At 34.9% G+C, this 57,671-nt stretch carries 49 protein-coding genes (1 of these 49 running past the window's edge); 41 read left to right on the top strand and 8 right to left on the bottom strand.

What is annotated here, in order from left to right; translation table 11 throughout:
- From ACWG42_RS03175 to ACWG42_RS03165, 3 genes are all read left to right on the top strand, one after another.
- On the top strand, positions 1 to 2,959 hold the 3' portion of the coding sequence (locus tag ACWG42_RS03175; RefSeq protein ID WP_455790062.1) for a diguanylate cyclase domain-containing protein. Its footprint begins 422 nt before the window's first position; only the last 2,959 of its 3,381 coding nucleotides appear in the window; its start codon lies beyond the left edge, outside the window; its stop codon occupies positions 2,957 to 2,959.
- 373 nt (positions 2,960 to 3,332) lie between these two features.
- Positions 3,333 to 8,015 carry a BspA family leucine-rich repeat surface protein gene (locus tag ACWG42_RS03170; RefSeq protein WP_455790061.1) on the top strand — a complete coding sequence of 1,561 codons (4,683 nt, stop codon included), beginning with the start codon at positions 3,333 to 3,335 and terminating at the stop codon, positions 8,013 to 8,015.
- Positions 8,016 to 8,561: 546 nt separating this feature from the next.
- Positions 8,562 to 13,328 (top strand): BspA family leucine-rich repeat surface protein, encoded by a 4,767-nt coding sequence (locus ACWG42_RS03165; RefSeq protein ID WP_455790060.1) that lies wholly within the window; start codon positions 8,562 to 8,564, stop codon positions 13,326 to 13,328.
- 52 nt (positions 13,329 to 13,380) lie between these two features.
- Here ACWG42_RS03165 and pgeF read toward each other — a convergent pair whose 3' ends face one another.
- Both pgeF and ACWG42_RS03155 read right to left on the bottom strand, forming a co-directional pair.
- A complete protein-coding gene (gene pgeF, locus ACWG42_RS03160; RefSeq protein WP_455790059.1) occupies positions 13,381 to 14,154 on the bottom strand; it encodes a peptidoglycan editing factor PgeF in 774 nt (257 codons plus the stop codon).
- Between the two features lie 135 nt (positions 14,155 to 14,289).
- A complete protein-coding gene (locus ACWG42_RS03155) occupies positions 14,290 to 14,799 on the bottom strand; it encodes a peptidoglycan-binding domain-containing protein (RefSeq protein WP_455790058.1) in 510 nt (169 codons plus the stop codon).
- Between the two features lie 134 nt (positions 14,800 to 14,933).
- Between ACWG42_RS03155 and ACWG42_RS03150 the strand changes: the two genes are divergently transcribed.
- From ACWG42_RS03150 to ACWG42_RS03135, 4 genes are all read left to right on the top strand, one after another.
- Positions 14,934 to 16,256, top strand: coding sequence for a M18 family aminopeptidase (locus tag ACWG42_RS03150; protein ID WP_455790057.1), 1,323 nt, complete (start codon positions 14,934 to 14,936; stop codon positions 16,254 to 16,256).
- 9 nt (positions 16,257 to 16,265) lie between these two features.
- Positions 16,266 to 16,772 carry a nitroreductase family protein gene (locus tag ACWG42_RS03145; protein ID WP_455790056.1) on the top strand — a complete coding sequence of 169 codons (507 nt, stop codon included), beginning with the start codon at positions 16,266 to 16,268 and terminating at the stop codon, positions 16,770 to 16,772.
- 66 nt (positions 16,773 to 16,838) lie between these two features.
- On the top strand, positions 16,839 to 17,309 hold the full coding sequence (locus ACWG42_RS03140) for a carboxypeptidase-like regulatory domain-containing protein (protein WP_455790055.1): 471 nt from the start codon (positions 16,839 to 16,841) through the stop codon (positions 17,307 to 17,309).
- Between the two features lie 21 nt (positions 17,310 to 17,330).
- Entirely contained in the window at positions 17,331 to 17,870 is a 540-nt protein-coding gene (locus ACWG42_RS03135; RefSeq protein ID WP_455790054.1) for a beta-class carbonic anhydrase, read from the top strand.
- A 32-nt stretch (positions 17,871 to 17,902) separates the two neighbouring features.
- Here the strand turns inward: ACWG42_RS03135 and ACWG42_RS03130 are convergent, their stop codons facing one another.
- A complete protein-coding gene (locus tag ACWG42_RS03130; protein ID WP_455790053.1) occupies positions 17,903 to 18,814 on the bottom strand; it encodes a PfkB family carbohydrate kinase in 912 nt (303 codons plus the stop codon).
- 101 nt (positions 18,815 to 18,915) lie between these two features.
- On the opposite strand from ACWG42_RS03130, the gene ACWG42_RS03125 reads away from it, so the two are divergent.
- The 15 genes from ACWG42_RS03125 (at position 18,916) to ACWG42_RS03055 (ending at position 34,506) form a co-directional block, all read left to right on the top strand.
- Positions 18,916 to 20,418: a GNAT family N-acetyltransferase gene (locus ACWG42_RS03125; protein WP_455790052.1), complete on the top strand. Its 1,503-nt coding sequence runs from the start codon at positions 18,916 to 18,918 to the stop codon at positions 20,416 to 20,418.
- Positions 20,411 to 20,809 carry a hypothetical protein gene (locus ACWG42_RS03120; RefSeq protein ID WP_455790051.1) on the top strand — a complete coding sequence of 133 codons (399 nt, stop codon included), beginning with the start codon at positions 20,411 to 20,413 and terminating at the stop codon, positions 20,807 to 20,809. Before ACWG42_RS03125 ends, ACWG42_RS03120 begins: the two co-directional genes overlap by 8 nt.
- A gap of 73 nt (positions 20,810 to 20,882) precedes the next feature.
- Entirely contained in the window at positions 20,883 to 21,500 is a 618-nt protein-coding gene (locus ACWG42_RS03115) for a DUF6088 family protein (RefSeq protein ID WP_455790050.1), read from the top strand.
- The gene (locus tag ACWG42_RS03110; RefSeq protein ID WP_455790049.1) at positions 21,493 to 21,657 is read left to right on the top strand and encodes a hypothetical protein; all 165 of its coding nucleotides are present in this window, start codon (positions 21,493 to 21,495) and stop codon (positions 21,655 to 21,657) included. Before ACWG42_RS03115 ends, ACWG42_RS03110 begins: the two co-directional genes overlap by 8 nt.
- A complete protein-coding gene (locus tag ACWG42_RS03105) occupies positions 21,605 to 22,507 on the top strand; it encodes a nucleotidyl transferase AbiEii/AbiGii toxin family protein (RefSeq protein WP_455790048.1) in 903 nt (300 codons plus the stop codon). The genes ACWG42_RS03110 and ACWG42_RS03105 overlap by 53 nt, the downstream gene beginning before the upstream one ends.
- A gap of 241 nt (positions 22,508 to 22,748) precedes the next feature.
- Positions 22,749 to 23,636, top strand: coding sequence for an aspartate carbamoyltransferase catalytic subunit (locus ACWG42_RS03100; RefSeq protein WP_455790047.1), 888 nt, complete (start codon positions 22,749 to 22,751; stop codon positions 23,634 to 23,636).
- A gap of 29 nt (positions 23,637 to 23,665) precedes the next feature.
- Positions 23,666 to 24,952, top strand: a complete 1,287-nt coding sequence (locus ACWG42_RS03095; protein ID WP_455790046.1) for a dihydroorotase — start codon at positions 23,666 to 23,668, stop codon at positions 24,950 to 24,952.
- A complete protein-coding gene (locus tag ACWG42_RS03090; protein WP_455790045.1) occupies positions 24,949 to 26,028 on the top strand; it encodes a carbamoyl phosphate synthase small subunit in 1,080 nt (359 codons plus the stop codon). The genes ACWG42_RS03095 and ACWG42_RS03090 overlap by 4 nt, the downstream gene beginning before the upstream one ends.
- On the top strand, positions 26,028 to 29,228 hold the full coding sequence (gene carB / locus ACWG42_RS03085; RefSeq protein ID WP_455790044.1) for a carbamoyl-phosphate synthase large subunit: 3,201 nt from the start codon (positions 26,028 to 26,030) through the stop codon (positions 29,226 to 29,228). The genes ACWG42_RS03090 and carB overlap by 1 nt, the downstream gene beginning before the upstream one ends.
- Before the next feature lie 2 nt (positions 29,229 to 29,230).
- On the top strand, positions 29,231 to 29,974 hold the full coding sequence (locus ACWG42_RS03080) for a dihydroorotate dehydrogenase electron transfer subunit (RefSeq protein WP_455790043.1): 744 nt from the start codon (positions 29,231 to 29,233) through the stop codon (positions 29,972 to 29,974).
- Positions 29,974 to 30,885, top strand: a complete 912-nt coding sequence (locus ACWG42_RS03075) for a dihydroorotate dehydrogenase (RefSeq protein ID WP_455790042.1) — start codon at positions 29,974 to 29,976, stop codon at positions 30,883 to 30,885. The genes ACWG42_RS03080 and ACWG42_RS03075 overlap by 1 nt, the downstream gene beginning before the upstream one ends.
- Entirely contained in the window at positions 30,882 to 31,577 is a 696-nt protein-coding gene (gene pyrF / locus ACWG42_RS03070; RefSeq protein WP_455790041.1) for an orotidine-5'-phosphate decarboxylase, read from the top strand. Before ACWG42_RS03075 ends, pyrF begins: the two co-directional genes overlap by 4 nt.
- Before the next feature lie 498 nt (positions 31,578 to 32,075).
- Positions 32,076 to 32,993 carry an ORF6N domain-containing protein gene (locus ACWG42_RS03065; protein ID WP_455790040.1) on the top strand — a complete coding sequence of 306 codons (918 nt, stop codon included), beginning with the start codon at positions 32,076 to 32,078 and terminating at the stop codon, positions 32,991 to 32,993.
- A gap of 333 nt (positions 32,994 to 33,326) precedes the next feature.
- Positions 33,327 to 34,001, top strand: a complete 675-nt coding sequence (gene pyrE / locus ACWG42_RS03060; protein ID WP_455790039.1) for an orotate phosphoribosyltransferase — start codon at positions 33,327 to 33,329, stop codon at positions 33,999 to 34,001.
- Between the two features lie 85 nt (positions 34,002 to 34,086).
- On the top strand, positions 34,087 to 34,506 hold the full coding sequence (locus ACWG42_RS03055; protein WP_455790038.1) for a DUF2000 domain-containing protein: 420 nt from the start codon (positions 34,087 to 34,089) through the stop codon (positions 34,504 to 34,506).
- A 101-nt stretch (positions 34,507 to 34,607) separates the two neighbouring features.
- Here the strand turns inward: ACWG42_RS03055 and ACWG42_RS03050 are convergent, their stop codons facing one another.
- Both ACWG42_RS03050 and ACWG42_RS03045 read right to left on the bottom strand, forming a co-directional pair.
- Positions 34,608 to 35,024: a hypothetical protein gene (locus ACWG42_RS03050; protein ID WP_455790037.1), complete on the bottom strand. Its 417-nt coding sequence runs from the start codon at positions 35,022 to 35,024 to the stop codon at positions 34,608 to 34,610.
- Positions 35,025 to 35,095: 71 nt separating this feature from the next.
- Positions 35,096 to 35,779 carry a hypothetical protein gene (locus tag ACWG42_RS03045; protein ID WP_455790036.1) on the bottom strand — a complete coding sequence of 228 codons (684 nt, stop codon included), beginning with the start codon at positions 35,777 to 35,779 and terminating at the stop codon, positions 35,096 to 35,098.
- 347 nt (positions 35,780 to 36,126) lie between these two features.
- Between ACWG42_RS03045 and ACWG42_RS03040 the strand changes: the two genes are divergently transcribed.
- From ACWG42_RS03040 to ACWG42_RS03030, 3 genes are all read left to right on the top strand, one after another.
- Positions 36,127 to 36,498 carry a BlaI/MecI/CopY family transcriptional regulator gene (locus ACWG42_RS03040; RefSeq protein ID WP_455790035.1) on the top strand — a complete coding sequence of 124 codons (372 nt, stop codon included), beginning with the start codon at positions 36,127 to 36,129 and terminating at the stop codon, positions 36,496 to 36,498.
- A 208-nt stretch (positions 36,499 to 36,706) separates the two neighbouring features.
- The gene (locus ACWG42_RS03035) at positions 36,707 to 37,615 is read left to right on the top strand and encodes a M56 family metallopeptidase (protein ID WP_455790034.1); all 909 of its coding nucleotides are present in this window, start codon (positions 36,707 to 36,709) and stop codon (positions 37,613 to 37,615) included.
- On the top strand, positions 37,612 to 37,821 hold the full coding sequence (locus tag ACWG42_RS03030) for a hypothetical protein (protein ID WP_455790033.1): 210 nt from the start codon (positions 37,612 to 37,614) through the stop codon (positions 37,819 to 37,821). Before ACWG42_RS03035 ends, ACWG42_RS03030 begins: the two co-directional genes overlap by 4 nt.
- Positions 37,822 to 38,343: 522 nt before the next feature.
- On the opposite strand, the gene ACWG42_RS03025 is transcribed toward ACWG42_RS03030, so the two are convergent.
- Positions 38,344 to 38,883 carry an HD domain-containing protein gene (locus ACWG42_RS03025; protein ID WP_455790032.1) on the bottom strand — a complete coding sequence of 180 codons (540 nt, stop codon included), beginning with the start codon at positions 38,881 to 38,883 and terminating at the stop codon, positions 38,344 to 38,346.
- 157 nt (positions 38,884 to 39,040) lie between these two features.
- Between ACWG42_RS03025 and ACWG42_RS03020 the strand changes: the two genes are divergently transcribed.
- The 9 genes from ACWG42_RS03020 (at position 39,041) to ACWG42_RS02980 (ending at position 47,834) form a co-directional block, all read left to right on the top strand.
- Positions 39,041 to 40,039 carry a nucleoid-associated protein gene (locus ACWG42_RS03020; protein ID WP_455790031.1) on the top strand — a complete coding sequence of 333 codons (999 nt, stop codon included), beginning with the start codon at positions 39,041 to 39,043 and terminating at the stop codon, positions 40,037 to 40,039.
- 120 nt (positions 40,040 to 40,159) lie between these two features.
- Complete coding sequence (locus tag ACWG42_RS03015) at positions 40,160 to 42,100, top strand: BglG family transcription antiterminator (protein WP_455790030.1); 1,941 nt, start codon at positions 40,160 to 40,162, stop codon at positions 42,098 to 42,100.
- Between the two features lie 83 nt (positions 42,101 to 42,183).
- Positions 42,184 to 43,770 carry a PTS transporter subunit EIIC gene (locus ACWG42_RS03010; RefSeq protein WP_455790029.1) on the top strand — a complete coding sequence of 529 codons (1,587 nt, stop codon included), beginning with the start codon at positions 42,184 to 42,186 and terminating at the stop codon, positions 43,768 to 43,770.
- A 3-nt stretch (positions 43,771 to 43,773) separates the two neighbouring features.
- The gene (locus ACWG42_RS03005; RefSeq protein ID WP_455790028.1) at positions 43,774 to 45,213 is read left to right on the top strand and encodes a glycoside hydrolase family 1 protein; all 1,440 of its coding nucleotides are present in this window, start codon (positions 43,774 to 43,776) and stop codon (positions 45,211 to 45,213) included.
- Positions 45,210 to 45,506, top strand: coding sequence for a PTS sugar transporter subunit IIB (locus ACWG42_RS03000; RefSeq protein WP_455790027.1), 297 nt, complete (start codon positions 45,210 to 45,212; stop codon positions 45,504 to 45,506). Before ACWG42_RS03005 ends, ACWG42_RS03000 begins: the two co-directional genes overlap by 4 nt.
- Positions 45,507 to 45,821, top strand: coding sequence for a PTS lactose/cellobiose transporter subunit IIA (locus tag ACWG42_RS02995; protein WP_455790026.1), 315 nt, complete (start codon positions 45,507 to 45,509; stop codon positions 45,819 to 45,821).
- Between the two features lie 119 nt (positions 45,822 to 45,940).
- A complete protein-coding gene (locus ACWG42_RS02990; RefSeq protein WP_455790025.1) occupies positions 45,941 to 46,993 on the top strand; it encodes an anion permease in 1,053 nt (350 codons plus the stop codon).
- Between the two features lie 14 nt (positions 46,994 to 47,007).
- Complete coding sequence (locus tag ACWG42_RS02985) at positions 47,008 to 47,628, top strand: DUF47 domain-containing protein (protein ID WP_455790024.1); 621 nt, start codon at positions 47,008 to 47,010, stop codon at positions 47,626 to 47,628.
- A 59-nt stretch (positions 47,629 to 47,687) separates the two neighbouring features.
- Positions 47,688 to 47,834 carry a hypothetical protein gene (locus tag ACWG42_RS02980; protein WP_455790023.1) on the top strand — a complete coding sequence of 49 codons (147 nt, stop codon included), beginning with the start codon at positions 47,688 to 47,690 and terminating at the stop codon, positions 47,832 to 47,834.
- A 56-nt stretch (positions 47,835 to 47,890) separates the two neighbouring features.
- On the opposite strand, the gene ACWG42_RS02975 is transcribed toward ACWG42_RS02980, so the two are convergent.
- Positions 47,891 to 49,204 (bottom strand): ATP-binding protein, encoded by a 1,314-nt coding sequence (locus ACWG42_RS02975; RefSeq protein WP_455790022.1) that lies wholly within the window; start codon positions 49,202 to 49,204, stop codon positions 47,891 to 47,893.
- Positions 49,205 to 49,603: 399 nt separating this feature from the next.
- Here ACWG42_RS02975 and ilvA point away from each other — a divergent pair, with 399 nt between their 5' ends.
- The 6 genes from ilvA to ACWG42_RS02945 all read left to right on the top strand — a co-directional run bounded on the left by ilvA (position 49,604) and on the right by ACWG42_RS02945 (position 56,362).
- Positions 49,604 to 50,806: a threonine ammonia-lyase gene (gene ilvA / locus ACWG42_RS02970; protein WP_455790021.1), complete on the top strand. Its 1,203-nt coding sequence runs from the start codon at positions 49,604 to 49,606 to the stop codon at positions 50,804 to 50,806.
- Positions 50,807 to 50,827: 21 nt separating this feature from the next.
- Positions 50,828 to 52,501, top strand: coding sequence for a biosynthetic-type acetolactate synthase large subunit (gene ilvB / locus ACWG42_RS02965; RefSeq protein WP_455790020.1), 1,674 nt, complete (start codon positions 50,828 to 50,830; stop codon positions 52,499 to 52,501).
- Between the two features lie 11 nt (positions 52,502 to 52,512).
- Positions 52,513 to 53,004 (top strand): acetolactate synthase small subunit, encoded by a 492-nt coding sequence (ilvN, locus tag ACWG42_RS02960; protein WP_455790019.1) that lies wholly within the window; start codon positions 52,513 to 52,515, stop codon positions 53,002 to 53,004.
- A 54-nt stretch (positions 53,005 to 53,058) separates the two neighbouring features.
- A complete protein-coding gene (gene ilvC, locus ACWG42_RS02955) occupies positions 53,059 to 54,054 on the top strand; it encodes a ketol-acid reductoisomerase (protein WP_455790018.1) in 996 nt (331 codons plus the stop codon).
- A 12-nt stretch (positions 54,055 to 54,066) separates the two neighbouring features.
- Positions 54,067 to 55,731 (top strand): dihydroxy-acid dehydratase, encoded by a 1,665-nt coding sequence (ilvD, locus tag ACWG42_RS02950; RefSeq protein ID WP_455790017.1) that lies wholly within the window; start codon positions 54,067 to 54,069, stop codon positions 55,729 to 55,731.
- A 76-nt stretch (positions 55,732 to 55,807) separates the two neighbouring features.
- The gene (locus tag ACWG42_RS02945) at positions 55,808 to 56,362 is read left to right on the top strand and encodes a DNA-3-methyladenine glycosylase I (RefSeq protein ID WP_455790016.1); all 555 of its coding nucleotides are present in this window, start codon (positions 55,808 to 55,810) and stop codon (positions 56,360 to 56,362) included.
- 33 nt (positions 56,363 to 56,395) lie between these two features.
- On the opposite strand, the gene ACWG42_RS02940 is transcribed toward ACWG42_RS02945, so the two are convergent.
- Positions 56,396 to 57,067 carry a class I SAM-dependent methyltransferase gene (locus ACWG42_RS02940; RefSeq protein ID WP_455790015.1) on the bottom strand — a complete coding sequence of 224 codons (672 nt, stop codon included), beginning with the start codon at positions 57,065 to 57,067 and terminating at the stop codon, positions 56,396 to 56,398.
- A gap of 223 nt (positions 57,068 to 57,290) precedes the next feature.
- Here ACWG42_RS02940 and ACWG42_RS02935 point away from each other — a divergent pair.
- Positions 57,291 to 57,671: UPF0236 family transposase-like protein (locus tag ACWG42_RS02935; protein ID WP_455790014.1), on the top strand; the 381-nt coding region annotated here is incomplete at its 3' end.

Genomic DNA, 57,671 nt, shown 5'->3' with positions numbered 1-57,671 from the left:
GGAAGAGATTAGTAAAACTGCTATTCCATGGGGAATCCTTTTGATTGGGATTGATGATTTTAAACAAATTAATGATTTATATTCCTATGCATTTGGAGATAAAGTGTTGGGAGATTTTGCGAATCGTTTGGCAAGCTTACTTCCAAGCGCTGCGCAGTTATTTCGATTAGATGGAGATAGCTTTGGTATTTTGTATCCAAAAGCTGATGTAAGTACCTTGATGGATTTATACCATCGTATCCAAGAAGATGCACAAGAAACTATTACCATCAATAATGTTACCGTTTCTTTAACGGTTTCTGGTGGTATTTCTAAATATCCTGATGATGGGGAAAATGCAGATGATTTATATCGTAATGTAAGAATTGCGTATATTGAATCAAAACGTCGTGGGAAACGACAGATTACCATTTGTTCACCATCCCTTTGTAATCAAGTACAACGACGTATGTTGTTGTTGGACTTGTTGAGAGAAAGTGTTACAAATGATTTTGCGGGATTTAGTTTGCGATTCCAACCATTGATTCAAACAAGCGATGAAACCTTATATGGATGTGAAGCTTTGTTGCGTTGGGAACACCCAAGTTTTCCTGATGGAGTAACTCCTTATGAATTCATTCCTATTCTTGAAGAGAGTGGTTTGATTTTTGAAGTCAATAAATGGTTGTTGAAGAATGCTTTATTACAATGTGAAGAATGGGTACAAATAATGCCATCTTTCCATATGAATTTAAACATATCATGTTTCCAATTTGAAGACAGTGAGTTTAAGTTTTTAATCACAAAGATGATTGCAAGAAAGAATTTGCCAGCTTCTGCCATTACATTGGAATTAACAGAAACAGGACGTGTAAGTAATATGGCTTTGATTAACAGCGTATTCAATTTCTTACGCAGTCAAGGAATTAAGATAGCATTGGATGATTTTGGAGTAGGATATTCCTCTTTAAGTGTCTTCCAAATGTTAAAAGTAGATCAATTGAAAATTGATAAGAGTTTTTTACAGCGTTTGACATACGATGTTACAGATCAAGCATTGGTAAGACAATTGATTCAATTATGTCATAGTATGAATATTATGGTTTGTGTTGAAGGAATTGAGAGTGCACAAGTAAATGATATTGTAAAACAATTTGGACCAGAGTTACTACAAGGGTTCTATTATGATCGTCCACTAACTAGTGAAGCTTTTAGTGCACGCTACTTTGCGAATAAACCATGCAATAAACCATCTGTTAGTAAAAAACATATCGAATATGAACAGAGTTTAACATATTCCGCATTGAAGCCAACACAACCACTTTCTACAGATGTCATTGTAAACAATGCGTATGGTGGGATTTTTCAAGTCGCAATGGATGAAAACTTCTCTTTCATTACATGTAATGAAGGGTATCGTAGAATGTTAGGATATACACCACAAGATATTGAAGTACGTTTCAATAACCGTGCATTAGGGATTGTATATCCAGAAGATGTGGAGTATGTAAATACAGAAATTCGAAAACAACTTGGAGAAGGGGATACCGTATCTATAGAATTTCGTGTGGTACGAAGTGATGGTAAACCAATTTGGGTAATGGGTACTGGAAATATTGTAAAAGCAGCAGATGGAAACCCTAGTATTATCGTAATCATCGTAGATGTAGATGATTTGAGAAAGAAACAGTTATCCATTGAAAAAGAATATAAGAAATACAAACGTATTCTACAAAATATACCAGTAGGAGTTAAATGTGTTCAAAACAACGAAGATTTTGATTTGGATTATATGTCTCCAGCATTCTTATCCTTACTTGGATATGAGGATAAAGATTTAGAGAAGATGTTCAATAGAAAATACATCAATATGGTATTAGAAGAAGATCGTCCAATTGTTGTATCAGATGTATTAGAACAAGTGAAAACAAGTAATATCGTTACTTTACGATATCGTTCTCCTTGTAAAGATGGACATCCAATTTGGGTGGAAACAATATCAAAATTATATCCACCTGAAGAAGATGGAATCCAAAGATGGTATTCCAGTGTGGTAAATATCACAGATACAATTACGGATGAACAAAAAGATCATGCGAAGGATTTTGCTGTACGTATTCAAAATGCTTCCCAACAATGGGGAGACGTTATGTTCGAATATCATTTCGCAAGCGATCGTATCATTTTCTCAGAGAACTATAAAGATTTATTTGGACGTAATCCGCAAGATGATATGTTATCAGAAACAGCATCTATCTTCCCAGAGGATCGTCAAGAATTAGATAAAGCTATTCAATTGATGCATCAAGGAATACAACCACCATTGATAGAAGTACGTTACTATTCTGAAGATAGAGGTTATTTTTGGGTTTCTATTCTATTTACAGAACCAGATGCACTTGCGGGTAACTCCGTATCTGTAATTGGTAGAATTACTGATATTGATGAAGCGAAAAAGACAAAAGAAGAATTGTTGATACAATCAAAAACAGATGGATTAACAGGAATCCTAAACAAGAAGAGCATCGAAGAAGAAATTCGTCAGTCTATAGAAAATTATAAGAATGATAGTTCTATTTATGCATTATGTATTTTAGATATCGATGATTTCAAAGGATTGAATGATACAAAAGGACATGTTGTTGGAGATTATGTTCTAAAAGAGATTTCTAGAAGATTAGCACAGCTTTCCAATGATCATGTGTTGGTTGGTAGAGCTGGTGGAGATGAGTTTATGATTTATGCAAAACTTGGATATGAGTTTAAATCCGCAGACTTCTTTGGTAGAACAATTACAGAGTTATTATGTGAACCAATTTCTTGCGATGGTGAAATGGTATCTATTTCCACAAGTGCTGGTATTTCATTATTCCCAGGCGATAGTCAAGATTTCTATAATCTATATCGTTTAGCAGATAGTGCTTTATATCTAGTAAAAGCAAAAGGGAAAGCCAATTACCACGTTACTACATCTGCATAACGATTATAAAAAAGTATTACATGAAGTTAGTGAGATCAATATTTCACTAACTTTTTTCCATTTTCTAGCAAATATCACATAAATATAACATGTTCATGGGATACACAATAGGATGCTTCTATGAGAAAATAAAATAGAATAAATATGTTAGAGTCATATCGTTTATACAAAATGCGTATACATATTTAATTTCATGGGAGACTTATAAATTTTTTTTGTAAGTAGTAGCGCGTCATGGTGGGGATCTACATACTGTAGTATTCATTTACAGGAGGGAAGCCATGTTTTTTGTATATCTAAATCCACGATAGAAGAAATGTTATACTTCATAAAAAAATGAAATCTGAAAAGTAAAGAAGAGGGAGAATATGAAATGAGAAAAATAGTAAGATCAGCGTTGTTATGTATAATGGCAATGCTATTAGTATTATCTAATGTAAACATTGTTTTAGCAGCAGATGGACCAGTTACTTCACCTGATGAAAAAACTTCAAGTGCAAATACATCAGATGATGGTAACTTTACAGTAACCAAAAATGTAAAATGGACAAATGATACAAAGACCAAAGGAGAACTTGAGATTAAGTTAGTTGGTGAAGCAGTTCCAACTGCCTCTACAACTCCTAAAGATATTGTTTTTGTAGCAGATGTATCTGGTTCTATGTTGGGAGATAGGGTGGATTATTTAAAAACTGCATTACATAAAAGTGCGGATGTTTTAATAGATACAAAATATGATAACCGTATTTCGTTAATATCATTTAATATGGATGCAAAATTGGAACAGGATTTTACAAATAATAAAAGCGATTTTCAAGGAAAAGTTGCGAATCTCAAAGCAGAAAGAGGAACTAACTATCCCCCAGGATTGATCGCTGCAAAGAACTTGATTGAAAATCGTAGCGATAAAACAAGAAAACCAGTTGTTATTTTTATGTCTGATGGAGAAGCAGCTCATACTAAAGAAAGCATTCAAAGTATAACTAATCAATTAGAATCTATGGGTGCTGAAATGTATGCTATACAATATATGATTGGAAATGATATTACTTATAGCATCAAAGCTGTGTGCTCTGATGAAAAAAGAATTTATACTACAAACAAAGCAGATCATTTGAATAATTTATATATAAATGTAACTCAAGAGATTTTAGATACATTAAAATATAAAGATATTTCTTTTGATATGAGCTTTGAAGAGCAGAACTTTAAAATCGATAGCGTTAGTTCCGATTTTGGAACGGCTAAGTCAATTTATAATAAAGTATCATGGAATATCGATTCATTAATTGCACAAAATATTGTAACTACTAAAGTGAATTTTAGTTTGCAAGATCCTTCCTATGAAGGGAACTTGAATGTTGATAAAAATTCTTTAATTGCATACAATGTTGATACTCCTAAAGAGATTACGTTAGATGATTTATCAATCAATAGAAAAATATATTCGATTACATTTGATAGTAATGGCGCAACTAGCGGAGATGTACCAAATCAAATTGAGGCAATGAATGGATCAACAGTTAATATTCCTGAAAATGAAGGAAATCTTTCGAAACCAGGTGAGGTATTTGCGGGATGGCAAAGAACCGATACAAATGAATTTGTAAATAAAACTATGGTTATGCCTAGTAATGATATTACATTAAGAGCAATATGGGGAAAACCAGAGATAGAAATGAATACATCTACTATAGGGGCACCTCCTATTTCTGAGATAAAATCTGGAAGATTAAGCGATTCTCTTATAAATAACGGGATGAGTCAAGAGCTTGTTAAGACGATAACATCGATTGAATTTACTCATGATGCTCCCGCTGAAAGTGTTACAAAAGTAGATTTATCTAGTAAAAGTGATAATTCAATCTGGGCATATTTAGGTGGAACGACTCTATATATTTACTCTGTAGGCAAAATTTTAGCTCCAGTAGATTCAAAAAATTTTTTCAATAATGGTACATATAAGGGTTTTGGTGTGGTTACCAATATAAAGTTTAATGATATGTTTTTAGTAGATCAAACTACAAATTTTATGAGTATGTTTGCTGGCATGCAAATGGCTTCAATTGATTTAAGTGGATGGGATGCAAGCAATGCATCGAATATCAGCTTTATGTTTGATAAGTGCCTAAATCTCAAGGGAATCAATCTTGAATGCTTCAACTCGTCAGAATTAATTGCGATAAATGGACTATTCTATGGTTGCACATCCCTTGAGACTATTGATGTATCACCACTCAATACTAGCAAACTAACATCTTTTTCTTCTATGTTTGCTAATTGTAAATCTCTTAAAAATTTAGATGTGAGTAGTCTTGATGCATCAAATGTTGATGAAATTGGAATGATGTTTGATGGGTGTAGCAATTTAGAAAATCTCAAGCTATGGAACTCAAATTCAAACAAAATAACTGGGATTGTTACAACATTTCAGAATTGCTCTAATTTAAAAGTGCTCGATTTAAGTGGTATTAATGTATCTTCGGTTACTTACTCTAATGTTGGTACATTTGCTGGGTGTACTAATCTAACCACAGCTTGGGCAAGAGCACCAGCAGATGTGACGATACTAAATAGTTCTACTAAAAAACCATCTAATGTCAATTTTATAGTAAAACCAGCAACTTTTACCTTAAGTGAAGATATAATTAATACAGATGTATTTCTAGAAAACAAGGGTAGTGGAATTTCTAGAGCTGCAACTGGTCTAGTAGAAGTCATTAATGGAGTAGCGGACGCAGGGAAAATTAACCCTAGTGATGTAGTTGATTATGATATTACTGTGAAATATACCGGCACAACCATTGGGTTAAAAAGTGGAACTATGAAAGTTGTGAATAGGTTGCCAGAGAACATGACTTTTGTTCCTGATTCATTTGTATCAGGTCTTGTAACTAGAATCACTACGGGTGATGGGGGTGATACTCTTGGCTTTGTTAAAAATCAAAAAGTGGAAGGTAATGTGCTAACTTTTGATGTCATTGGTTTATCACCAGGTGCACAAATCAAAGTTGGTTATCAAGCAACTGCGCCTGCCACACCAACGGATGCCTATAAAGAATTTCTAAATCAATCTTCATTAACTATAGAAGAGGTGAAAACTACTTCTAACTACGTACGTCATTATTTTGGAGCGCCGAATCCAACCGCAATGTTTGATGTAGCGTATGTATATGAAGGAACTGTACCTATAACTGCTCCTACGCTTCCTATGACAAGAACATTCACAGCAGGTCAAAGTGTAAATGCAGTTGAAGTAGGTTTACCAGGCTATAAGTTTAGTGGATGGACAAGTGATGATGTCAGTGTAAATGCGGATGGTAGTTTCACAATGCCTAATAAGATGGTAACACTGAAAGGTTCATGGACAGAAATTCCTGCTGCTACATCTATAAAGTCAAAGGTAACTTATGAGTTTAAAGGTGCTGTACCTATGGATGTAGAAGCACCAAAAGAGGTAGAGTATACAGTAGGTAATAATTATAATGGAGTAGAAACTATTACAGGAAAAACAATCAGTATTGCGGGTAATCCTACGTCTGCTGGATATGTGTTTAAAGGTTGGACATCTGATCAGTTGAGTGCAGATGAATTAACAGCAGGTGCATTTGAATTAGATAAAGATAATGTTGTCATTACGGGAACATGGGAAAAAGAAAAGTTCAAAGTAGAGTACAAATATTTGGAAACAAATCCTCCTGCGGGTGCACCAGTATTGCCTGCACCTGTAAATGTTGCATGGGGTGAAGAAGTTGTCACAAAAGATAAAATAGATAATTTCTCAACATTTGGATTTGATGGTTGGTATTCTAATAATGATATTGGTGCTGATTTTAAGGAAAGCTTTATTATGCCTCAAGAAGATGTAACGATTTATGGATATTGGAATGATTTATCAACGACTTATGATGTCTCATATGAGTACGAGGGTGAGACACCTGACGATGCGCCAAGCCTAGGTACAAATGATTTTGCGATTGCGGGGAACCCAAGTATTGTAAGAATAGATCCAGTATCTGCACAAGGAACTGATAAAAATGGTGTGATTGGTAAATGGGTGTTTAACGGATGGGAAAGTGATGATGTTACAATCGCTACGGATGGAACATTTACTATGCCAAATAAGAACATCAAAATAAAAGGTTCATGGAAATTTGAAAAGAATATGAACATTCGTTTTGTGACATTTGAAATTCAAAATGGTACATGGAGTAATGGGGATACAACAGATAAAGTTGTAACAGTAGAATTGGCAAATGGTAAAACAACATTGAAAAATGTAGATGTACCAAAGGGTATGTACGCAAAAGAAGGGTATACTGATGGACATTGGGTTGTAGAACCAAATACAGAAACAGATGGAATTACAGATTCAATAAAGTATACATATAAGTATGTTAAGAAGCCTGTAGTGACATTTAAAATAGAGGATGGAACATGGGGGGATGGATCAACTGCAAATAAAAATGTGGATATAGAATTAGTGAAGGGGAAAGGTTCTTTATCTTTGATGGATGTACCAACTGGCATGTTGGCGAAGAATGGATATGCTGATGGATATTGGGTAGTGGAACCAAATACTAGTAAGAATGCAGTTACAGAAGATGTCGTTTATACGTATCGCTTTAAAAAAGAAGCGCATGTTGTGTTTAAGATTACAAATGGAACATGGAAAGATGGAAGTAGTGCGAATAAGGATATTATCGTATTACTGACAGATGGAAAAGGAACTTTGAAAGATACACAAGTACCAGTTGGAATGAACGCTCATAAAGGTTATGGAAATGGTAAGTGGGTAGAAGTGCCGAATGTGAAAGATGGTGAGGTAACAGGAGATGTTACCTATGAGTATCGTTATGAAGCATTGGATACACCTGGGGGAATAGAACCAGTGAATCCAGATGTAACGAATCCTACAAAACCAGGGAAGAGCGATACAAATAGTACCAATACAGGAGATACATTAGATTGGAAGTTGCCAATGGTTGTGTTGATGGTAAGTGGTGTATTTGTTGTAGTTGCTTGGAAGAAAAGAAGTAAGAAAGAAGTAGAATAAGGATATAGAAAAGCAGATATCTCTCGGTGATTCAGTTTGAGAGATATCTGCTTTATTCGTTGTTCGGTGTTTTTCAAATAAAATACATGAGGATACAATGCTAGAATACATCATATTGTGAATCAAGAAAATTACTTGTATGAAAATTTCTTAAAATCTCAATAAGGTGAAGGGCAAGCTTACCTACACGATAATACTAAAGCACCAAGTCAATATTGCTCTAATTTTATTGTGATTTCATCGAATATCACATAAATATAACATGTTCATGGGATACACAATAGGATGCTTCTATGAGAAAATAAAATAGAATAAATATGTTAGAGTTATATCGTTTATACAAAATGCGTATACATATTTAATTTCATGGGAGACTTATAAAATTTTTTTGTAAGTAGTAGCGCGTCATGGTGGGAATCTACATACTGTAGTATTCATTTACAGGAGGGAAGCCATGTTTTTTGTATATCTAAATCCACGATAGAAGAAATGTCATACTTCATAAAAAAATGAAATTTGAAAAGTAAAGAAGAGGGAGAATATGAAATGAAAAAAATAGTAAGATCAGCGTTGTTATGTATAATGGCAATGCTATTAGTATTATCTAATGTAAACATTGTTTTAGCAGCAGGTGGACCAGTTACTTCACCTGATGAAAAAACTTCAAGTGCAAATACATCAGATGATGGTAACTTTACAGTAACCAAAAATGTGAAATGGACAAATGAAACAAATACTAAAGGAGAACTTGAGATTAAGTTAATTGGTGAAACAGTAACAACTGCCTCTACAGATCCTAAAGATATTGTTTTTATTGCGGATGTATCTGGTTCTATGTCGGGAGATAGGTTGAATTATTTAAAAACTGCATTACATGATAGTGCGGATGTTTTATTAGATTCAAAATATGATAACCGTATTTCGTTAATATCATTTGGATCTAATGCGACATTAGAACAGGGTTTTACGAATAATAAAACTGATTTTCAAGCAAAAGCATCAGGTATTGCTATAAATGGATTCACTGAATATTGCTCAGGACTAATTGAGGCAAAGAATTTGATTGAAAATCGTAGCGATAAATCAAGAAAACCAGTTATTGTTTTTATGTCAGATGGAAATGCATCTGATTCTAAGGAAAGCATTCAAAGCATAAGTGACCGATTGAAATCTATGGAAGTTGAAATGTATGCTCTACAATATATGGTTGGAACAGATATTTCATCAAGTATTAAAGCCTTATGCTCAGATGAAAAAAGAGTTTATACTACAAACAAAGCAAATCATTTAAACAATTTATATAGTGATGTGATTCAAGAAATTGCAGAAGCAACGATATATAAAAATGTTAGTTTGAATTTAAATTTAGAAGAAGATAACTTTAAAATTGATAGCGTCACTTCAAATTATGGAACTTCTAACGTAGTAAACGATAAAATTGTATGGAATATCGAATCACTAATTTCAAAAAAAGAAGTAGTGATTAAGGTGGGATTTAGCTTACAGAATTCTACCTATGAAGGAAACTTGAATGTTGATAAAAATTCTCTAATTACATATGATGTTGAAACTCTTAAAGAGATTGTGTTAGATGATTTAGCAATGAATAGAAAAATATATTCGATTTCATTTGAATCTAATGACGCAACTAGCGGAGAGGTACCAAGTCAAATTGAGGCAATAAATGGATCAACGGTCAACATCCCTGGAAATGAGGGGAACCTTTCAAAAACAGGTGAGATATTTGCGGGATGGCAAAGAACTGATACAAATGAATTCATCAATAAAACTATGGTTATGCCCAATAAAAGCATTATACTAAGAGCAATATGGGCAAAACCAGAGATAGAAATGAATACTTCTACTGTAGGAGCTCCGCCTATTGCGATGTTAAAAACAGGTAGTCTTAATGCAAATATTGTAAATGGAGGTATAGATAAATCTGTGTTAAGGACAATCACTGCAATTGAATTTACACACAATGCCCCTAGCATAAGTGATGTACAGAGTGATGTATCTGATGTAGGAAACAAATCTATTATTGCATATGTTAATGGAACTGTTTTATATATTTATAGTTTAGGTGATGTGATAGCTCCTTCTGATTCATCATATTTATTTTCTGCGGATACATCATACGGATTTGATAAAGTTAGTTCTGTTGTTTTTAACAATATGTTCAAGACAGATGAAACAACTAACATGGATGGCATGTTCAGTAGATTACCACTAACATCAATCGATTTAAGTAGTTTTAATACTAGTAAAGTAGAAAGTATGGTTTCTTTATTTTATAAGTGTAATAACCTTACAGCAGTTTCTCTTGAAGGACTAGATACAAGTAATGTAACTGATATGACTGCAATGTTTAGTAGTTGCGTAGCTCTTAAAACAGTGAAGTTGCCTAGTTCGGACACAAGCAATTTGAAAAAACTGAGTCAATTGTTTACAGGTTGTATATCTTTGGAAAATGTTGATTTTTCAACCTTTAATACAAGTAATGTGACATCGTTTGATGGTATGTTTTCTAATTGCAGTTCTTTAGTAACTCTAGATGTTAGTAATTTGGATGCATCAAAAGTTACCAATTTGAATATGATGTTTAGTGGTTGTATCAAACTTGAAAATTTAAAAATGTTTAGTTATAAAACATCTGGTTCATCTCTTTACAGTGCTGTATTTAAACAGTGTGACAGTTTAAAGATATTAGATTTAAGTAACTTCGATACAACTTCAAGTTGGAATATGTATACTGCTTCTCAAATGTTTGCAGGTTGTACAAGTATCACTACTGCTTATGCGAAAACACAAAAGGATGCCGATAACTTTAATTCATCCTATGGTAAGGAAAGCAATGTCAATTTTATCGCAAAGCCAGCAGCTTTTACCTTAAGTGAAGATATAATTAATACAGATGTATTTCTAGAAAACAAGGGTAGTGGAATTTCTAGAGCTGCAACTGGTCCAGTAGAAGTCATTAATGGAGTAGCGGACGCTGGGAAAATTAACCCTAGTGATGTAGTTGATTATGATATTACTGTGAAATATACCGGCACAACCATTGGGTTAAAAAGTGGAACTATGAAAGTTGTGAATAGGTTGCCAGAGAACATGACTTTTGTTCCTGATTCATTTGTATCAGGTCTTGTAACTAGAATCACTACGGGTGATGGGGGTGATACTCTTGGCTTTGTTAAAAATCAAAAAGTGGAAGGTAATGTGCTAACTTTTGATGTCATTGGTTTATCACCAGGTGCACAAATCAAAGTTGGTTATCAAGCAACTGCGCCTGCCACACCAACGGATGCCTATAAAGAATTTCTAAATCAATCTTCATTAACTATAGAAGAGGTGAAAACTACTTCTAACTACGTACGTCATTATTTTGGAGTGCCGAATCCAACCGCAATGTTTGATGTAGCGTATGTATATGAAGGAACTGTACCTACAACTGCTCCTACGCTTCCTATGACAAGAACGTTCACAGCAGGCCAAAGTGTAAATGCAGTTGAAGTAGGTTTGCCAGGTTATAAGTTTAGTGGATGGACAAGTGATGAGGTCAGTGTAAATGCGGATGGCAGTTTCACAATGCCTAATAAGATGGTAACACTGAAAGGTTCATGGACAGAAATTCCTGCTGCTACATCTATAAAGTCAAAGGTAACTTATGAGTTTAAAGGTACGGTACCTACGGATGTAGAAGTACCAAAAGAGGTAGAGTATACAGTAGGTAATAATTATAATGGAGTAGAAACTATTACAGGAAAAACAATCAGTATTGCGGGTAATCCTACGTCTGCTGGATATGTGTTTAAAGGTTGGACATCTGATCAGTTGAGTGCAGATGAATTAACAGCAGGTGCATTTGAATTAGGTAAAGATGATGTTGTCATTACGGGAACATGGGAAAAAGAAAAGTTCAAAGTAGAGTACAAATATTTGGAAACAAATCCTCCTGTGGGTGCACCAGTATTACCTGCACCTGTAAATGTTGCATGGGGTGAAGAGGTTGTCACAAAAGATAAAATAGATAATTTCTCAACATTTGGATTTGATGGTTGGTATTCTAATAATGATATTGGTGCTGATTTTAAGGAAAGCTTTATTATGCCTCAAGAGGATGTAACGATTTATGGATATTGGAATGATTTATCAACGACTTATGATGTCTCATATGAGTACGAGGGTGAGACACCTGACGATGCGCCAAGCCTAGGTACAAATGATTCTGCGATTGCGGGGAATCCAAGTATTGTAAGAATAGATCCAGTATCTGCACGAGGAACTGATAAAAATGGTGTGATTGGTAAATGGGTGTTTAACGGATGGGAAAGTGATGATGTTACAATCGCTACGGATGGAACATTTACTATGCCAAATAAGAACATCAAAATGAAAGGTTCATGGAAATTTGAAAAGAATATGAACATTCGTTTTGTGACATTTGAAATTCAAAATGGTACATGGAGTAATGGGGATACAACAGATAAAGTTGTAACAGTAGAATTGGCAAATGGTAAAACAACATTGAAAGATGTAGATGTACCAAAGGGTATGTACGCAAAAGAAGGGTATACTGATGGACATTGGGTTGTAGAACCAAATACAGAAACAGATGGAATTACAGATTCAATAAAGTATACATATAAGTATGTTAAGAAGCCTGTAGTGACATTTAAAATAGAGGATGGAACATGGGGGGATGGATCAACTGCAAATAAAAATGTGGATATAGAATTAGTGAAGGGGAAAGGTTCTTTATCTTTGATGGATGTACCAACTGGTATGTTGGCGAAGAATGGATATGCTGATGGATATTGGGTAGTGGAACCAAATACTAGTAAGAATGCAGTTACAGAAGATGTCGTTTATACGTATCGATTTAAAAAAGAAGTGCATATTGTGTTTAAGATTATAAATGGAACATGGAAAGATGGAAGTAGTGCGAATAAGGATATTATCGTATTACTGACAGATGGAAAAGGAACTTTGAAAGATACACAAGTACCAGTTGGAATGAACGCTCATAAAGGTTATGGAAATGGTAAGTGGGTAGAAGTGCCGAATGTGAAAGATGGTGAGGTAACAGGAGATGTTACCTATGAGTATCGTTATGAAGCATTGGATACACCTGGGGGAATAGAACCAGTGAATCCAGATGTAACGAATCCTACAAAACCAGGGAAGAGCGATACAAATAGTACCAATACAGGAGATACATTAGATTGGAAGTTGCCAATGGTTGTGTTGATGGTAAGTGGTGTATTTGTTGTAGTTGCTTGGAAGAAAAGAAGTAAGAAAGAAGTAGAATAAGAATATAGAAAAGCATATATCTCTCGGTGATTCAGTTTGAGAGATATATGCTTTATTCGTTATTAGGTGTTCTTAAAATATAAGATAAATGACGACCACATGCATGGTCTCTACGATAAGAGAAGAATGCATCATTGTTTAAGAAGGTATCATTTGGGTTGATACGTATTTGTTCTTTTGGCACACCTAAGTCCAGTAACATTTGATAGTTTAATCCTTTGTTATCTACAGAAGCTTTTCCGTTTTCATGATAGATGATATAAGGGCTTGTATCGAAGCTCATAGCGTTTACTTGATCTATGACATCCTGTCCTACTTCAAAGCTATGAAACGCAATTGCAGGGCCAATATAAGCCTGTACGTGACTTGGATTGACTCCTTCATGTGTAACTAGATAGGAAAGACTTTTACGAGTGATTTCTTTGACAGTTCCTTGCCATCCACTGTGAATGGCACAAATGATATTGGTATATGGATCATATAATAATACTGGTACACAATCTGCATGAAAGACTCCTATCGCAAGATTTGTTTCCTTTGTATATAATGCATCGCAATCCGCAATGCCATCTATATATTGTATACTTCCTTTTCCCATGTCGTTACTTGTTGCCTCATGAAGATGATCACTATGGGTTTGTTGGCAAAATACCCACTGCTTAATATCGATTCCTAAAGTATCACTAAGTGCTTTTCGATTCTCGATCACTTGTGTAAGATTTCCTCCTACATGAAGTGCCATGTTATTGTTTTCTGCTTTTGTATGATCGCGCAGAGTTGTACCAGCTAGAATTTGTTTGTCTGGGTTCCATTGAATGGTTGACATATGTTATTACCCTCTTTCTTATAAAACTATTTGTTTCTATGATTTATAGAATCTCTTGTAGTATAAAGCAGTTGTTAGTGAATTGCAACTCCTATGTATGACAGATACAAATGTATCTGCCCAAAACATGTTCGTTTAGAAGCCGTTGCGAGTATTTACGATGGCATCCCAAGTAGCTTTCCCAATATTTCCATCAATAATCAAATCATATAAATACTGGAATTGAGACACACCAGCTGCTGTACGATCACCATACATAGCATCCATTGGTACAGGACGCAAACAACTGTTCTTTGCGGCTGTTTCATTAAGGTATTCTTGCATCTTATACACTTCAAGACCTTGGTTACCTTTTGTTAAATAGAATGAACGTGAAGATACAGGGATATTTGTCACAACTCCCAAATCACGCAATTCATTCACAATCGCACTCCAAGTTGTATTATCGATTTGACCAGTGATTGGTAATCTAGCATGTGCTTGATACTCACGTACCGCATTTGCTGTTTTTGGTCCATAATCACCATCCAGTTTTAACTTCGTAGTGATGATACCTTTTTCTTGAAATATATTTAGATATCCTTGCATTTTATTTACGCCAATTCCTACACTTCCAATTTGTAGTGGGGCTAACATTGTGTTCATTGTACATCCTCCTTTCCTTACAGTATATGGGGATGGGGAATTTGTATCTATATAATCGCCTATATTATTGTGCTTTTTCATCAAAAAAAGATATGGAACGTGGTATAATAATGAAGAAAATGGGAGGTCTTAAGATGAGTAATAAGACAATCAGTAACTTCATGACGTTTATTCAAAACAGCCCAAGCTGTTTTCATGCAGTGGAAGAATTACGAAAAGAATTTCATAAAGAAGGATTTGTACAATTGTTTGAAAGCAAACAATGGAAGTTAGAAAAAGGTGGAAAGTATTACGTAATCAGAAATGGTTCTAGTATCATTTCCTTTACTATAGGAGAAGAAGTACAAGAGGAATATAGTTTCCAAATTTGTGCCTCTCATAGTGATTCCCCAACTTATAAATTAAAAGAGAATGCATTTTTAGATGTACGTGGAAAATATACACAGTTAAATACTGAAGGGTATGGAGGAATGATTGCCTCTACTTGGATGGATCGTCCTTTGTCTATTGCGGGAAGAGCACTTGTAAAAACAGATGCAGGATGTGTTGTGAAACTTGTGGATTTTAAAAAGGATATGGTACTGATTCCTAATGTTGCTATACATATGAATCGTGAAATTAACAGTGGATATAAATACAATGCTCAAGTGGACATGTTACCTCTATATGGCGGAACGAACAAAGAGAAAGAAACGTTCTTAGATGTACTAGCGAAAGAATTGCAAGTGGATGCTAAGGATATTCTTGGAAATGATTTGTATTTGTATAATCGTAACCATCCTAGTATTTGGGGGAGTGAAGAGGCTTATATATCCGCTCCTAAACTAGATGATTTGGAATGTGCATATACTACGATGTTAGGATTTCTACATAGCAAGAATCCTAAGAATATAAATGTGTACGCATGTTTTGATAACGAAGAAGTTGGTTCTGGGACAAAACAGGGCGCAGATTCTACATTATTATTTGATGTTCTTACAAGAATCAATCGTTGCTTAGGATATAGTGAGGAACAATTGCGTTGTGCATTTGCGAACAGTTTTATGTTATCGGCGGATAATGCACATGCCCTTCACCCAAATCATCCAGAGAAAAGCGATGCGAATCACGCAGTGTATATGAACGAGGGAATCGTAGTGAAGTTTAATGCGAATCAAAAATATACAACAGATGCATTAAGTAAGGGATTGTTTCAAGCGATTTGTAATCGTGTAGAAGTACCACTTCAATATTTTGCGAATCGTTCCGATATGCAAGGTGGCTCTACCCTTGGAAATATTTCTACTGCACATGTTTCTATTCATACCGTTGATATTGGTTTGGCTCAACTAGCGATGCACTCCAGTTATGAAACAGCTGGATGTAAAGATATCGACTATATGATAAAAGCAGTACAAGAGTTTTATTCATCTTATATCCGAGAAGATGATCAACATAGAGTAAACCTCTATCGTTAGGAGAACGTTATGGATTTTATAACATTAGAAAAAACACGTTATGCAGTACGTGATTATGAAGATAAAACAGTAGAAGATGAAAAACTACAACTTATTTTAGAAGCGGGAAGAATCGCCCCTACTGCGGCGAATCGACAGAGTCAACGCATTTGTATCGTACGTAAAGAAGATATGGACAGATTTGATGGTGCGATTAACTTCCATGGTGCACCTATGGCATTGATTGTGTGTACAGATACAAAAGAAGCGTGGGTTCGTGGTTATGATGAAATGAATGCGGGTGTAATTGATGCGAGCATTGTTACTACACACATGATGTTAGAAGCGACACAAGTAGGACTTGGAAGTCTGTGGGTTTGTTCCTTTGATCCAGTAAAGCTTAGTAGTGTTTGTGGTTTAAAAGAAGGCGTTATCCCAGTGAATGTTTTATGCTTAGGGTATGCGAAGAACCCTGCAGATACAGAACGTTTTACAAAGACTAGAAAAGCATTAGAAGAGACTATATTAGAATACTAGCATCGTATACTCGATGCTTTTTTCATATCTAGGTACATGACTACATAAGATGATGTAGGTGATAGAATGAAAAAAGGATGGTTATTAGTTGGTTTGGGGTTTATGATGTGTACGGTTACTATTTATGGGGAAGAAGAGGATTTTGTGATACATGTAGTAGATGAACAACAAGAGAGTATGGAAGGGGTAAGTTTAGAAGTAGTAAATGATGGAAATCATCATAGTAGAACGTATGAAAGTGATAAGAGGGGAAATGTTGCCATTTCCAATATGGAAATAGGAAATTATACGATTACAGTAGATAGTAAGGGTTCCTATGACTTGAAGACATCCGTTGATGTGAATGTTACGCCATATACAATTAAGAATAAAACAAAGCTTACGGTTGTTTTAAAGAAGGATTTTCATAAGGATACAAGAAAGGATTATGCCATTGTATTCTTATTGATTGCGATTTTAAATATGATATTTTATTATGGTATCCTTATATTTCAAAAGAAAACATTCACACAATTTTTAGATGATATTATGCTATAATCATGTTTAAGAGGTGATCTTATGGTACATGAAATCTTAAAGTACAACAAAGAATTCGTAAAAGAAAAGAAATATGAGCCATTTCAAACGAGTAAGTTTCCTGGAAAGAAACTTGCTATTGTTACTTGTATGGATACACGTTTAATTGAGTTGTTGCCAGCTGCTTTGGGTATTCGAAATGGAGACGCAAAGATTATTAAGAATGCTGGGGGAGTGATTTCTCATCCCTTTGGAAGTGCAGTACGAAGTTTACTTATCGCAATTTATGATCTTGGTGTAGAAGATATCATGATCATTGGACATACGGATTGTGGTGTTCAACATATGGATAGTATTGAAATGTTACAGAAGATGCGTAGTAGAGGTGTTTCCTCTCAAGTCGTTGATACAATGCAGTATTGTGGTATTGATTTTGATGAATGGTTAGGTGGTTTTGCGGATGTAGAAGAATCTGTACTTAGAAGTATACAGCTTTTGCATGAACATCCACTCATTCCTTCTGATGTTCGCATTTATGGGTTTGTTATGGATTCCGTTACAGGAGAATTAAGAGAAGTATAGTAGTATTAGCTTATATAGATGAAAAAAGTGAATCATTGGGATTCACTTTTTAAATGCTCAAATTCAGTTGTACTTAAGATGGCTCCTTTTTTAGAGACGATTGCTTTAGCGATATGATTGCTTTGGGTTAATGCTTCTTCGATCGATGTGTGCATAGTACGATAGGCGATATAAGAGCCTATATGACAATCACCTGCACCTGTTGTGTCAATGGCATTTACTTCATCAATTGGGATGTGCGTGTAAGTGTGTCCGTCAAAATATGCACACCCATTTCTGCCTAAGGTGACGATGATGAGGTTTTGATTTTGTTTGTATAATTCTTGTAGTGCTTCTAGTAAAGTAGAACAAGATGTATATTGTAAGGCTTCTTCTTCGTTTAGGTGTAAGATAGGATGACATTTCATAATGCGATTCATATTGGTTTTAGGGATATGTTGAATTCTAGGTCCACATGCAAAATAAATCGTTACATGAGGATTGCGTTCTAGATATTCAAGAATATAGATACCACTTTCTTCTTCTAATTCTAGACCACAAACATATACCGTATCCACATCTTGTTGATCTAGAAGTGCAAACCATTCCTTCTTAAACTTATATTCCGCCCCATGATAACTCAAAAAAGAACGTTCTCCACTTTCTTCAATCAAGCAATAACAACATCCGTTTTCTTCTTCACTCTGTAATATGGAAGGGGCAAGATGTAAGTTATACATTTCTTTTCGAATATAATCTGCGTACACTCCTGTTCCAATAGGAGAGAACAAAAGATAATCAACACCAAGTAAATGACACATCCAAGATGCATTAAAGGCACATCCACCTAATGATAAACTTTGACTTTGTATATTGATATCCTCACTACTGTTAGGTAAGTGAGGGATGTTCATCAACACATCTACAACGGTAGAACCGATGAATACAATTGGCTTGTTTGCCATAGAAATCACCACTTTCTTCTATATTATATAACAAGAATGCTTATTTTTCTTTACCTTTTATATAAGTACCCTTTATAATAATGGTCATGGAGGAATTGCTCATGATATTGAAGACAAAAAGATTGATGCTAAGAGAGATGTGTGAAACAGACTTTGATGATCTGTGTCAAATGTTATGCGATGAAGAAGTGATGTATGCATATGCACACGCTTTTTGTCTTGAAGAGGCTAGAGAATGGTTAAAGCGCCAGCTACAAAGATATCAAGAAGATGGTGTTGGCTTATGGGCAATGATCCGTTTAGAAGATCAAGTGATGGTAGGACAGTGTGGAATTACACGTCAACATATAGAGAGTGAAGATGTTTGGGAAATTGGATACTTATTGAAGAAAGAGTTTTGGCATCAAGGGTATGCAATAGAAGCAGCGAAAGCATGTAAATGGTACGCCTTCGATACGTTAAAGCTTCCTTGTGTCTATTCCATCATCCGTGAAGATAATGAAGCAAGTAGAAAAGTCGCATCTGCAAATGCTATGAAAGTGTGTGGAGAAGTAGTAAAACACTATTATGGCATGGAGATGCCTCATGTTATCTATCGTGTAAATAATCATAAATTTAAAGAAGCACCAATGTATCGTTTGTATATGGATGCAGAGTTTGATGCGGTAAAAATACAACGAAAATTTCATCAAAGAGTGATTTCAATTGGAGCGGTTATAAGTGATGTTCATGGGCAAGAGTTAGGAAGATTTTATGAAACTGTATATCCACAACAATTCCAAAGACTCACAAGAGTTGTCCATCGTATGACAAAGTTGAGTGATGAAACCATTCGCTCATCCAGAAGTTTAAAGGAAGTAATGGAAGAATTCTCGAAATGGATGTATGGAATTGTGAAGAAACGTAGTCAAGTTCAAATGTTTAGCTTTGGACCTGATGATAAACGTACCATATTACAACATTGCACATTTGAAAATATCGATACCAAAGATATCTTTCAAGAAGTGATGGATATTCAAAAACTTATTTCACCACATGTTACTTATCAGGGGAAAATCGTATCTCCTACATTATCTTTAGATGACATGAAATTAGTTTTTGAAATACATGGAGAAGTGGAGCATAATGCATTAACTGATTCTCTTGATTTAATGGCAATTCATGTAGCTTTTGATCAACATAAAGCAATGAATGAAGAAAACATCCAAGCGATTGTAAATCGAAAAATACAAAAACAAATAGAATCAAAAAAGAAACAACAAGCGCACTTTCGTAAAGTTATGCAAGAACGATTCAAAGAGTATCCTCGTTGTATAGAAGTAGAATTCAATCAAGAAATCTTTGACCAATTCCAAAGTTGGGAAATGAAGGATAGGTATTTCAAATGGCATTTCAAGAAGAACTTTGTTAGATTGGAAGACATAGACTATCCATATACTACAATTTCTATGAAATTGAGTATCGACACCAATGAAGAACTACCAAGTGTAACCCTAGACTTAAAAACAGAAGAACAAAATATCAAGAAAAAATATGTATTAAGTTATCATAATGCGACTCCTATTGAAAACATCATAAGAAGAGTAGGAAATGCACATGAGTGAATTTATATCCTATAGTGAACAACTGGCGAAACAAATCTATGTATTGCGTCTTTGTTTAAAGGATTGTGGAAAAGGGAGTGTATGGGAAAGAAATCCATACCTTCGCTCATCCAAAGTCAAAAAAAGTTTAGTTGCACTTCATGAAAGTATTGAACGTATCATTCCTTGTCTCATGCTTTTTATAGCACAATATACAAAAGAAGCGAAAGATACGCACGCAATGCAAAGATTTTATCATAGCTATGCATTCTTGTATGATTTCAATGATGGTATAAAAAAAGAAGAGTATGATCATTTGATTCTGATTCAAAATCAAGAAATGTTATTGAAGTTTCAAAATTTCTTTTATCAAAGTGAAAGAATATTACAGGATATTAAGCAGACAAGATAAGGGTGTCTGTTTTTTTTTATATTGTGTTTCTGTCACAGAAAGTGTATAATAATTGTGACAAAGGAGCGATGCTATGAAGGAATTATCATTGGGTGAGGCTATTTATACTAGGATGGAAGAAATGCCTAGTGGTACTATTTTTTCAAATAATGATTTTTACGATCTGGGTAATCACGATGCAATTCGTAAAGCATTATCTAGGCTTTGCATCGAACATAAAATATTTCGTTTGATAGATGGGTACTATACAATACCTTATTTTATAGAAGCAGTCCAAGAATATAGTTACCCAACAGTCTATGAATTAGCCCGGAAAATCGCGGATAGATATGCTTGGAATATTGCGCCATTTGGCGAAAATGCACTTAATCAAATAGGGATTTCCACACAAATTCCAGCGGTATGTGAATATTTGAGTGATGGACCATATAGGGAGTTTACATATTTAAATAAGGTTATAAAATTCAAACATACATCGAATAGAATGATTTCCAAATACTCACAACCAGTTTCTTTAATCATACAAAGTATTAAAACATTAGGAAGAGATAATATTACTGAAAAAGATATCAAACTTATGAACTTTTATATAAATGCATATGTTAAAGAAGATTTGCTAAAGGAAACCAAATCAGCGCCAGCTTGGATATATGAAATCATAAAAGCAATAATAGGAGGTTTTGATGAATAAATTTTTGGAATTAGGATTAGAGGATAGAAATAGATTGATTGTCAATACAGCGGAAAAAATGAATCTTCCAGAAGCTATCGTTGAAAAAGATTTCTGGGTTTGTTTTGTGTTGGATTATTTATTTAATTCTTTTGAATATAGAGTTTATTTGTTTTAAAGGCAGGACAAGTTTATCGAAAGTCTATAATTGTATAGAACGTTTTTCTGAAGATATTGATTTAGCATTAGATTGGGCGGCTTTGGGAGTGTTAAAAGATGAGGCGTATAAAATCCGAAGTAATCGACAGCAGAATTTCTATAATCATGAAGCGGATGTGAAAACTGAGAAGTATATCAATGAAATTTGGATTCCAGTCATAAAGAGAGATTTAAAAAAATTGATCCATGACGAATTTGATTTATATATTGATAAGGTAGATCAACAAACCATATGTTTTCGATATCCGCGAGCGTATCAAGACACTTCTATTTTACAGATTTTGCGTTTAGAAATAGGTGTGTTAGCTGAACCTGTACCTTCGCATACGAAAACATTAAGATCTTATATAGCAGATGCTTATCCAAGTTTGTTTGATCATAAAGAAATAACAGTGAGAACCATGAGTGTTGTAAGAACATTTTTCGAAAAAATCACAATCCTTCATAGAGAGGCTATGCGTATAAATGGAAATTATCCAATGCGATACTCAAGACACTATTATGATATATATAGAATGATTGAAATAGGGATTGCGGATGAATCTTTAGCAGATTTAGAACTTTTAAAAATGGTAGTTAATTTCAAAAAGAAATTCTATACATGTAATTGGGCTTGTTATGATGAAATATTAATAGGGAATTGTAAGCTAATACCTAATAAAGAGGGCATTGAAAAATTCTCTAAAGATTATGATATGATGAAAAAAATGATTTATGGTAGTTATCCTGCATTTGATGAAATCATAAACGCTTTAAATCAATTTGAAAATAAACTAAATCAATATATCGTACAAATGCTTGAAAAATAAAAATAAACTGTTAGACATAAAAAAGAATGATTTATTATTGGAAATAAATTACATCAAAAAAATTGTGTGAAGCACGAAAAAAATCTTGTATTATTTCAGATATGTGATACAATATAAAACGATAAAAGGTCCTTTAACTTGATCCAGAGAGGTCATTAAGGCAAACAACTCTTTCGAACCATCGTAAAGGCCCTTTTGTATAACAAAATGGTCTTTTTTTTGAAGCTTATAGGAGGTACTTATGAACAAAGATAGTCTATTGAAAATATGTGACTTAACGAAAGAAGAGATTTTTCATATCCTCCACGATGCGAATGCGTTTTCATGTTCTCATAAAGATTGGCAATTACCAAAAAGAGCTTTGGTTGCTAATCTTTTTTTTGAAGCAAGTACGCGTACGCATTTCTCATTTGCTTCTGCTCAACATCAATTGGGATGTAGTGTTGAAAACTTCAGTGCACAAGGCAGTAGCGTAGAAAAAGGAGAAAGTCTATACGATACAGTGAAGACGTTTGAAAGTATCGGATATGATGCAGTGGTGATTCGTCATAGTAAGGATGAATACTTTCATGAACTAGAACAAATTAACATTCCAATCTTAAATGCAGGGGATGGTTGTGGAAATCATCCAACCCAGTGTTTGCTTGATTTATTAACTATTTATCAAGAATTTCAAACATTTGAAGGAATTAAGGTTGCAGTGATTGGTGATATTACTCACTCACGTGTTGCGAAAAGTATCAAAGAGGCAATGGAATTGCTTGGGGGAGAGATTTGTTTCTCAGGACCTGAAGCATGGGTGGAAAAAGATGAACATTATAAAAGCGTAGATGAAGCAGTTGCTTGGGGAGATGTGGTCATGATGTTGCGCATTCAACATGAACGTCATGAAAGCACAATGAAGATGAGCAAAGAAGAATATTTAAAACAATATGGACTTACCAAAGAAAGAGCCGCAACAATGAAACCAAATGCCATTATTATGCATCCAGCACCAGTCAATCGTGGGGTGGAAATCGATAGTGATTTAGTAGAAGCTCACAATAGTCGAATCTTCAAACAAATGGAGAATGGTGTCTTGGTACGTAAAGCGGTCTTGAAAAGAGCTTTGGGGTATAACGAATTTTAAATACATAACGATAGAAAGAAGGTAAGAAGATGAAACTGATCAGACAAGCAAAGATGATAACTCATGGAAATGAAACAACACGCATGGATATCCTCTTTGATGAAGTGGAAATCAAAGAAATTAGTGAACATATCGATCCAGCATTAGCAGAAGAAGTTATCGAAGCAAATGGGGCTACCTTGTTGCCAGGTCTTGTGGATGTTCACGTACATCTAAGAGAACCAGGGTATGAGCATAAAGAAACGATTCTTACCGGAACAAAAGCTGCGGCTCATGGTGGATTTACAACCATTATGGCGATGCCCAACATTATTCCGTATCCGGATAATGTTGAAATGATGAAATCTTATTTAGAGAAGATAAAACAAGATGCGCTTGTGAATGTGATTCCTTATGCGTGTATTAGCAAAGGGGAAAAAGGTCATGAGTTGAGTGATATGGAAGGTTTATCTACGTTAGGTATTCATGCATTCAGTGATGATGGTGTTGGTGTGAGTAGCGAAGATATGATGAAATCCGCAATGGAAGAATGCAAACGTTTGGATGGAATGATTGTTGCACATACGGAAGATATGAAATATCGTGCTCCTTTGGCTTGTATGCATGAAGGTATACGAAATAAAGAGATGAACTTCATTGGAATACCGAGCGCTTGTGAATATGAACAATTTCATCGAGATTTGAAGTTGGCACAAGAGAGCGGATGTAAGTACCATGTATGTCATATGAGTGCGAAAGAAAGCGTAGAATATTTGCGAGAATATAAAGCAAAGGGTGTAAACTGCAGTGGAGAAGTTACTGCACATCATCTATTGTTAAATGAAATGGATGTGATGGGTCCAAATGAAAAAATGAACCCACCTCTAAGAAGTGTGGAAGATCAACAATCCCTCATTCAAGGATTATTGGATGGAACCATTGATATGATTGCCAACGATCACGCTCCACATAGTGAAGAAGAGAAAAACAAAGGAATGGAAACATCACCATTTGGCATTGTTGCCTTGGAAACATCCTTTCCTCTGTTATATACAAGATTCGTGAAAGAATTAAATATATTTACGCTGGAACAGCTGATTCATTGGATGAGTGAAGCACCAGCAAAACGATTTGGTATGCAGCGCATTGGAAAACTTGCGCCTGGATATATCGCAGATATGATACTAGTAAATCTAGATCAAGAATTTGTGATCAATAAAGATGAGTTCTACTCCCTAGGACATAACACTCCATTCCATGGTTGGAAATGTTATGGTCAAGTGGAGAAGACATATGTAAAAGGTAAAGTCATATATGACAAGGAGGAACACCTATGAAAAAGAGATTGTTAATCTTGGAAGACGGCAGTGTGTACAAAGGTAAGGCTTTTGGAAGCGACAACTACAAGATGGGAGAGCTTATTTTCCAAACGGGAATGAGTGGCTACCAAGAAATTATTTCTGATTTATCCTATTATGGACAAATCGTTATGATGACATTTCCAACCATTGGAAGTTGTGGTATCAATCGCGATGATTTTGAAAGTATTTCTCCACAAGTATTTGGATTTGTAGTCAAAGATTTCTGCGAGGAACCAAGTAATTGGAGAAGCGATATGACTTTAAATGAGTTTATGAAATTAAAAGGGATTCCAGGAATTGCGGATATTGATACGCGTGAAATTACTCGTAAAATTCGTGATCATGGAGTACTAAAGGCGATGATGGCTGAGGAAGATGCAGATGTAGAAGCAATCCTTAAAATGATGAAAGAAACAGACTTACCAAAGGATGGAGTACAAGTGGTATCTACACAAAAACCATTCCCAATTCCTTCCCGTGGACAAAAAGTAGTCATGGTAGACTTAGGTACAAAATTTGCGGTTATTCGTGAATTTAACTTAAGAGGATGTGATTTGGTTGTCGTGCCTTACAATATGAGCGCAAAAGATATCTTGGCGATTCATCCAGATGGTGTTGTTTTATCTGGAGGTCCAGGAGCACCAGAAGAAATTCCTGAAACATTAGAAAGTGTAAAAGAATTGTTTGGTAAGATTCCAATGTTAGGAATTGGATTAGGACATGAAGTGATTGCGGCTGCCGCAGGTGCGAAAGTTGTGAAAATGAAGGTCGGACATCATGGAAATAGTTCTCCAGTACGTAATTTAAAGAAGAATAAAATTGAATTTACATCTCAAAATCATGGTTATGATGTAGATGAAAATTCAATTGAAGGGACAGGTTTGATTGTCACTTATAAAGCATTGAACGATAACTCTATTGAAGGATTTGAGCATGAGACATACCCACTCATTACCTTATCATTTGAACCAGAAGCGGCACCAGGTGCTGATGATGTGAATTACATCTTCGATGATTTCTGTGAAATGATGAAAGAAAGAGGTGCAAAATAATGCCAAAAAGAACAGATATTAAGAAAATTATGGTGATAGGTTCAGGACCTATCGTAATCGGACAAGCGGCAGAATTTGACTATGCAGGAACGCAAGCTTGTACCTCACTTCGTGAAGAAGGATATGAAGTTGTATTGATCAACTCCAACCCTGCGACCATCATGACAGATACAGTGGTAGCAGATAGAGTATATATCGAACCATTAACGATTGAATTTGCAAGTCGTATTATTTATAAAGAAAGACCAGATGCAATCTTAGGAAGTCTTGGTGGACAGACAGGATTGAACTTAGTTGTAGAATTAGCAGAAACAGGAATTTTGGAAGAATGTGGAGTAGAAGTATTAGGTACTACATTAGATGCGATTGAAAAAGCGGAAGACCGTGATAAATTCCGTGAATTGATGTATGAAATTGGAGAACCAGTACCTGAGAGTGTCATTGTTCATAGCGTAAAAGAAGCCATTGAATTTGCCTCTACGAATGGATATCCAGTAGTTGTACGTCCTGCCTTTACTTTAGGAGGAACAGGTGGTGGATTTGCCCACAACCAAGAAGAGTTAGAAGATATCTGTGAAAACGGATTGAAAATGTCTCCTGTACACCAGTGCTTGATCGAACAAAGTATTGCGGGATATAAAGAAATTGAATATGAAGTAATGCGTGATAATGCGGACAATGCAATCGTTGTATGTAATATGGAGAACGTTGACCCTGTAGGAATTCATACAGGGGATTCCATTGTAGTAGCACCGACACAAACCCTAACAGATAGAGAATGTGGAATCATGCGTGCATCTGCAATGAAAATCATTCGTGCATTAAAAATATGTGGAGGATGTAACGTACAGTTAGCATTGGATACTTCTTCCTTCAAATACTATGTAATCGAAGTTAACCCACGTGTATCAAGATCAAGCGCCTTAGCTTCTAAAGCAACTGGGTATCCAATTGCGAAATTAGCAGCAAAGGTTGCGGTTGGTTTAACATTAGATGAAATTATCAATCCAGTGACTCAAACTAGCTATGCATGTGTAGAACCATGTATCGACTACGTAGTTGCGAAGTTTCCAAGATTTGCCTTCGATAAATTCCCAAAAGGAGATCGTACCCTTGGTACACAGATGAAAGCAACGGGAGAAGTTATGTCCATGGGACGTACCTTCGATGAAGCAATCTTAAAAGCCATTCGTTCCCTAGAAATGAAAACGGATCACTTAGAACAAAAAGATATCAACGCTTTAAGTGTAGATGAACTTTGGGATAAACTTAAGAAACGCGATGATGAAAGAATCTATGCGATCACAGCATTGTTACGTAAAGGTATTAGTGTAGATGAAATTCATGAAGAAACAAAAATGGATCGTTACTTCCTATATCGTTTCCGTGCAATCGTAGCTTTCGAAAAAGAAATCGAAGAAAACAAAGGAAACTTAGAAGTTTTATTAGAAGCTAAAAAACGTGGATTTGCGGATAGCTTCATCGCTCGTAAATGGAACGTAGACGAAAGAGAAATCTATGATACAAGAAAAGCCAATGCAATTACACCAGTATATAAAATGGTAGATACTTGTGCAGGTGAATATGTATCTGGTACACCTTACCTTTACTCCACATATGAACATGAAAATGAAAGTATTCGAAGTGAACGTGAAAAAATCGTTGTCTTAGGATCTGGACCAATTCGTATTGGACAGGGTGTAGAGTTTGACTACGCTACCGTGCATTGTGTAAAAACAATCCGTGAGTGTGGATATGAAGCAATCGTTATCAACAACAACCCTGAAACAGTATCTACAGATTACTCAATTTCAGATAAATTATACTTCGAACCACTTACAATCGAAGATGTAATGCATGTCATCGATTTAGAAAATCCACTTGGTGTCATCGTACAGTTCGGTGGACAAACAGCAATCAACTTAGCCGATAAATTGGTAGAACGTGGTGTTAAGATTTTAGGAACATCATTAGAAAACATCGATCGTGCAGAAGATCGTCATGAATTTGAAGCCATGCTTCATACACTCGATATCCCACAACCAAAGGGAGAAACTGCAATCGAAGTAGAAGCAGCGATTGATATCGCAAATCGCATAGGCTATCCTGTCCTTGTACGCCCTTCCTATGTACTAGGTGGACGTGCTATGGAAATCGTACACAACGATGATGACTTACGCATCTATATGGCAACTGCAGTAAAAGAAATTAGTCATGATGCCCCAATCTTAGTAGATAAATATATCGTTGGTAAAGAAATGGAAATTGATGCGATAGCGGATGGAGAACATGTGTTCATTCCTGGTATCATGGAACATATTGAACGTGCGGGTGTGCACTCTGGAGACTCTATCTCAGTATATCCTGCGCCAACAGCATCTCAAAAAGTAAAAGATCTAATCATCGATTATGCGACAAGAATTGGAAAAGGATTCCACTTCATTGGATTGTACAACATCCAGTTCATTGTTGATAAAGATGATAAAGTATACGTACTTGAAGTAAACCCTAGATCTTCACGTACAGTACCATTCTTAAGTAAAATCACAGGAGTTCCAATGTCTTATGTAGCAACACGCTGTGTACTTGGACATTCCTTAAAAGAACAAGGGTATGAAGAAGGTGTGCATCCTGAATGTGATCGCCATTTCGTAAAAGCTCCAGTATTCTCCTTCGCAAAACTACGTAGCGTAGATACAACACTTGGACCTGAAATGAAATCAACAGGAGAAGCACTAGGAAGTGATACAACACTTGAAAAAGCATTATACAAAGCATTGATAGCAAGTGGAGTTAAGATTCCAACACACGGAAATGTCTTAATGACCATCGCTGATATCGATAAAGAAGAAGGTTATAAGATTGCGAAGCGCTTCTCAGATATTGGATATGGCATCTACGCTACCAAAGGTACTGCGAAATATCTAGAAGAAAAAGGATTGTATGTACAAACAATTTCAAAAATTGATGAAGATAAACACAGCAATGTCGTAGAATTGATTCGTAAAGGTAAAGTAAACTATGTCGTAAATACCATGAGCATTAGCAAATCAGTAAGCGCTGATGGCTTTGAAATCAGACGTACAGCGGCAGAGAACAACATCTCATGTTTCACATCCTTAGATACTGCGAATGCGATCTTAAGAGTACTAGAATCTCAAACATTTACCGCAATCTCAATGAATGAATTGGAGAAATAAGTATGCAGGAAGAAGTAGCTATCATCCTTCAAAATGAACAAATTGCAAAAGATACCTACCGTATGGTATTACAGGCCAACATGTCGAAAGACATGTTGCCTGGTCAATTTGTGAATATAAAAGTGGATGGATATTTATTACGAAGACCAATTAGCATATCTTCCATAGAAGATATGCACTTTGTCATTGTATACAAAGTGGTTGGAGATGGAACAAAGAAATTAACAACATTGACATCTGGTCAATCTATGAATGTATTTGGTCCTTTAGGTAGTAGTTATCCGATTCACAATGAAGAAGAGGAAATATTATTAATTGGTGGGGGAGTTGGTGTACCTCCATTATTTGAAGTAGCCAAACAATATCGTAAGCTACAAAAACAAGTACATGTCGTTCTTGGATTCAATGATGTAGACAGTGTGTTCTATGAAGAAGAATTTAAAGTCTTAGGTTGTCATGTTGTAATTTCTACAATGGATGGATCCTATGGTGTTAAGGGAACTGTAATGGATGGTATTGAAGATGCTAATATTACATGTGACTTTGTTTGTAGTTGTGGACCTCGCCCTATGCTAAAGGCAGTGGAAGCGAACTATCAACGTGGATATATGTCCTTTGAAAGTCGTATGGCATGTGGCATTGGTGCTTGTATGGCATGTGTTGCGAAAGATAAAAAAGAAGAAAACTTGTACCATAAAATATGTAAAGATGGACCTGTCTTCCCAATTGGAAAGGTGGAATTCTAATGGATATGCATGTAAAATTACCTGGTTTAAATCTAAAGAATCCAATCATTCCAGCAAGTGGGTGTTTCGGTTTTGGAAGAGAATACGCCGAATTATATGATTTAAGTGTGTTAGGTGGAATTGCGATTAAAAGTGCAACACCTGCCTATCGTTATGGAAACCCTACACCACGTGTTGCGGAAACTCCAATGGGCATGTTAAATGCCATTGGATTACAGAACCCTGGTGTGGATGTGATCATGGAAAAAGAATTGCCTTGGCTTGCGCAATTTGATACAGAAATCATTGCGAATGTAGCTGGAGCAAGTGAAGAAGAATATGTAGAAGTCATTCGTAAACTAAATGATAGTGATGTCGTAAAAGCGTATGAACTAAACATAAGTTGTCCAAATGTAAAACATGGTGGTATTGGACTTGGTACTGATCCACAATTAGCTGCTCATGTCACTCGGTTAGCAAAAGAAGCTGCAACTAAACCCGTTTATGTTAAGTTATCTCCCAACGTAACGAATATTGTGGAAATCGCAAAAGCAGTAGAAGAAGCTGGAGCAGATGGCATCGTCTTAATCAATACCCTAATGGGAGTACGTTTGGATTTACATACAGGAAAACCTATCTTAGCAAATGTTACAGGTGGATTGAGTGGGCCTGCCATCAAACCAGTTGCGATACGTATGGTATATCAAGTGTATCAAGCAGTTTCTATTCCTATCATTGGAGTTGGTGGTATCACTTGTGCAGAAGATGTATTAGAATTCTTATATGCAGGAGCAAGTGCAGTAGAAGTGGGTATGCAAAACTTTGTGGATCCATATTGCTGTGTAAAAATAATCGAAGAATTACCAGAGGTATTAAAGAAATATGGTTGTAACAGTTTAGAAGAAGCTGTTGGAAGGAGTCATAGACTATGAATAAAACGATCGTTGCATTAGATTTCTCAACAAAAGAAGAAGTTATGAATTTCCTAAAAGGGTTTCAAGAACCAATCTATGTAAAAATTGGGATGGAGCTTACTTATGCATGTGGATTGGATATCGTAAAAGATGTACGTGCATTAGGACATCATATTTTCTTAGATCTAAAATTACATGACATTCCTAATACTGTAAAAGGTGGTATGAAAAACTTAGCGAAGTTGGATGTTGATATTGTAAATCTTCACTGTGCTGGTGGAATCGCTATGATGAAAGCTGCAATGGAAGGTTTAGAAGAAGGCGCAATGGGTGGAAAACGTCCATTATGCATCGGTGTGACACAACTTACTTCCACTTCAAAAGAAGCAATGAATGAAGAACTTGGTATTCCAGGAGAAGTAATAGACTGTGTTATCAACTATGCAAAGAATGCCAAAGAGGCAGGACTTGATGGAGTGGTATGTAGTGTACATGAAGCACGTGCAATTCATGAAGCTTGTGGAAATGACTTCTTAACTGTAACTCCAGGAATTCGTTTAGCGGATGATAATGTAAACGATCAAAAAAGAGTTGCGACACCAACATTTGCAAAAGAAGAAGGCTGTAACCATATCGTTGTAGGACGTAGCATTACAGGGAGTGCAAATCCTCAACAAACATATCTTGATATCGAAGCGATGATGAACTAATCAAACAAGAAGTGAACAACAAAATCACTTCTTTTTTTTACGCTGTTTATCCTATACTTAATCCAATACATAAATAGGATAATGATATGATTATAAAAAAATCGAAATAGATATGGATGGAGGATACTATAAAGAGAAATTTTAAAGTTTATATGAATACATGAGACAACAGCATATTCACTTTTTGTCGTAAGGAGTAATTCACTGCTAAAATTTCAAACATTCTTTCCTGATATTAAAAATAAACTGATTTTTATCGCAGAAAATGGAAGGTAACTGTTAGATTATGGATGGAAGAAACGAGTCTATAAAAAAAGTAGATACTTTAAAAGTCATGCTAAATATTTCTTTGTTGGGTGTGCACAAAACTTAACGTGCTTGCATTAGAATACTTTGCTAAAACTCGTGGTTGCAAAATGCGACCAAAAAAAATAATTTCACAAAATTTAGGATTTTTACATTTAATTCCGTATATATATATTGAAGGGAGGTAATTAGATGAATGAAATAATTACAAAAGATAAAGAATTCAAAGATTTAGTTCACGTAATTCGTGGACAACATGTAATGTTTGATAGTGATTTGGCACGATTGTATGGAACAGAAGTTAAAAATCTAAATAGACAAGTAAAGAGAAATATTGAAAAGTTTCCAGACGATTTCATGTTTCAATTGTCGAAAGATGAGACATATAATTTGTGGTGCCAAAATGGCACCGCAAATATACATACGATGTCTAGAAGTAATCCATATGTGTTTACAGAACAAGGAGTTTATATGGTTGCAACGATTCTTAAAAATGATATAGCCACACAACAAAGTATTTATATCATGCGATCTTTTAAAGAAATGAAACATTATTTAGCAGAGAACAAATCGTTATTAAGCAACACTGAATTATCTAACATTATTAGTCGTTTAGATAAACATGAAGCTGATATAAACAAAATCATGGATAACTTCATTAATGAAGATAATATCAAAGAGAAACTATTTCTAGATGGACAAGTTTTCGATGCGGTTGAAACCTATATCAATATTTATAAACAGGCTAAAAAAAATATCTATATCATAGATGATTACATAAATATAGATACGTTGAATTTGTTAAAGTATAAACAAGAGAATGTTGATATAACAATTTTTACTAGTAATAAAGCGGAACCTAGGTTATCTAAAACGGAAGTAAAAAAGTTTAACATTCAGTATCCATCTTTATCTCTAAAGTTCGCTCCTAATATACATGATCGCTTTATTGTGGTTGATTACGGAACTAACCGTGAGAAATTTTATGTTTGTGGTTCTTCTAGCAAGGATGCTGGAAAAAAGATATGTACAATTATTCGATTGTATGATAAAAATGGAATGCATTTTATAATAGATGAATTATTAAAAAATAAGAATTTAGTGTTTTAAAATTAAAGTTTGTTCTTTGACAATTGAATACTACAATTTTGACTAGTTGCTCATTCGTGTAGTTTATTAAGGTGAATACCTTCTAAAACTATGATACATTGCTAAGCGATTTTGATTTTCTTAGAAGACAGTAGAAATAAAAGACAGATGTTAATTTGTTTGATAACTTTTATAAAAATTAATTGGATTGTAAAGAATGGGAATATAAGAATTCTATAATTTAAAAGGTAGCTCGAATTGAAAAAACTCCCCAAATATGATACTATTGTAAAGACTTATATGACATATTCTATGGCGTATAATTAACGAAAAAAATACATGGAGGATAGAAAAATGGAACAATACAAACAAGAATTTATTGAATTTATGGTGGATAGTAAAGTTTTAAAATTTGGAGACTTTACATTAAAGAGTGGAAGAAAATCTCCTTTCTTTATGAATGCTGGAGGTTATGTAACTGGAAGTCAACTAGCAAAACTTGGAGAATACTATGCAAAAGCAATCCATGATACTTATGGACTAGACTTTGATGTATTGTTTGGACCTGCATACAAAGGAATTCCTCTTGCAGTCGCAACAACAATGGCAATTTCAAAACTGTATGGTGTAGACATTAAATACTGTTGTAATCGTAAAGAAGAAAAAGACCATGGGGATACTGGTATCTTATTAGGTGCGAAATTGCAAGATGGTGATCGTGTTGTCATCATTGAAGATGTAACTACTTCAGGAAAATCCATCGAAGAAACATACCCAATTTTAAAAGCACAAGGGAATGTAGAAATTAAGGGATTGATTGTTTCTTTAAACCGTATGGAAAAAGGAAAAGGAACACAAAGCGCATTGGATGAAGTCAAAGAGAAATATGGCTTTGAAACAAGTGCGATCGTTTCTATGGCAGATGTTGTAGAACACTTATATAACAAAGAGTACAAGGGAGAAATCATCATTAACGATGAGCTAAAAAAAGCAATTGATGCGTATTATGATGAATATGGTGTAAAATAGATTTATATGCATGTTGACTATATTATACAAGAAATACATTTCTATCTATTCTATGATTATGTAGTAGATAGAAAGAAGGTATAATATGAGTCAAAATGAAAAATGTGTAATGGTAATCGATGAACATTTACCACTTGGAATCATTGCGAATACGGCGGCAGTGATGGGAATTACGCTAGGAAAATTGAAACCTGAAATTGTAGGAACAACCGTCCTAGATAAAGATTTCAACCAGCACCTTGGAGTGATTACATTTCCTGTTCCTATATTGAAGGCAGATGCCAGTAAAATCCAAGAATTACGTGAACTTTTATATCAAGAAGCGTATCAAGATGTACTCTGTGTAGATTTTACGTTACAAGCACAAGAGTGTAAAGAGTATGAAGAATACATAGAAAAGATGAAGCATGTTTCTCAAAAGGATTTAGTTTATATGGGGATTGCGATTTGTGGTCTTAAAAAGAAAGTAAATTCTTTAACAGGAAGTATGCCATTGTTAAGATAGTAAATAGAGTTTACGAATATGAAAAGAGCACATCTGTATATGCAGATGTGCTCTTTTTTGGGTTGAATTGTGATTTAAAATTTAATTATAAATCTATTCAGTTAGTGAGTTATGTTTGCGTTTAATAAAAACTCTAATGTAATCTTCTTATCAAATTTAACTACTTGATCATCTTTGGTTGTTGCAGTTCCCGTATAGTTTAGAACTGTCTTATCATTCTTTTCGCTGATATCCAATTTTATGTTAGATTCTTTATACGTATCTTTAACATATTGCACTACATACTCATGTTGCATAGTGAAATTATTTATATTGAGCATAATGGAAGAAGCAGGGTCGGCATACCATTTTCCAGCAACAGCAATAACAGGGGTATCAATTTTAAGATTTTCTGCTACGCTACTCCCCCCACTAATTCTCACATTAATAAGCGGATGATAAGCACACCAAATGTAATATCCACACGTACTACAAATGATAGCTACAACTATCCCAACCAATATAAGAGTCCTTTTCATAATTCTAAATTCTATATACTTTTTCACATCTTCACCCCATTTCTTCGAAAAAGTAGTTTTACTTAAGTATATTATAAAACGCTGTTGTTTGAAACTACTTTATAAGTGAAACCAGGAGTTCCATATAAGCAGCCTATAAAAAATTTTGAGTAACGCATTGTAGAAACATTTGCATAACTAACTTTATTCTTTTTTCCAAAATCCTGTTCTCTAATAACTGGCATAGAAAACCAGTCGCCAGCAACATCGCCCCATATACCGGTAATAGTAAATATTTTTTTGGATGAAGGTATATTTGTTATTGTTATATGAGTAAGACCTGTCCTTGGCTGACCAGGGGCATTCACATTAAAATATGGTGTCTCAGCATTCCATTGACCAGCTGGAACAGTGCGAGAATAAGGGAGATTTACAGCAGGTACAGAAAGAACCGCTATATCATTATTTGAAGCTCCAACTTGTCTATTTAGCTCTTGTACCATGACCTCATCTTTAATCCTATTTTCCTCAATAGGCAACAATAGAATAATTACGTCACCATTATCATCGTAAGTTACCAAGTTATGATCCTTCAATTCAAATTCTATCCCATTATAAATCACTTTATTATCAATAAGATTATATTTTTCGTACTCTATGATAATATAATCATCTGCAATTAGAAATGCTGGGCTATTTTCCATAGCATTGATACCTATATTACTATATAACAATGTTACTACTAAGGTAAAGATTAAAACTAATTTTTTCTTCATTTTTTCCATCTCCTTTTTCATATTGAGTGTTATTGTGTTTATGATAATCATAATTTTGCATTCTAAAGTAACTCACATATAACTAGTTATTATGCATATTATACGAGTTATTTTATATTTATAAAACCATTTGAAATAAGCTGCTCATATGAAAAATATAATAATTTACATATGACTTTTGTTTCACGCTTATGTTCATTCTTGATAGCACTATCTATACACATTATATAACGATTTTAAAAAAAAACAATCGTTATATTTAATAATATCCATTTTTTTTAACAAATGCTCTTGTTAATTTTTAAAATAGTAATATAATTATATCATGATTAGAAAAGAGGTGTTTTATGAACTTGATTAAATTGACCAAACGAGAAAATGAAATTATGGAAGTATTATGGGATAACAATGATAAAGATATGACTGCGACCGATATTATGAATGCCTCAAAGGGGATTAGTTTGAATACCATACAACAATCACTACAAAAACTATTGAAAATGAATTACATTTATGTGTCTAAAATTGGGAAAAATAACAAATCTTTAGTAAGACTTTATCGTTCATTGATAAGTGAAAATGAGTATATTACAGCATTCATCAACCAATCTGCTTATGCGGAGCTAGCTACAAGTTTCATTAAACAAACCGATGATGATGAAGTTTTGAAAGAGTTGATTCAATTGATTGAAAAGAAACGCGAAAGTTTGAAGAGATAGCAATATGAGTATCACGATTTCTTCAATTTTGATTACGGTTTTTATATCTTCTATATTGATTGTGATTTTAAACTATATCATTCGAAACACAAATAGATTTAAAATCTTTAGAACAGATTTTCTATGCATTTTGATATTAATTATTTTGTTTAGGCTCGTATTTCCGTTTGAATTATTCTTCACAAAAACGATATTGTTTACGACGGTTATGAATCCATTATTTAAGCTTTTTAACTATAAACTTATATTTGATATAACATTTTGGCAAATTATCCTATTGATTTGGATTAGTGGTAGTGTTGTATATTCTTCTATTTTCATTCAACAAATATTAAGCTCTTTTAGAATTATCAGAAGATTACAAAAAAAATCAACACCTTACAGAGTTTGTGATTTTTTTGATCTATGCGATAATGATTATCAGATATTTGTTTCTGATTTGATTTCCTCTCCGATGGTGTTTGGATTTAAAAAAATAATATTTTTACCAAATATCGAGTTTTCTGAAGTAGACTTAAAAAATATTATTTATCATGAAATACAGCATATAAAAAATTATGATTCCTATATCAAATTGTTTTTGAATGTTTTAGTGGTTATATATTGGTGGTTTCCTCCAATATATATTTTGAAAAAGAATATTGCTTTATTTATAGAGATAAGGGTGGATGATCAAGTGACAAAAAATATGTCTGCAGAATCAAGAGTTGATTATACCAATTCATTAATAGATGTACAAAAAAAAATAGAACCACAAGCCTACAGAAGTTTAGCATTTAGTTCGTTTATAGATGATTCAGCATATATACTTTCATATAGGATTCATTATCTTTTAGATGGCGCTTTTATAAAGAAGACTAAATCTATATTTTTATTTTCACTATTTATTGTATCAATAATATCATATATGTTTATATTTGAACCTGCTTATTACAATGGAAAAGAAACAGAAGGAACACTTACATTAGAAGATATCAATACAAAAGGTATTATTACACATAAACGAAATGGTACCTATACTTTAACATTCAATGGTAAAAATATAGATTTTGGATATACAATACCTGAAGATTTCAAGAATGTACTAATCATTGAAGAAAGTGAGGGAAATGAGTGAAAAAACTGGTCATAATTGCACTTACTGTGCTATGTTGTATACCTCTAAACACAGTGAAACTAAATGCAACAGGAGTTTTTAAATCTATTGTTCTTTTCGCCGATGCTAAAGAATGGAGATATAAGATAGTGGATGGACAGATATTCAAACGATTGTATAATTTATCAAAAGAAAGATGGGAAGGTTCTTGGATTAAGGTAACATAATAAATTTAAATTATTATTAATTATTTTCATAGTTTATTGTAATGATTAACTATATTTTAGGCTTAAGAAATATATAGGATAATAAAAGCAAGCGATAATATAAGGAAACACAGAAATCTAGCATAGACAGATGTTATATTTCTAGATACTGTCATACTACATGTTTTCATTTCGATCCTTTTATTAAAGAACTCTTTCACAATTCTCTACTAATGATAAATCAGATTCTCGCAAATTTTATAAACCAATATACAGAAATGTATTCTCTCACATACTGTTATCATCTAGCAAATACACAAATTGTGAATGTGTTTGATACACATATAGGTATTGTAAGACAAAACTACACATTTTTTTGTAGATTGCAAAGTCCAAATTTTTAAATTTATTGTAGATAAATATATTTGTGTTCTAATTAACTACCTAACTTTTTTCTTTTTGCACTTAAGGATTTCTATCATACCAATTATGCAATTTATTTATAGAAATAGTATGGGTGCACTTCATTCTTAGGAGTAAGGTTTATTTTCTTATAAGAGCATAACACAATGTGAATCGGTTATAACGAATTTTACGACCACACTGTTGAAGTACTTCTGATAATGCACAATATTTATCTACGGCTTGTAAAATCAAGCCTTCTTTTGTTTTTGGACGATGAAAGGTAATTGGCCACATATGATGCAAGATAGCATCTTCAATAATGGCATTTACCATCGTTGCTTTTCTAGCATTCTCTAAAGCTACTTTTGGATGTGCACTACGATGTTTCCCTTCAAAGGGGATTTCATCATGATGACGATCATATAAGTATAGGTCATGTAATAAACCTGCTCTAGCGGCACTATAAGCATCTAAATGAAACTTTCTTGCTAATAAAAAGGTATAGTAGGAAACGTTGAGAGAGTGTTGAAATCTTGACGTATGCATATGTTGTACATAATCTTGTAACTCGTTAATTTGATCAAGACCTAGCAAATCTTTAATACAATCCAAATATTCATTTGCTAATGTACAATCTTCGTTATTTAAATCCACTTTTGAAAAAATCGCTTTCTCCATGCATTATCCTCTTTCTTTCACAGTACTTCTTCATCATATCATTTTTTTATAAACAATTTATGTGATAGGTTTGTGATTTGCATTTTTTACAATTTTCGCTTTTGCAAATTGCCTTGAAATACGGTATCATAATACCATATGAAAAGGGGATTATAAAATGTTAACTTTTGAAAATGTAATATTACATATATTGGATAGCGAACATAACACATGTGTAATTAGTGATGAATGTATGGATGAAACAGATGAAACACTAGATACCATATTGCAAAGTAAGGCAACAAAGATTTTTGCGAGTGCACAAAAGAAAAAGGGAGTTTTTCAAGAAGGGTCTGCGTTTCGTGAATGTGTAGAACGTTATAAGGATGGACAAGTATCATTTGAGGAAATGAGTGAGAAGATAGCCCGTAGTATTTTTGATGTGAAGATGAAATATGGTTTATATGCATCCAGTGACTTGATTGTAGCGATTGTTATGAATGAGGGTAGACGTTACCTAATCGGTATTGATAATGCCTTCCATGAAGGAATTACGCATGATATACGTCAAAGTGATAAAACATGCAATGTGATTTGTTCTAGCTCCTCATTGATTTCTAGTAACTTGATTAAAGATGATCGTGTATTCCTTGTAGAACTAAGTGATTTGAGTGTTTCCACGATTGAAACAAAGATAGAAATTGAAGCAGAGAAAGTAAATGTATTCGCGGATATCATTCTACAAACAAGCAATGAACCATCCTATAAAGAGGCAATGAAATCCATTAGTAAAACATGTGAAATGATCGTAGATAAATATGATATGAATGAAATGGAAATACTTCCTAAGATGAAGGGGATTATACAAGAGAATGTAACCGCGCAAACACCCATCAATATAGAAGAAGTCGCAAATGTATTGTTTGTGGATAAACCTCTTGCGAAAAGTGAGTTTAAAGAAGAACTTAAGACAAAAGGGGTAGAAAAAGATGTAGAAGTAGAATACGTTAAACCTACCAAAGCGGATGTCGTACAAAAGATAAAGACAGATAGAGGAATCGAATTGATCATTCCTATTGATTTTATGAACTCTAAAGATTTAGTGGAATTTCAAAACAATCCAGACGGTACCATTTCTATACAATTGAAAAATATTATGCACATTTCTAGTAAGTAAGGTGTATAGCGAACAAGTGAAAACTTGTTCTTTTTTTTAGAAATGGAAGAAATTGCATAGGGAAGCCTTTTACAATTATAGAACAATACGATACAATTACAATGAATGAGAGGTATGAATATGTCTACAAAAAATAATCGCATGATTGTATTCTTAAAACTATTGATGAATCATGAAGGATATATGAAGAGTGAAGAATTATGTGCAGGATTATCCATCAGTCCAAGAACACTTCGAGATGATATCACGAAGTATAATATAGAATTTCGTAAGAATGGGTTAATGATTGATTCGAAACATGGAACTGGGTATCGTTTACAAATCATTGATGAGAGTGCGTATCATTTATTTATTGCGTCACTTTTAAAAGAGGAAGAAGATTCCCAACGATTACTACCAGTATATCCAGAGGATCGTATCAATTACTTAATTAAATTGTTGTTGAGCAATGATGACTATGTAAAGTTAGATGATGTTGCAGATGAAATTTTCATAAGTCGCTCTACTTTACAAAATGATATGAAAGAAGTGCGTGAGAGATTGCGTTTCTTCCATTTAAAGCTAAATAGTAAACCCGCATATGGACTACGTATCGAAGGAAGTGAGATGCATAAACGTTCCTGTATCTCGCAATACTTTTTTCATACGGATACGATGGATGAACTTTTTTCTAAACGAAATCCAATGAATGAACAACAAACTCTAATACGAGATATCCTATTTGAAACCTTGGATGAAACAGGATTTCGTTTGAGTGATATTGGGTTTCAAAACTTAATCATTCATATTTCTATTGCTTTACAAAGAGTTCGTGAACAAAGTGAAGATAACTTAGAACTTTATCAGGACATCTTGGATACGAAAGAATATGAAGTCGCAATGCTTTTAGTACAACGTTTAAATGAAGCAATGAAGGTAAACTTAAAACCCGTAGAGACATGTTATATAGCCATTCATCTTATGGGAAAAAAGACATTACAATATCATCGTGAATATGCAATTACACAAGAGATAGAAGAATTGTTATGTACTACCTTTGATGAAATACAACAACAATATGGGTATGACTTCTTTTCCGATTTAGAACTATATACGGTATTAGCGTTGCATTTTCAACCAATGTTAAACCGTTTACGTTATGGACTTCCTATGCAAAATCCATTGTTGGAAGATATTAAGAGTGAACATCATCAAGCGTTTGAAATTGCAGTGTTATCCGCTGATGTCATTACTCGTACCTTGCATTTTTCTATGAGTGAATCAGAGATGGGATATCTAGCTTTGCATTATGCATTAGCAATGGAACGTGCAGAAAGTAAGAAACAAAAGAAGAAGAACATCATTGTTGTATGTGCGAGTGGAGCAGGTAGTTCACAAATATTGATGTATAAATTACGACAACGTTTTCAACAACAATTACAAGATACACAAGTGATTGAAATGTATAAGTTAAAAACGATTGATCAAAGCCATTATGATTTTATTCTAACGACAGTACCAATCCCTTTTCCTACCAGCATTCCGGTAATTCAAGTGCAATACTTCTTAAATGATGCAGATATCGTACAATTATCTGATGCGTTTTTAGAACAAGGGGATACTAGTGTTGTCGATCGTTACTTTGATGATGCTTTGTTCTTTGAAGATATCGAAGGAAAAACAAAAGAAGAAATCATCACTGAAATGATTACACGTACATCGAAGGTTCATCCTCTACCAGATATATTTATGGCATCTGTATTTGAACGTGAACAGATAGCAAGTACGGAATTTGGAAACTTCGTTGCGATGCCTCATCCCATGAAAGCAATGTGTGATGAAACATTTGTAAGTGTTGGTATTTTAAAACGTAACATTCGTTGGGTGCATCAACAAGTGCGTTATGTATTCTTAATGTGTGTGAAGAAAGATGAAACACAGTCCCTTCAACAATTTCATGAAGCACTAGCAACACTTGTAACAAATCGTTCCCTCATGCAAGAGTTTGAAAAAGCTCCTACCATCAAGACTTTAAAAGATATTTTGAACCAACAAACAAACGACAACGATATCTTTCAATAAGAACTGCCACAATGTATGTGGCAATTCGTTCGCTACAAGTAGTATCCATAATCCTTATAATTATAGGTGAGGAGGAACCTAATGTGAATGTTCTGTTATGCTGTTGTTCGGGCTTCTCAACCAGCATCTTAGTAAAGGCAATGCGAGAAGAAGCAATCCGTATAGGAAGACAAGATATTAAGATAGGCTCTATTGGTGTCGATATGCTATATGAATATATCGACCGATCAGATGTCATTTTAATTGCGCCTCAGCTATTTCATGAATATGATCATCTCAAAAAACTGGCAGATGACGCTGGTAAGCCAATGTACGTAGTCAATCGCGATGACTATGGAAACATGGATGGGAAAAAGGTTCTTTCAAACATGCTCTTTCAAATAGAAAGAGATGACAGGGAGGATATTAAAATGGATACTGTTTCAACATTTATTGAAAGCAAATTGATGCCGATTGCGATCAAAGTCGGCTCCAACAAAGTTTTAACGATTATACGTAATGCGATGTGTGCAACGATGTCACTACTTATCATTGGTAGTATTTCAATTTTATTAACGAGCTTTCCAATCGATGCAGTCGCAAAATTCTTACAACCAGCTTCTCCGTTTCTAAATGCAATTTATAACTGTACAACGGGAATGATGGGATTATTTACTGCAGCTAGTATGGCATACTATGCGGCTGTAGAATACAAAGCAGATATATTCTCAAGTATAATTACATCTGTTTCAGCATTCTTATTAACACAAATTTCTTTAGATGGAGTTTTGAATATCGGAGGTTTAGGTTCTAGTGGTTTATTAACTGCTATGGTGATTGGATTTGTAACCGTAAAAGTGATTGATTTATTTAAGAGAAAACACTTGGTTATTAAAATGCCTGCAGGTGTACCTGAAGCAGTTAGCGAATCTTTCTCTTCACTTATTCCAGCGGTCTTAATTCTCGTTGTATTTGGTTCTGTTTCTTTAATCTTTGGATTTAATATCAACGATATCTTAGCAACTATGATGTCTCCATTATCAGGAGCTATCAATACGCCTTGGGGATATGCAATTTATCATATGTTATGTGGTTTAGTATTCTTCTGTGGTATCAACTCAGCTGTTGTTATCGGAGTGGTACAAGCGTTCATTATGCAAAATGGGGCAATGAATGAAGCGGCATTTAAAGCGGGAGAAACCATTCAATATGCCGCAACTTATGCAACAGATACTATGATTTGGGCAGGTGGTACAGGAGCTACTATTGGATTGGTAATCTTAATGGCAATTCGTTCTAAGAGTAAAACTATGAAAACAATGGGACGTATGTCCATCGGTCCTGGTATCTTTAACATCAATGAACCAGTCATCTTTGGTACTCCAATTTGTTTCAACCCAATCTTCTTAATTCCATTCGTGTTATTACCAGGGATTCTAGCGTTCTCTACCTATATGTTAATGGATTTAGGAGTTATCGCTATGCCAACAGTAGGTATGGTTCCTTGGACACTTCCTCCAGTTGCGATTGGATTTGTTATGTCAAATGGCGCAATTTCAACGGGTGTTTGGTCAATTGCGGTCGTTCTAATTAGTATTATCGTATATTATCCATTCTTTAAAATGGCAGATAAAAGAGAATATTTAAATGAGAAAAAAGCACAGCAGGAAGAGGCTGCTGCACAGGAGTAATCTATGAAGAAAACACCATTCCCTAAAGATTTCTTATGGGGCGGAAGTATTGCGGCACATCAATGTGAAGGTGCTTATCTTGAAGGTGGCAAAGGTTTAGGAATTATGGATCTTGTGAGCAATGGAACCTATGAAACTCCTAGACATATATCTTCTGTACTAGAAGAGGGATGTTATTATCCCTCTCATACAGGGATTGATTTCTATCATCGTTATAAAGAAGATCTTGCCTTGATGGCAGAGATGGGTTTTAAAACCCTACGCATCTCTATCGATTGGTCTAGAATATATCCTATGGGAGATGAAGAAGAACCCAACCAAGAAGGATTGCAGTTCTATCATGATGTCATCGATGAAATGCTACGGTTACACATAGAACCAATGGTAACACTCTATCATTTTGAATTACCAATGAACATTGTGAAAACATACGGAGCATGGTTGAATCGTAAAACTATTGATTTATATGTGAAGTTTTGTAGAAGTGTGGTTACTTCATTAAAAGGAAAGGTCCATCGTTGGGTGACCTTTAATGAGATGAATCATTTAGATCCAATGAGTGAAGTTAGTGATATCTTTACGTATATGATTGCAGGTGTAAAATACAGCGAGTTAACAAATAAGAAACAAGACCTTGCTAGTATTGGTTATCATATGACCTTAGCAGGTGTAAAAGCATGTGCATGCATTCATGAGATTGATCCATCCAATCAAGTAGGTTGTGTATTTGGTATCACTCCTTATTATCCAAAAAACTGTAGACCAGAAAATGTACTGCAAGCATTTAAGGATATGGATCGTGATTTCTATCAAATAGATGCTATGTGCAATGGTGCTTTTCCAGAATATAAAGTAAAAGAATATGTACGTAATGATATCATCGTGGATATCACTCACGAGGATAAACAAGCTTTCAAAGAAGGAACTCTAGATTTTATTGGGTTGAATTATTATGCAACTGAAGTGCGTGCTACCAAAGAAGATATGGATGGTAACGCTACGTATTTTGGAGGAATGGAAAATCCTTACCTTAAACAATCGGATTGGGGTTGGACAGTAGATCCAGTAGGATTACGGTACTTGTTGAATTATACATATCGTCGTTATGGTCTTCCTATTATCATTACAGAAAATGGCCTAGGTGCTGTTGATGTAGTGAATGAACAAGGAATCGTCGATGATAATTATCGTATTTCTTATTTGAATGATCATATTAAAAATATCATTGATGCAGTACAAGAAGATGGTGTGGATTGTTTTGGATATTTGATGTGGGGACCAATTGATTTGGTATCTGCCACAACTGGTGAGATGAAAAAACGTTATGGTTTTATCTATGTAGATAAACAAGATGATGGAACGGGAACTTATGCAAGAAGTCCTAAAAAGAGTTTTGCGTGGTATCAAGAAGTAATTAAAACAAATGGAGGAAATATAAAATGAATATTTTATTGATATGCTCAGCTGGAATGTCAACGAGCTTAATGGTACAAAAAATGCGTGATGTTGCCGCAGAAGAAGGATTGGAAGCGACAATATGGGCAGTAGCAGAAGTAGAAGCAAGCGAAGAGGTTAAAAAGGCAGACGTTGTTTTGTTAGGACCACAAATTCGCTTCAAACTTCCACAAATGAAAGAACTATGCAAAGATACTCCTATCGATGCCATCGATATGCGTGCTTATGGAATGATGGATGGAAAAGCCGTTTTACATAGAGCACTTGAAATGGTGAAGTAAATGGAAGGAATAGAACTTATTTGTTTTCAAATCATTTCTTCTGTAGGAGGAGCGCGCTCTTCTTATATTGAAGCAATTCAAAAGGCAAAAGCTGCAGACTTTGAAGGCGCAGACGCTTGTATGAAAGAGGGTGCTAAAATGTTTCATGAAGGACATAATGCACACGCACAATTGATACAAAAAGAAGCTTCCGGAGAAGAGAATAAAATTACTTTATTGCTTGTTCATGCGGAAGATCAACTTATGAGTGCAGAAGGATTTGGTATCCTTGCACAAGAATTTATCGATCTGTATAAAGAAGTCAAATCAAAATAATCACGTAAGGAATGGATGCAAGTTCATTCCTTTTTCTATGATTGGATTACATCCTTTTATTGTAGGTAAACATAAAGTATGCTAAAATCAGTGTGAAATTAGAATAGATGGAGAATGGTATGAGTATTACATTTATGGATTTTATAGATGCATTAACGACACATCCACTGCTCATGCTAATCACTGCTTTAATGCTTGGGGTTATGGTAGTGAATGGTTGGAGTGATGCGCCTAATGCAATTGCGACTTGTATATCAACACGCGCTATTAGAGTAAAGAACGCTGTTCGATTGGCAGTGGTTTGTAATCTGTTAGGTGTTTTTGTTATGACTTCCATTAATGTAACAGTAGCTCAAACCATATACAATATGGTAGATTTTGGTAAGAGTACGGATGATGCCTTAGTTGCCTTGTGTGCGAGCTTAGTTGCCATTATGGTGTGGGCAATCATGGCTTGGAAAATTAAAATTCCAACAAGTGAGAGTCATGCTTTGATAGCTGGGTTAAGTGGTGCAGCGATTGCTTTCCATAATGGGTTACAGGGAATAAACGGAAGTGAGTGGCAAAAAGTAATCTTTGGATTTGGAGCGAGTTTATGGATTGGTTTTGTGGGAGGTTTTTTATTTGTAAAAGTAATCGAAAGGATATGTCGTAACTGTAATCGTAAGAAGAGTCAAACGTTCTTTCGTTATGGTTCTATTATGGGGGGAGCTATGATGGCGTTTATGCATGGGGCACAAAGTGGACAAAAGTTTATGGGAGTATTTCTCATTTCCATTTTTATGGTAAATGGAAATGCACATACAGGAGGAATTGAAATTCCTATTTGGTTGATGTGTATTTGTTCCATCGCTATCGGTTTAGGGACAAGCATTGGTGGGTATAAGATTATAAAGGCTGTTGGTATGGATTTGGTAAAGCTAGAAAAATACCAAGGGTTTGCTTCTGATATGGCTGCTTCTATATATTTGTTTGCGTCTTCATGGTTAGGTTTGCCTGTTTCCACTACCCATACTAGATCTTCCTCTGTTATGGGGGCAGGGAGTGCTCGTAGGCTATCGAGTGTGGATTGGAAATATGTAAAGAAGATGTTGCTTGTTTGGATTTTAACCTTTCCATGCGCTGGGTTTCTAGGATTTCTATTTACGAAGCTATTTATTTTATTGTTTTAAGGAGGAAGTTACAGATGAATAAAAAGGGATATAATTATTACTCTGCTTTTATAAAGATTGCGGATTACGCATATAAAGCATGCGAGGAATTGAATGCTATCGTACAATCTTTTGATACAGATGGATTAGATGAGCATTTAGAAAAGATGCATGAATTAGAACATGAAGCAGATACTGTACGTCATGAAATTATGGAAGTACTTGCGAAAGAATTCCTTCCACCAATTGATCGAGAAGATATTGTGGCACTTGGGAATGCATTGGATGATATGGTGGATGCAGTAGAGGATATTGCTATTGGACTGTATGTATATAATGTACAAGACATCCGTGAAGAGGCAATTCCATATGCAGATGTTGTTTTACAGTGTTGTGAAGCAGTAAGAATTATTATGGAAGAATTTGTAAACTTTCAAAAATCAAAAGAACTTATGCAATACATTCAGAATGTGAATGCCTTAGAAGGGAAAGGTGATATGTTGTACGCTAGAACAACACGGATTATCTTTACAAGTGATTTGGATGCTGTTGAAGTTATGAAGTGGAGATCTATTTATGATCGCATGGAGGCTACTTGTGATGCCTGTGAAGAAGTTGGTCGATTGGTAGAAAGTGTAATATTAAAAAATTCGTAGAAGAATCTTGGATGAGGTTCTTTTTTTCTGGTTACGCTATGAGTAGGAGCGTGAGATATATGGAAAATAAAAATAAAGGAAAAGAATTACAAAAGGAAGCACAACAAGAAAACAAAAAGAGTGCTGTAAACAATCAATGGACTACGAATAATTCAAAGTATTACCCCGATGAAAGAGAACGTAGGGATGGTCCCGGAGGAAATTGATTTGTAGGAATAAGAAAACGTATCCTATGTGTTGTTTACATTAGGATACGTTTTTATTATGTATTCTTTGCTTGTCCTGCTAGATAATAAATTAATTGTTGAGCCGCTCTTCCACTCATGCCCCCATGGCTTAATTCCCATTTACGTGCTTCTGCGTGTAGTTCTTCCTCGCTTAAGGTAATGGATGGATATTTCTTTGCGAGTTCCACAACGATTTCAAAATAGTTCTTTTGACTTGGTCTTTCATAACAAATGCTACATCCAAATCGAGCAACCAAACTAAGTTTTTCTTGCATTGTATCCGAACGATGTAATTCATCTTGACTCATATCACTTCGATCACTCCAAGTTTCGCGAATCAAGTGACGACGATTGCTCGTTGCGTAGATAAGAATATTATCGGGTTTCGTTTCTACGCCACCCTCAATTACGGCCTTAAGGAATTTGTACTCAATTTCAAATTCTTCAAATGATAAATCGTCCATATAAATAATGAAACGATAATTACGATTTTTAATTTGCGAGATGATAGTAGATAAGTCTTTGAATTGGTGTTTGTATATTTCAATCATACGTAAACCATCTTTGTAGAATTCATTTACAATGGCTTTGATACTTGTGGATTTACCAGTTCCGCTATCTCCATATAATAGGACGTTGTTTGCTTCTTTGCCTTCCACAAAGGCCCTTGTATTATTTACTAGCATTTCTTTTTGCATTTGATAACCAACCAAATCGTCTAAACGAACGACTTCCATGTTGTTGATAGGAAGTAAGGTTATGCTTTGATCGTCATTGGAACGAATACGAAAGGCTTTGTTTAAGCCAAACATGCCTACGCCATATTGGTAATAGAAGTTTGTGATGATGGTGAAGATTTCTTCTTCATCGTTTGCTTGTTCAATTTGTTCACTGATGGTTTTTACCATGGTGGAAACATTCTTGTTGTACATACGTTCTTTTTTAGAAACAGAGGTATAGTTTGTAATGATAGAGAAACAGTTGATATCAAGTGCTTGTTCAATAGGGGAGAAATCAAAATCAAATAAACGTTTGATGATTTTGAAGTCATGTTTTGCGAATTGGTTAACGCTCCCTTGGATATCTTGATTCTTTTCACTGACTAAGGAAAATGAGTTTTCATTCATTAGTAATAAGAAACATAAATAGTTGTGCCATAGATTCTTATCGAATGCATAACGTGTAGATAGATCTAGTAAAGCTTTGATTTGGGTATAGATGCGTTCTAGAAGTTCACTTTCTTCATAGGTGCCTTTATCAAAGTCATGAAAGATATCACGAAATCCATATAGGATTTCACCTTCCTTTAAATCTCTATATAATATAAATCTAGATATGTCTTTATACATAAACAATTCCTCCCAATAAATGTATGTTTATTATATACCTTTTTATCTCATATTTAAACGTTTTCTTGGTATATGATATATCGCTTACATAGAAATGTAAATATTTTACAAGAAAATTGAAAAAATGACTGAAAAGTATTGACATACAAATGAAAAAGTTTTATTCTATATGTAATGTTTGAAAGGAAGTGGATCTTGTGAACGGCACTTATATAAACGCAATCAGCGTCATTATTATTATTCTCATAGTCTTAAACAAGTCTGTTTTTCTTTCAAAATTTTCTGAAAAGGGAATTTAAACAGTCGCTTTTGTTGTTGAGGGCGTGAGATAGAAAGAAAAGCAGCGTATGCACTATAGAACGCTGCTTTTATTTTAAGAAAGATTAGGGAGGAACATGTATGGATTGTAAGGATGTAGAACAAGCGGCCGCAAGGCTTTCGGGTAATATTCATAATGTGAAAGTAACATCATCAAAGACATTTTCCGCAATGTCAGGATGTGAGTTATTTCTAAAATGTGAGAATCGACAGAAAACAGGTTCCTTTAAAGTAAGAGGCGCTTTCAATAAACTGGCGAAATTAAAAGAAGAAGGGTATCAGGGAGAACTCATTGCGAGTAGTGCAGGGAATCATGCACAAGGCGTTAGTTATGCAAGTGCACAATTGGGGATGCACGCGACTATTGTGATGCCAAAGAGTACACCGATTGCGAAAGTATTGGCGACCCAAGGGTATGGAGCTGAAGTTGTCTTAGCAGGTGATTGTTACGATGAGTGTTATCAAGAAGCACTTCGTATACAGAAGGAAAGAGAAGCCTTATTCATTCATCCATTTGATGATGAAGATGTCATTGCTGGACAGGGAACCATTGCTTATGAAATATGTCATGATCTTCCTAATGTAGATATGATTGTAGTACCTGCAGGAGGTGGAGGATTATTATCAGGAATTGCCTTCTACGCAAAACAGATCAATCCTAGAATTAAAGTTGTAGGGGTACAGGCAGAAGGTGCGAATGCCATTGTACAATCCTTTAAGAAAAAGAAACATGTCGCAACCAAACATGTAAATACAATTGCCGATGGAATTGCAGTTATGAATCCGGGTAGTAAAACAAATAAACTCATACAAGAATATGTAGATGATATGGTCACTGTAAGTGATAATGAAATAGCCGCTACGATACTGCTTCTACTCGAACGTGAAAAACAAGTAGTAGAACCTGCTGGAGCCGCAAGTCTTGCGGCAATCTTAAATCAAAAAATAGATGTTGCAGGGAAGAAAGTAGTTTGTGTGTTATCCGGTGGTAATATTGATGTATCCTTTATTCATAAAGTAGTTGAAAAAGGACTTGTAACACGTGGAAGAAATATGAAGTTTCGTGCATTGATGTTGGATGTTCCGGGAAGTCTTGAACATTTAACACATGTAGTAAATGTTGCGAATGCAAACATTATTGAAGTACAATATGATCGTATACAAGCAGATTTAAATCTGAATGAAACGATTTTGCATATTGCGGTTGAAGTATCTAGTAAGGAACATGGAGATGCATTGTTAGATGCCTTACGTGAAGCTGGATACGTTGTTACATTAGAATAAAATGAGAAGGGAGAGAATGTTATGAAAATGAATGGATCGCAAATCTTAGTACAAGCTTTGATAGATCAGGGTGTGGATACCATTTTTGGTTATCCAGGAGGCTCCGTATTAAATATTTATGATGCACTATATGAACGTGCAAATGATTTACATCATGTCCTTACTTCTCATGAACAAGGGGCTGCACATGCAGCGGATGGATATGCGAGATCTACAGGTAAAACAGGTGTTTGTTTAGCAACGAGTGGACCAGGGGCAACCAATCTTGTAACAGGTATAGCTACAGCATATATGGATTCTATTCCGATGGTCGCAATTACAGGAAATGTTCCAAATGATTTGATCGGTAGAGATAGTTTCCAAGAGGTCAATATCGCAGGAATCACAATGCCAATAACCAAACATAATTTTATCGTACAACATGTAGAGGATTTAGCCGCAACTGTACGTAAAGCATTTGTGATTGCGAATTCTGGAAGAAAAGGACCTGTCTTAATTGATATTCCCAAAGATATCACGGCAGCCACATGTGAGTATACGCAATTGCCTCGTTTCCGTATTCGTAAACTTCCACGTGTAAATGATACAGAATTTGAAAAAGCATTGGATATGATTATGAAAGCAGAGCGCCCTATGATTTATGCAGGTGGAGGTATTATTTCAAGTAATGCGTCAAAGGAATTATTAGAGTTCTCACAATATATGGATATCCCAGTAAGTTGTTCCATGATGGGGTTATCCTCTGTACCTTATGATTATGATTTATACTTGGGTATGATAGGAATGCATGGTACGCCAGTATCCAATTATGCGACACTGCATACGGATTTGATCATAGCAATTGGTTCTCGATTCTCAGATCGTGTAGCGGGAAATCGTAGCGAGTTTGGAAAAGAAGCGAACATCATTCACTTCGATATCGATGCGAGTGAAATCAGTAAGAATGTTGCGAGTGATATTAGTATCGTTGGAGATGCCAAATATATCTTAAAGAAGATGATGCAACGTATGCCAGAGAGTAAACATAGTGAATGGACAAGCAAGTTGAAAGAAGTAAAATCAAAAAAAGATCTTCCTAAACCTGTAGATCCAGGAACTAGTGTTGATCCTCGTGATTTGGCATTATCACTTCATCAAATTGTTGGAGAGGATGCGATAATCGTTACCGATGTTGGACAACATCAAATGATTATGGCACAATATTATCAGTTCTCGAAACCAAGAAGCTTCGTTAGTTCTTGTGGATTAGGTACGATGGGATTTGGTATGGGAGCTGCAATTGGTACTAAATTAGCGAACCCAGATCGACCAGTCATCCTAGTCAGTGGAGATGGAAGTTTCCATATGAATATGAACGAGATGGCAACAGCAGTGAGTGAAGAACTTCCTATCATTGTATTATTATTCAATAATGCAGTATTAGGAATGGTAAGACAATGGCAAACATTGTTCTATGATCATCGCTATTCACAAACCAATATCAATCGTAAAACCGATTATGTAAAACTTGCGGAAGCATTTGGTGCAAAGGGAATGCGTATTAAAACACATAGTGATATTGAACCTGTTATGAAAGAAGCTTTACAATCAAAAACACCAGTCATTATTGATTGTTGGATTGATAAAGATGATTGTGTATTCCCAATTATTCCACCAGGAAAAAGTGGAAAAGATATCATCCTTTATGGAAATTAGGAGGTAAGGTTATGAAAAGTGCAGTTATTTCATTATTAGTATCCAACCACTTTGGTGTCCTTACCAGAGTTACCAATCTGTTTTCACAAAGAGGATACAACATCGATACCTTAGCCGTAGGTGTTACAGAGAATCCAAAATTTTCTCGTATTACCATTACGACAGGTGGAGAAGAAAATATTATCAATCAGATTAAGCTACAATTAGCAAAATTAGAAGATGTAAAAGTTGTGGAAGAAATTCCTGATGAAAAATTATTTGTACGAGAAGTTGTGTTGGTGAAAGTAAAACCAAATGAAGAACAAATTTCAATGTTTGAAAAAATTATCGATGACTTCAAAGGACGTACACAGATTATTGAAGACAACTGTTATATTGTAGAATTTACAGATACTCCTGCGACGATTGATTACGTCATTGAGGAGTTACGTGAATTCCATATACAGGAAGTCAGTAGAACAGGTGGAGCTGCATTACAGCTTACCAGTGGAACTATATATTAAACGTAAATATACGTTTGATGATAAAAGTATATAACCAAATAGGAGGACAAGAACATGGTTAAAGTTTATTATGATACGGATTGTAATTTGGATTTATTAAAAGGGAAAACAGTTGCGATTATCGGTTTCGGTAGTCAAGGACATGCACATGCAGAAAACTTGAAAGACAGTGGAGTAAACGTAGTAGTTGGTTTACGTCCAGGATCAAAGAGTCGCACAAAAGCAGAAGAAGCAGGACTTACTGTTATGGATACGGCCGCTGCCGCTAAAGCAGGAGATGTGATTATGATTTTGGCACCCGATCAAGATCAACCAGATATCTACAAGAATGACATTGAGCCTAACTTAGAACCAGGAAATATGTTGATGTTTGCTCATGGATTTGCGATTCACTTCAATCAAATCGTTGCGCCTAAAGGTGTAGATGTTACCATGTGTGCACCAAAAGGACCTGGGCATACGGTACGTTCTCAATACTTAGAAGGTAGAGGAGTTCCATCTTTGATTGCAATTCATCAAGATGAAAGTGGAAAAGCTCATGAATATGCATTAGCGTATGCTTGTGGTATTGGAGCAGGTCGTGCAGGAATCATTGAAACAACATTCCGTGCAGAGACAGAAACTGACTTATTCGGTGAACAAGCTGTCTTATGTGGTGGTGTATGTGAACTTATGCAAGCAGGTTTTGATACCCTTGTAGAAGCAGGTTATGAACCAGAGATGGCATACTTTGAATGTATCCATGAAATGAAATTAATCGTTGACTTAATCAATAGTGGTGGATTTGCAATGATGCGTTATTCTATCTCAGATACTGCAGAATACGGAGATTACGTTACTGGAAAACGTTTAATTACAGAAGAAACACGTAAAGAAATGAAAAAAGTATTAACCGAAATTCAAGATGGTACATTTGCTGGAAACTGGATTACAGAAAACAAAGCAGCTGGACGCTCTCACTTCTTAGGAATGCGTAGAGTACATGCAGAACACCCATCTGAAGTAGTAGGAGCTCAATTACGTAAAATGATGAGCTGGTTAAAAAAATAGGAAGTGATAACTATGGGAAGACCAAGTGATTCGGTGATAAAAGGAGATGCTTGCGCTCCGCAACGTTCCTTGTTTTATGCCCTTGGTTTCACCAAGGAAGAATTAGAAAGACCTTTGATTGGAGTTGTAAGTGCATACTCTGAAATCGTGCCTGGACATATGCATCTAGATAAGATTACAGAAGCAGTGAAAGCTGGTATTCGTATGGCTGGAGGTACTCCAATCATGGTGCCTAGCATCGGTGTATGTGATGGAATTGCGATGGGACACATTGGTATGAAATATTCTCTAGCTAGTAGAGAATTGATTGCGGACAGTGTGGAGACTATGGCAAGAGCACATGGCTTCGATGGTTTGGTATTAGTACCAAACTGCGATAAGATTGTACCTGGTATGTTAATGGGTGCATTGCGTGTGAATGTTCCAACAGTCGTCATGTCTGGAGGAGCAATGCTACCTGGAAACGATGCAGGAAAAGCGATGAGTTTATCTACGATGTTTGAAGCAGTCGGTGCGAAAAAAGCGGGACTTATCAACGAAGATAGACTTACAGAAATTGAACAAAATGCATGTCCTGGATGTGGGTCTTGTTCTGGTATGTTTACCGCAAATTCTATGAACTGTTTATGTGAAGCATTAGGGATTGCATTACCAGGAAATGGAAGCGTACCTGCAGTATATGCTCTACGTCTACAAATGGCAAAAAAAGCTGGTATGCAAGTTATGGAGATGCTAGAGCGAGATATACGCCCAAGAGATATCGTAAATGAGAAATCATTACGTAATGGATTGGCTGCGGATATGGCACTTGGATGTTCTTCTAATACCGTATTGCATTTACTTGCTATCGCAAAAGAAGCCGGTGTGAATGTGAATTTGGATGTCATCAATGAAATTTCTATGAAGACTCCAAATTTATGTAAACTTGCTCCTGCAGGTCCTGATCATATTGTAGATTTATACAATGCTGGAGGCGTTCAAGCAGTCTTAAAAGAACTTTCCAAAAAAGCATTGATTGATGATTCCTTAATGACAGTGACTGGTAAAACAGTGAAAGAGAACATTGCGAATGTAATGAACAGTAACCATGCAATTATTAAAGATATCGATCAACCAAACAGTGCAAATGGTGGGATTGCTGTATTATATGGAAATATCGCACCTAAAGGCTGTGTGGTGAAACGTTCTGCAGTTGCTCCAGAAATGATGAAACATACTGGACCTGCTCGCGTATACGATAGCGAAGAGGCTGCTATTGAAGCCATTTATGCTGGAAACATCGTAAAAGGTGATGTCGTTGTTATTCGCTATGAAGGGCCTAAAGGTGGTCCTGGTATGCGTGAAATGTTAAATCCTACATCTGCACTTGCAGGTATGGAACTTGATAAGGATGTCGCTTTAATAACCGATGGACGTTTTTCTGGGGCTTCACGTGGTGCTAGTATTGGACATGTTTCTCCAGAAGCTGCCGCAAAAGGACCTATCGCAATCATTCAAGAAGGTGAGCAAATTGAAATTGACATCAATGCAGGTACTATTAATGTATTGATTTCAGAAGATGAAATTGCTCAACGTATTGCGAATCTTCCTGATTTTGAACCGAAAATCAAAGAAGGCTGGCTATCTCGTTACGCAAGACTTGTGTCTTCTGCGGATGAAGGAGCTGTCTTAAAATAAGAATCTATGTACTCTTACTTTGTAGGAGTACATTTTCTTTTCGTGCTATGCTATACTAAAGAAAAAAGGAGTGCTTATGGAAAAGAAGAGATGTTGTTGGGCAGAACATGTAGAAGAAGTTTATATAAACTATCATGATCAAGAATGGGGAGTGCCGGTGCATGATGATCATAAACTTTTTGAGATGTTATTGTTAGAATCCTTTCAAGCTGGATTATCATGGATTACCATTTTGAAGAAACGTGAGAATTTCAAAGAAGCCTTTGATAATTTTGATGTTTATAAGGTGGCAAAATATGATGAGAATAAAATACAAGAACTAAAAGGGAATGCTGGTATCATTCGAAATGGACTTAAAATAAAAGCAGCGATTAAAAATGCACAAATATTTATAGATATACAAAAAGAGTATGGAAGCTTTTCTGATTATTTGTGGCATTTTACAGATCATAAAGTAATATTGGGTGGGGAAGAAATGGTAACACATTCTCTATTATCAGATACGATTTCAAAGGACTTATATGATCGGGGTATGCGTTTTGTTGGTACGGTGATCATATATTCTTATCTACAAGCAGTGGGTGTCATAAATGATCATGAAAAAGCATGTTACTTGTATCATAAGCGATAAAAAAAGAGTTCTTCTACAGACGTAGAAGAACTCTTATTTCTTGTAACAAGTGACAACGTAGCATTTTCCTTTTGGTACATCGTGTGTTTCAATGGTGCGTACATTGCTTGGTAATGCATCTACGATGCCATCGCCTGCGATGTTTTTACTCATAATCACAATCTTACCTTCAGGACTTGTGACACGTACCATTTCTTGGATTGCTTTTTTCATATCTTTAAAGGGTGTATGATTTCCATCATGAAATACACAAGTGAATACATCGTCCTGAAATGGAAGTGCTTCTGCATCACCATGACATAAAGTAAGCGATTGTTCGCTATCTTTCATAAGCTCACTGGCTTTTCTAAGGTTCGCTTTGTTTGCGTCAATACCAACAAACTTTACGGATTTCAGTGGAAGTGTGCGAATGTTTGCTCCATCACCGACACTGACTTCTAAAGCATATTCTCCAGGCCATAATTCTAAGAATTGTAGATAAGATGCTCGTGTTTTTTTGTCATTACTAAAAGGATTTTTTAACTTCTTAGTAATGGGTGTAGTATTTGTTGTATCACGTTCTTCGTGCGCTATAAAATCAACGATATCGTTTTCATCGATGGTATATGCAATTGTTTTTGATTCATTTTTTAAAACGTGTTTAGACTCACTATAAATAAGTGTTTCTTTTGTGGCAGGATCTTGCCAAATATCTTCGTTAAACATTGTGGTAGCCCCCTTTTTTATATGTATTTATTATACAACTGGGGGTGAGAAAAAGCAATTTATGAATGCTATTAGATAGTGTAAAATGGATGTGGAATTGAAAAAAGTGATATAACCCTATAAAATTTAATCGCGAAACCAAATTTTCAGAAAGGGATTATATCACATGAATATATTATCACATTTCCAAGAATACAATCAAAACAATTTTATCTTTTCTTCTATGACTAGTTTATACGCAGATATGCTTTCTCCATTCTTTACTTCTAGATCATCTTTTAATTACACGAATATTATTGAATCTTTAGGTAAGGGAATTTATTCACTTGCGCAAGATTCCTTGAAGTCATGGCTTGAAGATATGGACTTTTCTTTTCGTTTTTCTACACAACGAAAAGAAAGATACTATGTTAAAAACACTCGTCCTAGAACGATTATAACTCCCTTTGGAGAAGTAACCTATACAAGAACCATTTATTCTTTTAAAGATGGCTCAGATGGTCTCTATACACATGTAGACGAAATTCTTGGGATTCCTAAATATGATCGCTATGATCCTTGTGTTAAATCCATGATGATTTCTCTTTACGCAAACCACAATTCT

Source organism: Amedibacillus sp. YH-ame10, from assembly GCF_053848885.1.
Note: the sequence above shows the minus strand (reverse complement) of the source record. Positions and strands in the feature narration are given on the sequence as shown.

Bases quoted from the DNA above. Each gene is read 5' to 3' on its own strand.
- ACWG42_RS03170 (WP_455790061.1), top strand. From the start codon at position 3,333: ATGAGAAAAATAGTAAGATCAGCGTTGTTATGTATAATGGCAATGCTA.
- ACWG42_RS03165 (WP_455790060.1), top strand. From the start codon at position 8,562: ATGAAAAAAATAGTAAGATCAGCGTTGTTATGTATAATGGCAATGCTA.
- pgeF (WP_455790059.1), bottom strand. From the start codon at position 14,154: ATGTCAACCATTCAATGGAACCCAGACAAACAAATTCTAGCTGGTACA.
- ACWG42_RS03155 (WP_455790058.1), bottom strand. From the start codon at position 14,799: ATGAACACAATGTTAGCCCCACTACAAATTGGAAGTGTAGGAATTGGC.
- ACWG42_RS03150 (WP_455790057.1), top strand. From the start codon at position 14,934: ATGAGTAATAAGACAATCAGTAACTTCATGACGTTTATTCAAAACAGC.
- ACWG42_RS03145 (WP_455790056.1), top strand. From the start codon at position 16,266: ATGGATTTTATAACATTAGAAAAAACACGTTATGCAGTACGTGATTAT.
- ACWG42_RS03140 (WP_455790055.1), top strand. From the start codon at position 16,839: ATGAAAAAAGGATGGTTATTAGTTGGTTTGGGGTTTATGATGTGTACG.
- ACWG42_RS03135 (WP_455790054.1), top strand. From the start codon at position 17,331: ATGGTACATGAAATCTTAAAGTACAACAAAGAATTCGTAAAAGAAAAG.
- ACWG42_RS03130 (WP_455790053.1), bottom strand. From the start codon at position 18,814: ATGGCAAACAAGCCAATTGTATTCATCGGTTCTACCGTTGTAGATGTG.
- ACWG42_RS03125 (WP_455790052.1), top strand. From the start codon at position 18,916: ATGATATTGAAGACAAAAAGATTGATGCTAAGAGAGATGTGTGAAACA.
- ACWG42_RS03120 (WP_455790051.1), top strand. From the start codon at position 20,411: ATGAGTGAATTTATATCCTATAGTGAACAACTGGCGAAACAAATCTAT.
- ACWG42_RS03115 (WP_455790050.1), top strand. From the start codon at position 20,883: ATGAAGGAATTATCATTGGGTGAGGCTATTTATACTAGGATGGAAGAA.
- ACWG42_RS03110 (WP_455790049.1), top strand. From the start codon at position 21,493: ATGAATAAATTTTTGGAATTAGGATTAGAGGATAGAAATAGATTGATT.
- ACWG42_RS03100 (WP_455790047.1), top strand. From the start codon at position 22,749: ATGAACAAAGATAGTCTATTGAAAATATGTGACTTAACGAAAGAAGAG.
- ACWG42_RS03095 (WP_455790046.1), top strand. From the start codon at position 23,666: ATGAAACTGATCAGACAAGCAAAGATGATAACTCATGGAAATGAAACA.
- ACWG42_RS03090 (WP_455790045.1), top strand. From the start codon at position 24,949: ATGAAAAAGAGATTGTTAATCTTGGAAGACGGCAGTGTGTACAAAGGT.
- carB (WP_455790044.1), top strand. From the start codon at position 26,028: ATGCCAAAAAGAACAGATATTAAGAAAATTATGGTGATAGGTTCAGGA.
- ACWG42_RS03080 (WP_455790043.1), top strand. From the start codon at position 29,231: ATGCAGGAAGAAGTAGCTATCATCCTTCAAAATGAACAAATTGCAAAA.
- ACWG42_RS03075 (WP_455790042.1), top strand. From the start codon at position 29,974: ATGGATATGCATGTAAAATTACCTGGTTTAAATCTAAAGAATCCAATC.
- pyrF (WP_455790041.1), top strand. From the start codon at position 30,882: ATGAATAAAACGATCGTTGCATTAGATTTCTCAACAAAAGAAGAAGTT.
- ACWG42_RS03065 (WP_455790040.1), top strand. From the start codon at position 32,076: ATGAATGAAATAATTACAAAAGATAAAGAATTCAAAGATTTAGTTCAC.
- pyrE (WP_455790039.1), top strand. From the start codon at position 33,327: ATGGAACAATACAAACAAGAATTTATTGAATTTATGGTGGATAGTAAA.
- ACWG42_RS03055 (WP_455790038.1), top strand. From the start codon at position 34,087: ATGAGTCAAAATGAAAAATGTGTAATGGTAATCGATGAACATTTACCA.
- ACWG42_RS03050 (WP_455790037.1), bottom strand. From the start codon at position 35,024: ATGAAAAGGACTCTTATATTGGTTGGGATAGTTGTAGCTATCATTTGT.
- ACWG42_RS03045 (WP_455790036.1), bottom strand. From the start codon at position 35,779: ATGAAGAAAAAATTAGTTTTAATCTTTACCTTAGTAGTAACATTGTTA.
- ACWG42_RS03040 (WP_455790035.1), top strand. From the start codon at position 36,127: ATGAACTTGATTAAATTGACCAAACGAGAAAATGAAATTATGGAAGTA.
- ACWG42_RS03035 (WP_455790034.1), top strand. From the start codon at position 36,707: ATGAATCCATTATTTAAGCTTTTTAACTATAAACTTATATTTGATATA.
- ACWG42_RS03025 (WP_455790032.1), bottom strand. From the start codon at position 38,883: ATGGAGAAAGCGATTTTTTCAAAAGTGGATTTAAATAACGAAGATTGT.
- ACWG42_RS03020 (WP_455790031.1), top strand. From the start codon at position 39,041: ATGTTAACTTTTGAAAATGTAATATTACATATATTGGATAGCGAACAT.
- ACWG42_RS03015 (WP_455790030.1), top strand. From the start codon at position 40,160: ATGTCTACAAAAAATAATCGCATGATTGTATTCTTAAAACTATTGATG.
- ACWG42_RS03005 (WP_455790028.1), top strand. From the start codon at position 43,774: ATGAAGAAAACACCATTCCCTAAAGATTTCTTATGGGGCGGAAGTATT.
- ACWG42_RS03000 (WP_455790027.1), top strand. From the start codon at position 45,210: ATGAATATTTTATTGATATGCTCAGCTGGAATGTCAACGAGCTTAATG.
- ACWG42_RS02995 (WP_455790026.1), top strand. From the start codon at position 45,507: ATGGAAGGAATAGAACTTATTTGTTTTCAAATCATTTCTTCTGTAGGA.
- ACWG42_RS02990 (WP_455790025.1), top strand. From the start codon at position 45,941: ATGAGTATTACATTTATGGATTTTATAGATGCATTAACGACACATCCA.
- ACWG42_RS02985 (WP_455790024.1), top strand. From the start codon at position 47,008: ATGAATAAAAAGGGATATAATTATTACTCTGCTTTTATAAAGATTGCG.
- ACWG42_RS02980 (WP_455790023.1), top strand. From the start codon at position 47,688: ATGGAAAATAAAAATAAAGGAAAAGAATTACAAAAGGAAGCACAACAA.
- ACWG42_RS02975 (WP_455790022.1), bottom strand. From the start codon at position 49,204: ATGTATAAAGACATATCTAGATTTATATTATATAGAGATTTAAAGGAA.
- ilvA (WP_455790021.1), top strand. From the start codon at position 49,604: ATGGATTGTAAGGATGTAGAACAAGCGGCCGCAAGGCTTTCGGGTAAT.
- ilvB (WP_455790020.1), top strand. From the start codon at position 50,828: ATGAAAATGAATGGATCGCAAATCTTAGTACAAGCTTTGATAGATCAG.
- ilvN (WP_455790019.1), top strand. From the start codon at position 52,513: ATGAAAAGTGCAGTTATTTCATTATTAGTATCCAACCACTTTGGTGTC.
- ilvC (WP_455790018.1), top strand. From the start codon at position 53,059: ATGGTTAAAGTTTATTATGATACGGATTGTAATTTGGATTTATTAAAA.
- ilvD (WP_455790017.1), top strand. From the start codon at position 54,067: ATGGGAAGACCAAGTGATTCGGTGATAAAAGGAGATGCTTGCGCTCCG.
- ACWG42_RS02945 (WP_455790016.1), top strand. From the start codon at position 55,808: ATGGAAAAGAAGAGATGTTGTTGGGCAGAACATGTAGAAGAAGTTTAT.
- ACWG42_RS02940 (WP_455790015.1), bottom strand. From the start codon at position 57,067: ATGTTTAACGAAGATATTTGGCAAGATCCTGCCACAAAAGAAACACTT.